The organism is Streptomyces sp. NPDC059092, from assembly GCF_042756365.1.
GTDB lineage: Bacteria > Actinomycetota > Actinomycetes > Streptomycetales > Streptomycetaceae > Streptomyces.
Genome location: NZ_JBHZEJ010000002.1, coordinates 1 through 57,671, shown reverse-complemented (window position 1 = coordinate 57,671; position 57,671 = coordinate 1). Strand labels below are relative to the sequence as shown.

The 57,671-nt window shown below is 70.2% G+C and carries 48 protein-coding genes, 3 pseudogenes and 1 riboswitch (1 of these 52 running past the window's edge); of the genes and pseudogenes, 30 read left to right on the top strand and 21 right to left on the bottom strand.

Features of this window, described 5'->3' with window-relative positions:
* The 4 genes from ACFXPL_RS01750 to ACFXPL_RS01735 all read right to left on the bottom strand — a co-directional run.
* Window positions 1-347: the 5' end (the start) of an MFS transporter gene (locus tag ACFXPL_RS01750; RefSeq protein ID WP_384910781.1), read on the bottom strand. 1,192 nt of this gene lie to the left of the window's left edge; only the first 347 of its 1,539 coding nucleotides appear in the window; its start codon is at window positions 345-347; its stop codon lies off the left edge, out of view.
* A 115-nt stretch (window positions 348-462) separates the two neighbouring features.
* Entirely contained in the window at window positions 463-1,014 is a 552-nt protein-coding gene (locus tag ACFXPL_RS01745; protein ID WP_384910779.1) for a TetR/AcrR family transcriptional regulator, read from the bottom strand.
* A gap of 91 nt (window positions 1,015-1,105) precedes the next feature.
* On the bottom strand, window positions 1,106-2,689 hold the full coding sequence (locus tag ACFXPL_RS01740; RefSeq protein WP_384910776.1) for a multicopper oxidase family protein: 1,584 nt from the start codon (window positions 2,687-2,689) through the stop codon (window positions 1,106-1,108).
* Window positions 2,686-3,129, bottom strand: a complete 444-nt coding sequence (locus ACFXPL_RS01735; protein WP_384910774.1) for a hypothetical protein — start codon at window positions 3,127-3,129, stop codon at window positions 2,686-2,688. Before ACFXPL_RS01735 ends, ACFXPL_RS01740 begins: the two co-directional genes overlap by 4 nt.
* A gap of 525 nt (window positions 3,130-3,654) precedes the next feature.
* Here ACFXPL_RS01735 and ACFXPL_RS01730 point away from each other — a divergent pair.
* From ACFXPL_RS01730 to uvrA, 5 genes are all read left to right on the top strand, one after another.
* A complete protein-coding gene (locus tag ACFXPL_RS01730; RefSeq protein ID WP_384910771.1) occupies window positions 3,655-4,416 on the top strand; it encodes a PDR/VanB family oxidoreductase in 762 nt (253 codons plus the stop codon).
* A 130-nt stretch (window positions 4,417-4,546) separates the two neighbouring features.
* Window positions 4,547-5,299, top strand: a complete 753-nt coding sequence (locus ACFXPL_RS01725; protein WP_384910769.1) for a dienelactone hydrolase family protein — start codon at window positions 4,547-4,549, stop codon at window positions 5,297-5,299.
* Window positions 5,300-5,493: 194 nt separating this feature from the next.
* Window positions 5,494-7,209 carry an MFS transporter gene (locus tag ACFXPL_RS01720; RefSeq protein WP_384910766.1) on the top strand — a complete coding sequence of 572 codons (1,716 nt, stop codon included), beginning with the start codon at window positions 5,494-5,496 and terminating at the stop codon, window positions 7,207-7,209.
* Window positions 7,206-7,979 (top strand): SDR family oxidoreductase, encoded by a 774-nt coding sequence (locus ACFXPL_RS01715; protein WP_384910765.1) that lies wholly within the window; start codon window positions 7,206-7,208, stop codon window positions 7,977-7,979. Before ACFXPL_RS01720 ends, ACFXPL_RS01715 begins: the two co-directional genes overlap by 4 nt.
* Before the next feature lie 204 nt (window positions 7,980-8,183).
* Complete coding sequence (gene uvrA, locus ACFXPL_RS01710; protein WP_384910762.1) at window positions 8,184-11,030, top strand: excinuclease ABC subunit UvrA; 2,847 nt, start codon at window positions 8,184-8,186, stop codon at window positions 11,028-11,030.
* A gap of 161 nt (window positions 11,031-11,191) precedes the next feature.
* Here uvrA and ACFXPL_RS01705 read toward each other — a convergent pair.
* The 3 genes and pseudogenes from ACFXPL_RS01705 to ACFXPL_RS01695 form a co-directional block, all read right to left on the bottom strand.
* A pseudogene (locus ACFXPL_RS01705) lies at window positions 11,192-11,564 on the bottom strand (transposase family protein); the annotation flags it as partial.
* Between the two features lie 242 nt (window positions 11,565-11,806).
* The gene (locus ACFXPL_RS01700) at window positions 11,807-12,106 is read right to left on the bottom strand and encodes a ricin-type beta-trefoil lectin domain protein (protein WP_384910760.1); all 300 of its coding nucleotides are present in this window, start codon (window positions 12,104-12,106) and stop codon (window positions 11,807-11,809) included.
* Between the two features lie 24 nt (window positions 12,107-12,130).
* A complete protein-coding gene (locus ACFXPL_RS01695; protein WP_384910758.1) occupies window positions 12,131-12,376 on the bottom strand; it encodes a hypothetical protein in 246 nt (81 codons plus the stop codon).
* Between the two features lie 149 nt (window positions 12,377-12,525).
* On the opposite strand from ACFXPL_RS01695, the pseudogene ACFXPL_RS01690 reads away from it, so the two are divergent.
* Window positions 12,526-12,633: pseudogene (locus ACFXPL_RS01690) on the top strand (IS5/IS1182 family transposase); the annotation flags it as partial.
* 1,248 nt (window positions 12,634-13,881) lie between these two features.
* On the opposite strand, the gene ACFXPL_RS01685 reads toward ACFXPL_RS01690, so the two are convergent.
* The 8 genes from ACFXPL_RS01685 to gcvT form a co-directional block, all read right to left on the bottom strand.
* Window positions 13,882-14,298, bottom strand: coding sequence for a hypothetical protein (locus ACFXPL_RS01685; protein ID WP_384910756.1), 417 nt, complete (start codon window positions 14,296-14,298; stop codon window positions 13,882-13,884).
* A gap of 210 nt (window positions 14,299-14,508) precedes the next feature.
* On the bottom strand, window positions 14,509-17,721 hold the full coding sequence (locus ACFXPL_RS01680) for a tetratricopeptide repeat protein (RefSeq protein WP_384910753.1): 3,213 nt from the start codon (window positions 17,719-17,721) through the stop codon (window positions 14,509-14,511).
* A gap of 461 nt (window positions 17,722-18,182) precedes the next feature.
* Window positions 18,183-19,082 (bottom strand): nucleotidyl transferase AbiEii/AbiGii toxin family protein, encoded by a 900-nt coding sequence (locus tag ACFXPL_RS01675; protein ID WP_384910750.1) that lies wholly within the window; start codon window positions 19,080-19,082, stop codon window positions 18,183-18,185.
* A complete protein-coding gene (locus ACFXPL_RS01670) occupies window positions 19,082-19,696 on the bottom strand; it encodes a type IV toxin-antitoxin system AbiEi family antitoxin domain-containing protein (protein WP_030351863.1) in 615 nt (204 codons plus the stop codon). Before ACFXPL_RS01670 ends, ACFXPL_RS01675 begins: the two co-directional genes overlap by 1 nt.
* Window positions 19,697-19,950: 254 nt before the next feature.
* Window positions 19,951-21,333: an L-serine ammonia-lyase gene (locus ACFXPL_RS01665; RefSeq protein WP_384910747.1), complete on the bottom strand. Its 1,383-nt coding sequence runs from the start codon at window positions 21,331-21,333 to the stop codon at window positions 19,951-19,953.
* Between the two features lie 122 nt (window positions 21,334-21,455).
* Window positions 21,456-22,724, bottom strand: a complete 1,269-nt coding sequence (gene glyA / locus ACFXPL_RS01660) for a serine hydroxymethyltransferase (RefSeq protein ID WP_384910743.1) — start codon at window positions 22,722-22,724, stop codon at window positions 21,456-21,458.
* A 52-nt stretch (window positions 22,725-22,776) separates the two neighbouring features.
* Window positions 22,777-23,154, bottom strand: a complete 378-nt coding sequence (gene gcvH / locus ACFXPL_RS01655; RefSeq protein ID WP_384910740.1) for a glycine cleavage system protein GcvH — start codon at window positions 23,152-23,154, stop codon at window positions 22,777-22,779.
* 121 nt (window positions 23,155-23,275) lie between these two features.
* On the bottom strand, window positions 23,276-24,415 hold the full coding sequence (gene gcvT / locus ACFXPL_RS01650) for a glycine cleavage system aminomethyltransferase GcvT (protein ID WP_384910737.1): 1,140 nt from the start codon (window positions 24,413-24,415) through the stop codon (window positions 23,276-23,278).
* A gap of 146 nt (window positions 24,416-24,561) precedes the next feature.
* A riboswitch (glycine riboswitch) is annotated at window positions 24,562-24,659 on the bottom strand.
* A 234-nt stretch (window positions 24,660-24,893) separates the two neighbouring features.
* Here gcvT and ACFXPL_RS01645 point away from each other — a divergent pair.
* The 10 genes from ACFXPL_RS01645 (at window position 24,894) to ACFXPL_RS01600 (ending at window position 36,044) form a co-directional block, all read left to right on the top strand.
* Window positions 24,894-25,622: an AAA family ATPase gene (locus ACFXPL_RS01645; protein WP_384910734.1), complete on the top strand. Its 729-nt coding sequence runs from the start codon at window positions 24,894-24,896 to the stop codon at window positions 25,620-25,622.
* 134 nt (window positions 25,623-25,756) lie between these two features.
* A complete protein-coding gene (locus ACFXPL_RS01640; protein WP_384910731.1) occupies window positions 25,757-26,491 on the top strand; it encodes an enhanced serine sensitivity protein SseB in 735 nt (244 codons plus the stop codon).
* 417 nt (window positions 26,492-26,908) lie between these two features.
* Window positions 26,909-27,703 carry an enhanced serine sensitivity protein SseB C-terminal domain-containing protein gene (locus tag ACFXPL_RS01635; protein ID WP_384910729.1) on the top strand — a complete coding sequence of 265 codons (795 nt, stop codon included), beginning with the start codon at window positions 26,909-26,911 and terminating at the stop codon, window positions 27,701-27,703.
* 358 nt (window positions 27,704-28,061) lie between these two features.
* Window positions 28,062-29,060, top strand: coding sequence for an ABC transporter permease (locus tag ACFXPL_RS01630; RefSeq protein ID WP_384910726.1), 999 nt, complete (start codon window positions 28,062-28,064; stop codon window positions 29,058-29,060).
* A 42-nt stretch (window positions 29,061-29,102) separates the two neighbouring features.
* Window positions 29,103-30,863 (top strand): ABC transporter substrate-binding protein, encoded by a 1,761-nt coding sequence (locus ACFXPL_RS01625; protein WP_384910724.1) that lies wholly within the window; start codon window positions 29,103-29,105, stop codon window positions 30,861-30,863.
* A gap of 161 nt (window positions 30,864-31,024) precedes the next feature.
* On the top strand, window positions 31,025-32,035 hold the full coding sequence (locus tag ACFXPL_RS01620; protein WP_384910722.1) for an ABC transporter permease: 1,011 nt from the start codon (window positions 31,025-31,027) through the stop codon (window positions 32,033-32,035).
* Complete coding sequence (locus ACFXPL_RS01615; RefSeq protein ID WP_384910719.1) at window positions 32,032-33,162, top strand: ABC transporter ATP-binding protein; 1,131 nt, start codon at window positions 32,032-32,034, stop codon at window positions 33,160-33,162. The genes ACFXPL_RS01620 and ACFXPL_RS01615 overlap by 4 nt, the downstream gene beginning before the upstream one ends.
* Window positions 33,159-34,319 (top strand): ABC transporter ATP-binding protein, encoded by a 1,161-nt coding sequence (locus ACFXPL_RS01610; RefSeq protein ID WP_384910716.1) that lies wholly within the window; start codon window positions 33,159-33,161, stop codon window positions 34,317-34,319. Before ACFXPL_RS01615 ends, ACFXPL_RS01610 begins: the two co-directional genes overlap by 4 nt.
* A gap of 117 nt (window positions 34,320-34,436) precedes the next feature.
* Window positions 34,437-35,096, top strand: coding sequence for a trimeric intracellular cation channel family protein (locus ACFXPL_RS01605; RefSeq protein ID WP_384910713.1), 660 nt, complete (start codon window positions 34,437-34,439; stop codon window positions 35,094-35,096).
* 102 nt (window positions 35,097-35,198) lie between these two features.
* Window positions 35,199-36,044, top strand: coding sequence for a thioesterase family protein (locus tag ACFXPL_RS01600; protein WP_384910710.1), 846 nt, complete (start codon window positions 35,199-35,201; stop codon window positions 36,042-36,044).
* 4 nt (window positions 36,045-36,048) lie between these two features.
* Here ACFXPL_RS01600 and ACFXPL_RS01595 read toward each other — a convergent pair whose 3' ends face one another.
* A complete protein-coding gene (locus tag ACFXPL_RS01595) occupies window positions 36,049-36,918 on the bottom strand; it encodes an alpha/beta fold hydrolase (RefSeq protein ID WP_384910707.1) in 870 nt (289 codons plus the stop codon).
* A 132-nt stretch (window positions 36,919-37,050) separates the two neighbouring features.
* On the opposite strand from ACFXPL_RS01595, the gene ACFXPL_RS01590 reads away from it, so the two are divergent.
* Window positions 37,051-38,214, top strand: coding sequence for a cysteine desulfurase family protein (locus ACFXPL_RS01590; protein WP_384910704.1), 1,164 nt, complete (start codon window positions 37,051-37,053; stop codon window positions 38,212-38,214).
* Window positions 38,215-38,289: 75 nt separating this feature from the next.
* Here ACFXPL_RS01590 and ACFXPL_RS01585 read toward each other — a convergent pair whose 3' ends face one another.
* The 3 genes and pseudogenes from ACFXPL_RS01585 to ACFXPL_RS01575 all read right to left on the bottom strand — a co-directional run bounded on the left by ACFXPL_RS01585 (window position 38,290) and on the right by ACFXPL_RS01575 (window position 41,578).
* Entirely contained in the window at window positions 38,290-39,630 is a 1,341-nt protein-coding gene (locus ACFXPL_RS01585) for an FtsX-like permease family protein (RefSeq protein ID WP_384910701.1), read from the bottom strand.
* A gap of 216 nt (window positions 39,631-39,846) precedes the next feature.
* Window positions 39,847-40,668, bottom strand: a pseudogene (locus tag ACFXPL_RS01580) (ABC transporter ATP-binding protein); the annotation flags it as partial.
* A 160-nt stretch (window positions 40,669-40,828) separates the two neighbouring features.
* Window positions 40,829-41,578: an N-acetylmuramoyl-L-alanine amidase gene (locus ACFXPL_RS01575; RefSeq protein ID WP_384910698.1), complete on the bottom strand. Its 750-nt coding sequence runs from the start codon at window positions 41,576-41,578 to the stop codon at window positions 40,829-40,831.
* A gap of 60 nt (window positions 41,579-41,638) precedes the next feature.
* Between ACFXPL_RS01575 and mnmA the strand changes: the two genes are divergently transcribed.
* Window positions 41,639-42,766, top strand: coding sequence for a tRNA 2-thiouridine(34) synthase MnmA (gene mnmA, locus ACFXPL_RS01570; protein WP_384910695.1), 1,128 nt, complete (start codon window positions 41,639-41,641; stop codon window positions 42,764-42,766).
* Between the two features lie 144 nt (window positions 42,767-42,910).
* Entirely contained in the window at window positions 42,911-43,270 is a 360-nt protein-coding gene (locus ACFXPL_RS01565) for an ATP/GTP-binding protein (protein WP_384910691.1), read from the top strand.
* Window positions 43,271-43,451: 181 nt separating this feature from the next.
* On the opposite strand, the gene ACFXPL_RS01560 is transcribed toward ACFXPL_RS01565, so the two are convergent.
* A complete protein-coding gene (locus tag ACFXPL_RS01560; protein WP_384910688.1) occupies window positions 43,452-44,228 on the bottom strand; it encodes an alpha/beta fold hydrolase in 777 nt (258 codons plus the stop codon).
* Window positions 44,229-44,315: 87 nt separating this feature from the next.
* Window positions 44,316-44,651, bottom strand: a complete 336-nt coding sequence (locus tag ACFXPL_RS01555) for a DUF427 domain-containing protein (protein ID WP_384911239.1) — start codon at window positions 44,649-44,651, stop codon at window positions 44,316-44,318.
* Window positions 44,652-44,756: 105 nt separating this feature from the next.
* Here ACFXPL_RS01555 and ACFXPL_RS01550 point away from each other — a divergent pair, with 105 nt between their 5' ends.
* The 11 genes from ACFXPL_RS01550 to gatB all read left to right on the top strand — a co-directional run bounded on the left by ACFXPL_RS01550 (window position 44,757) and on the right by gatB (window position 57,574).
* Window positions 44,757-45,296: a TIGR00730 family Rossman fold protein gene (locus tag ACFXPL_RS01550; protein ID WP_384910685.1), complete on the top strand. Its 540-nt coding sequence runs from the start codon at window positions 44,757-44,759 to the stop codon at window positions 45,294-45,296.
* A 49-nt stretch (window positions 45,297-45,345) separates the two neighbouring features.
* Entirely contained in the window at window positions 45,346-46,035 is a 690-nt protein-coding gene (locus ACFXPL_RS01545; protein ID WP_384910682.1) for an SDR family oxidoreductase, read from the top strand.
* A complete protein-coding gene (locus ACFXPL_RS01540; protein WP_384910679.1) occupies window positions 46,032-47,066 on the top strand; it encodes a methionine synthase in 1,035 nt (344 codons plus the stop codon). Before ACFXPL_RS01545 ends, ACFXPL_RS01540 begins: the two co-directional genes overlap by 4 nt.
* Before the next feature lie 19 nt (window positions 47,067-47,085).
* A complete protein-coding gene (ligA, locus tag ACFXPL_RS01535; protein ID WP_384910676.1) occupies window positions 47,086-49,398 on the top strand; it encodes an NAD-dependent DNA ligase LigA in 2,313 nt (770 codons plus the stop codon).
* A gap of 261 nt (window positions 49,399-49,659) precedes the next feature.
* Complete coding sequence (locus tag ACFXPL_RS01530; protein ID WP_384910673.1) at window positions 49,660-51,774, top strand: putative bifunctional diguanylate cyclase/phosphodiesterase; 2,115 nt, start codon at window positions 49,660-49,662, stop codon at window positions 51,772-51,774.
* Between the two features lie 215 nt (window positions 51,775-51,989).
* Window positions 51,990-52,286 (top strand): Asp-tRNA(Asn)/Glu-tRNA(Gln) amidotransferase subunit GatC, encoded by a 297-nt coding sequence (gatC, locus tag ACFXPL_RS01525; RefSeq protein ID WP_010984178.1) that lies wholly within the window; start codon window positions 51,990-51,992, stop codon window positions 52,284-52,286.
* Window positions 52,287-52,292: 6 nt separating this feature from the next.
* Entirely contained in the window at window positions 52,293-53,801 is a 1,509-nt protein-coding gene (gene gatA, locus ACFXPL_RS01520) for an Asp-tRNA(Asn)/Glu-tRNA(Gln) amidotransferase subunit GatA (RefSeq protein ID WP_384910670.1), read from the top strand.
* Window positions 53,798-54,040 carry a hypothetical protein gene (locus ACFXPL_RS01515; RefSeq protein WP_384910667.1) on the top strand — a complete coding sequence of 81 codons (243 nt, stop codon included), beginning with the start codon at window positions 53,798-53,800 and terminating at the stop codon, window positions 54,038-54,040. The genes gatA and ACFXPL_RS01515 overlap by 4 nt, the downstream gene beginning before the upstream one ends.
* Before the next feature lie 110 nt (window positions 54,041-54,150).
* A complete protein-coding gene (locus ACFXPL_RS01510; protein WP_384910664.1) occupies window positions 54,151-55,431 on the top strand; it encodes an AAA family ATPase in 1,281 nt (426 codons plus the stop codon).
* Window positions 55,428-56,069, top strand: coding sequence for a hypothetical protein (locus ACFXPL_RS01505; RefSeq protein ID WP_384910660.1), 642 nt, complete (start codon window positions 55,428-55,430; stop codon window positions 56,067-56,069). The genes ACFXPL_RS01510 and ACFXPL_RS01505 overlap by 4 nt, the downstream gene beginning before the upstream one ends.
* Window positions 56,066-57,574: an Asp-tRNA(Asn)/Glu-tRNA(Gln) amidotransferase subunit GatB gene (gatB, locus tag ACFXPL_RS01500; protein ID WP_384910657.1), complete on the top strand. Its 1,509-nt coding sequence runs from the start codon at window positions 56,066-56,068 to the stop codon at window positions 57,572-57,574. The genes ACFXPL_RS01505 and gatB overlap by 4 nt, the downstream gene beginning before the upstream one ends.
* The last annotated feature ends 97 nt before the right edge of the window (window positions 57,575-57,671 follow it).

The following is a 57,671-nucleotide window of genomic DNA, read 5'->3' as shown; positions in this document are numbered from 1 at the left end:
GCCGGCATCATCGCGGACGCGCCCACCGCCAGGAAAGCCCGGGCCGCGATCAGCACGCCGGCCGAGGGCGCGAACGCCGCCACCGACGAGGCGATACCGAACAGAACCAGACCGGCCAGGAACATGCGCTTGTGCCCGACGCGGTCGCCGAGTGTGCCCGCGCCCAGCAGCAGCCCGGCCATGACCAGCGGGTACGCGTTGATGATCCACAACTTCTGTGAAGCGTCCGCGTGCAGTTCCTCCGTCAGCGTCGGCAGCGCGGTGTAGAGCACGGTCATGTCGACCGAGATCAGCAGCAGACCCACCGCCACGGTCACCAGCAGCCACCAGCGTTTCGTGCCGCTCATGTTTTCGCCCGTCTTTCGTATCGCGTTGATCAACTTGGCCATGACGGTCGAGCGCCCCCCCGGCGAACACGGCCGGAGGGCACGGTGGAGTGCCGGACGGGCACGGCCGCCGAGGTCAGGTGGCGTCGGTGTGCTCCGCCTCGGTCAGGGCCACCAGCCTCTGCCGTAGGGCTTCCCGGACCGGCTCGGACACGGGGACGCCGCTGGTGGCCTCGTACAGCCACAGCCCGTCGGCCGCCAGCCGGGCCAGGAGCAGGTCGATGTCGTGCGGGTCGGCCGATCGTGTCGGCGGGGCCCAGCGATTCATCAGGTCGTTCCACACCTGGGCCAGCTCCGGGTGGGTCACCGACTCGACCATGAAGGCGAGATCGGCCTTGCTCGCCCCCGCCTCGGTACCCACCCGTGCGTAGGCGGCGGTGGTCTCGCGCGCCGACGCCTCTTCGAGCGGCTTGCCGAGTTCGGCCGCGAGCCGCTCCTCCCACGCGCCGGTCAAGTGGCGCTGGATCGCGAGCAGAAGCTCCTCCCGCGTGCGGAAGTGATACATCAGCCCGCCCTTGGTGACGCCGGCCTCCTCGGCCGCCGACTCCAGCGTCAGGCCGGTGATGCCTTCGCGCTCCGTTACACGGATCGCGGCATCCAGGATCAGATTCCTCGAACTCGGTCGCATATCTGAACTGTACCATCCGGAAGGTATAGTTACTGGGCTGTGGCTTTACGCTCTCGTTCGGTTACCGGTGTTCCTTGCCCGGCCGGCGGGCTCATACGACGCGGAAGTTCGCCATCATCGCCATGTCCTCGTGCTCCAGGTTGTGACAGTGGAACATGTACCGGCCGCGATAGCCGGTGAACCGGGCCAGTACGTCCACGGTCTCGTACGGACGTACGTCGACGGTGTCCTTCCAGCCGTGTTCGTGAGCTGCGGGAGGGCGGCCGTTCCGTGCCTCCACCTGGAAGTGCGCGAGATGCAGGTGGACCGGGTGGTGGAAGTCGCTGGTGAAGCGCCAGCGCTCGACGGTGTCCAGGCGTGGCGTGGCCAGGTACCGGTTGGTGGAGAAGGGGTGCCCGTTGATCGTCCAGGCGTGGCCGCTGCCGCTCGGCGCGGTCATCCGGAAGTCGAACCGGCGGGTGGCCGCCACGCGTGCCTCGCTCAGGGATTCGATGTCCGCGAGCCGATCGGGTATGCGGGACGCGTCGCGTACTTTGCGGGTCACACGGAAACGCATGACGTCGCCGATGCCGCCGCCGGCCAGGGTGTTGACCAGGGTCACGGCGGTGCCGGGCCGCCAGCGCGAGAAGTCGACGACGACCTCGGCGCGTTCGGCCGGAGCCAGGGTGACGGTGTCGAGTTCCTCGGGGCGGGCCAGCAGCCCGACATCGCTCGCGACCTGTACCAGCGGCCCGCCAGGCTCCAGCTTCAGACGGTAGCGGCGGGCGTTGGAGGCGTTCAGTATCCGGAAGCGGTAGCGAGCGGCGTCAACCTCCAGCTCCGGCCAGGGGGCGCCGTTGACGAGCGTGACATCGCCCATCACTCCCTCCATGTAGGGCTCCTCGACGCCGGGCTTGCCCTTGAGGGAAGGATCCAGTGAGGGATACCGGAAGGAGCCGTCCTCCTCGAACGCGCGGTCGCAGATCATCAGGGGGATGTCCCGCTCTCCCCCAGGCAGCGGCAGGGCCTGTTCCACGTCGTCGCGCACGAGGAAGAACCCGGCCAGACCGCGCCATACCTGCGGGGCGCTGAAGTCCATGCGGTGGTCGTGGTACCAGAGGGTCGCCGCATGCTGGTCCAGCGGATAGACGTACTCCTTGGCCCGGACCGAGGTGCGCCAGGCATCCGTCGGCATGTGCATCCCTCCGTGGTCCTTTCCGGCGCCGGCGTGCTGATGCCGCCAGCCCTCGGGGGTGACGATGTCGGTCGGGTAGCCGTCGGAGCCGGGCGGGGTGACCCCGCCGTGCAGGTGTGTGGAAGTAGGTACGGGAAGCTCGTTGACCACGGTCACCCGGGCCTCGCGGCCCGAGCGGCCGACGATCGTCGGCCCAGGGAACTGCCCGTCGTAGCCCCACACCTGGGTACGCGTCCCAGGCAGGATTTCCCGATCGGCGACGCGCTGCACGATCTCGTACCGGTCCACTCCGCCCGCACCGCTCACCGGCCGGGCCACCTCCGGTACGGGCAGTGACGTCCGGAACGGTTGGGGGAGCCTCGCCCGGCTGGTGAGCAGTTCGGCCGTGGTCTCCCGGCCCGTGGAGCGCACGGCGACGCCACCGCCGACCGCCGCGGCCACCACGGTGCCGCCCGTCACACTCAGAAATGCCCGGCGGCTCAGCCCGCGCAAGCCGCTCATCGGGCCTCCCCCGCGAGCGCGGGCGCGTCGGCCGGGGCCGGCCGGGCGTCGGTGAGGACGACGAGCAGGACCAGCATGGCGAGCGCCGCCGTCGTGACGCCGATGAACACGTGCGGCGCCACCACGCGGGCCATTCCCAGGCCGATCTGGCCGGCCGTCATCACCAGGACGAGCGTGGACAGCGTCGACAACTGCCAGGTGGCCGGCCGCCCCGCCCGCCGATGCGCCCTGAACTCCATTACGGCGAAGACGAGTTGGACGAGCGCGACCACGGAGAGGATCCCGCCGACGGCGCTGTGGACGGGGAGCAGATCGACATCACCGGTCACGAAGAGACCGGCCAACAGGCCCTGGGCCAAAGTCATCAGCAGGAAAAGAGTCGCGGTCACCCGCAGCGCCCATGTTGTCCACGGGACTGCGGGAGTTTCCTCGGCCAGCATGAACATCCTTCCGGTCGTTCGGTTCGCGCAGGGGTTTCCCGACGGGAGGCGGCACGTCCTCCACTCGCGAACAGGGCCCCGGCGGCAGATTCCGGCCGGGTACGGCTTGTCCCCCGGCCTTCACCGGCAGGGCCTCTCGCGGTCCGCACGGATCGCGCGGAGATCTGCGGCGATGGCCTCAGGATGGCCAAACTGTACCATCCAGAAGGTGTAGTTACGCTTCCGTCGCGGCGCCGGCACGGGGGAGGGAGTGCGGGGGAGGCGTGGGGCGCTGCTGTTCCGTCAGCCCTGGAACGTGCCGGTGCCCGGTGGCCGGAACTGTGTGACTCACCGTAAGGCATATAACGATTTGGCAACGCGCGGGGTGTAGGGCCGGTAGGGTTCGTCTCGGGAAACGCCGTCCGTCGCCATGCCTTCCGTCGCGCGCTCCATGACCTGACTGTCCCAGCGTCAGCTCATGCGCCGGCCCTTGTGGTGACAGGTGACATGGGTGTCGCTTTGTGTCCTGTGAAAGCGGAAATCACTGTGCGCAATCCCTCCACTCACGTCGGCGAGTATTCGCTCGTTGTCGCGGAACGGGTCGAATCCGCCGACGACGTGGTCTCTCTCGTCCTTCGCCACCCTGGTGGCGAGTCGCTCCCGTCCTGGCAGCCCGGCGCCCATATCGACCTGTTGCTCGACGGCGGCTTGGTCCGCCACTACTCGCTGTGCGGTGACCCCGGTGACCGGTTGTCGTGGCGGATCGGTGTGCTGCGCGTCCCGGAGGGCCGCGGTGGCTCGGCGTATGTGCACGGCGCGCTGCACGCCGGGGCGCCGGTGCGGGTGCGTGGGCCGCGCAACAACTGCGCGCTCCGGCCCGCCGGCCGCTACCTGTTCGTGGCGGGCGGCATCGGCATCACGCCGGTGCTGCCGATGATCGCCGCCGCCGAGGAGCGGTGCCGCGCGTGGCCGGCCGGGGCGCTACGGGTGGAACGCTTCCGGGCCAAGGAGCAGCCGGAGCAGGAGGCGTCGGCGGACGCCGACACGTTCGAGGTGGTCCTGTCCCAGACCGGGCACACCCTTCAGGTGCCTCCGGGGAAGAGTGTGTTGAAGGCCGCGCGGGAGGCCGGGGCAGATGTCCCGTACTCCTGTGGAGAGGGCATCTGCGGCACCTGCGAGACCGAGGTGCTGGAAGGCGAACCGGACCACCGGGACTCCGTGCTCAGCGCGGAAGAGCGGGAGTCCGGCGAGACGATGATGATCTGCGTCTCCCCCTCCCTCGGCCCCCGGCTGGTCCTCGATCTGTGACGGCCGCGTCCCCCCTTCGCTTCGGCGGTCCGGGACCGGCCCCCCCGGCGACCGGATGAAACGCACCCCATGTACCCAAGCGGCCCCACATACCCAAGCCCCCCCGTGCCCAGGAACCGATGGAGTCACCATGGCTATGACTGAACGTGTCGATCTGAGTCGTCTCAGCGCCCCGGTAGGCGGGTCCGGGCGGCTGACCGGCCACCTGGCCCGGCCCGAAGGATCCGGCCCCTGGCCCGGTGTCGTCGTGGTGCACGAGGCGCTCGGCGTCGACGACGTCATGGTGCGGCAGGCGGAACGGCTGGCCCGCGCCGGCTATCTGGCCCTGATGCCGGACCTGTTCACGCAGGGCGGGGTCCGGCGCTGCCTGATCCCCACCATGCGGGCGTCGCTGGCCGGCCACGGGCGGGCGTACCAGGACATCGCGGCGGCCAGGGCCTTTCTCACCGGGAGCGCCGAGTGCACCGGAGCCGTGGGCATCATCGGCTTCTGCATGGGCGGTGCCTTCGCCCTCATGTCCGCGGCGGGCGGCGGCTTCGACGCGGCCTCCGCCAACTACGGGATGCTCCCCAAGGACCTGGACCACGCGCTGTCCGGGGCCTGCCCGGTCGTCGCCAGCTACGGCGGACGGGACCGGATGCTCAAGGGCGCCGCGGACCGGCTGGACGCGGCGCTCGACCGGGCCGGCGTCGTGCACGACGTGAAGGAGTACCCGGGCGCCGGGCACGCCTTCCTGAACGACGCGGAGGTCGGCCCGCGCCTGCTGCGCCCGCTGTTCCGGGTGACCGGCATGGGCCCCGACCCGGAAGCCGCCGCCGACGCGTGGCGGCGCATCGAGACCTTCCTCGACACCCACCTCAAACAGTCGGCGACCGCCGGGTGACGTACGGCATCCGTCCGTACCCCCACGGTCCTCGGCACCCCGAAGGCACCACAGAACCTTGCGCCGACGGGCTGACCGGGGGATCCAGGGGGCGGGCGCGAGGGCCCGCCTCCCGGGCCCCACCCGCCTCCCGGGCCCCACGTCGTGACACCTCGCGCCCGGAAACAACCCGAAGGACTGGCTGAACAGCAACCATGAGCGACACAAGCCGCACACGCGAAGCAAGGGACACGACAGCCGGCGGGCCCGGATCACGCGCCGCCAACCCATGGGCGGCGCTGGCGGCCCTGTCGCTGGGGCTGTTCATGATCGTGGTGGACACGTCGATCGTGTCGGTGGCGGTGCCGACCATGGTGCGCGACCTCAACACCGGTCTCAACGCGGTGGTGTGGGTCACCAGCGTCTACCTGCTCACCTACGCGGTACCCATGCTGTTCACCAGCCGGCTCGGTGACCGCTACGGCCCGAAGCGGGTGTTCGTCGCGGGGCTGGCCGTGTTCACCGCCGCCTCCCTGTGCGCCGGACTGTCCACGGGCGTGGAGACGCTGATCGCCGCGCGCGCGGCGCAGGGCCTGGGCGCGGCGCTGCTGACCCCGCAGACCTTGGCCCTCATCACCCACCTGTTCCCGGGCGGCGACCGGGGCCGGGCGATGGGCGTCCTGGGCGGAGCCTCAGGCCTGGCCACCGTCACCGGCCCGCTGCTGGGCGGGGTGTTGGTGGACGGACTCGGCTGGCAGTGGATCTTCTACGTCAATGTCCTGGTCGGCACCGCGACACTGGCCCTGAGCCTGCTGGTCATCCCCGACCGGCGCCCACGGCGCGCACACCGCTTCGACCTGCCCGGCATCCTGCTCTCCGGCTCCGGACTGCTCCTGATCGTGTTCGGCATCCAGAACGGCCGGGCGTACGACTGGGGCCAACTCGTGGGCCCGGTAGGGGTGTTCCACGTCATCGCGGTCGGCGTGGCGCTCCTCGTCGCCTTCGTGGTCTGGCAACGCGTCAACCGGCGCGAACCACTCGTACCCCTGCGTGTCTTCGCCGACCGCAACTTCTCCATGGGCGCCCTGACCACCGCCGTCCTCGGCTTCACCCTGACCGGGATGTTCCTGCCCCTGGTCATCTACCTGCAGTCCGCACTCGGCCTCTCCCCGACCGACGCGGGGATCGTCACCGTGCCGATGGCCCTGGTGTCCGGCCTGATGGGTCCGTTCATCGGCCGGCTGTCCGACCGCGTCAGTGGAAAGTACCTGGTGATGACCGGACTGCTGGGCATGGCACTGGGCCTGGCCGTCATCGCCGCCCAAGCCAGGGCGGACCTCCCGCCCTGGCAGCTCACCCCCGGGCTGCTGGTGTGCGGGTTCGGCATGGGGTGCGTCCTCGTCCCGGTGAACAACGTCGCGATGGGCACCGTCCCCGCCGACCTCCAGGGCGCCGCCTCGGGCGTCTTCTTCACCGCCCGCCAACTGGGCGCCGTACTCGGCAGCGCGGCCATCGGCGTACTGCTCCAGGCGCGTATCGCGACGGCGACGGCCCACGAAGCGGACATGGCGGCGGCGCGGCTGCCGGCCCGCTACCGCCGTGACTTCCTGGAGTACTTGCGGGCCACGAGCAGTGGGGCGCTAGGCCCTCCCGACACGGAGACGCCCTCGGCGCTGCCCGCACACCTGGCCCGTCAGGGGCGGCAACTCGCCGAGCAGGCCGTCCACAACGGCCTGACCCAGGCCACGAGGGAGACCCTCGTCCCCCTGATCGCCGTCCTTCTCCTGGGCACACTGGCCGGCGCCGCCATGCGCCGAGCCGGACAGCGTCCCTCACCCTTCACCCCCGACCAACCACCCGACCCCCTCACCACAACGCCCCTCACCACAACGCCTCACACCACAACACCTCTCAGGAAAGGCTCCTCATGACCTCCCCCACCGGCTCGGACCCGCGCGTCGCCCTCGTCACCGGCGCCAACAAGGGCGTCGGACGCGCCGTCGTCGAGCAGCTCGCCGACCTCGGTACGACCGTCTACCTCGGCGCCCGCGACGAGGAGCGCGGCCGTACGGCCGAGCGCGAGCTGCGCGCCGACGGCCGCGATGTCCGCTTCCTCCGGCTCGACGTCACCGACGACGCCGGCGTCGCCCTCGCCGCCAAGCGGATCGAGGAGGAGAGCGGCCGGCTCGACATCCTCGTCAACAACGCCGGGATCAGCACGCCCTGGCGGGTTCCCAGCCTGACCACGGCCGACGAGGTACGGCAGGGCTTCGAGACCAACGTGATCGGATACCTCACGGTCACCAATACGATGCTGCCGCTGCTGCGCCGCTCCGAAGCCGCCCGCATCGTCAACATCAGCAGCGTGCTCGGCTCGCTCACCGCCGCCGCCGAGAACCACGATCCGACCGGCGCCTTCCCGGACGGCGGCTTCCCCGTCATCCTCGGCTACAGCCTCTCCAAGACCGCGGTGAACGCCCTCACCGTCATGTACGCCAACGAGCTGCGCGAGGAGGGCATCCTCGTCAACGCGGTCTCCCCGAACTGGGTGCCGACCGATGCCAACGACCACTCCGGCATCCTCACGCGGGAACAGGGCGCCGTCATGCCCGTACGGATGGCCACGCTCCCCGACGGCGGCCCGACGGGCACCTTCACCTGTTCCGACGCCACCGGAACGGGCCAGGACCTCCCCTGGTGAGGGGAGCCACGGCCGTATGACGTGGTACCGGCACAGGCGCCGTGCCGGTACCGGAGATGCCGGGACGCGTCCTCGCCGCGACGCGTGGCAGGCGGGGGCGACATTTTCCTGGAGAGTGCCGCCCCGTCCCGGAATCTCCTGATCGCCGGCGTATCCGATCCTCTGTGAAGAGCGCAAGTATTTCAGGAAGGGCAGCTCGGCCGAGTGAAAAAATCTATCGTCATCAAAGGCGCCCGTCAGCATAATCTTCGTGACGTCTCCGTGGATATTCCCCGTGACGCGCTCGTCGTTTTCACCGGGGTGTCCGGTTCGGGCAAGTCGAGTCTGGCTTTCGACACCATTTTCGCCGAGGGACAGCGGCGGTATGTCGAGTCACTCTCGGTCTATGCGCGTCAGTTCCTGGGGCAGCTGGACAAACCGGATGTCGACGCCATCGAGGGACTGTCGCCCGCCATCGCGATCGACCAGAGGACCACCGGCCGCAACCCGCGTTCCACGGTGGGCACTGTCACCGAGGTCTATGACTACCTGCGCCTGCTGTACGCCCGTATCGGCCTTCCCCACTGCCCGGTGTGCGGAGAGCCGGTCAGCCGCCAGACCCCTCAGAAGATCGTGGACCGGCTTCTGATGTCGGATGAGGGCACACGCATCCAGGTGCTGGCCCCGGTCGTCCGTGGCCGCAAGGGCGAGCATGCCGAAGTCTTCAGACAATTGGTGACCGACGGCTTCAGCCGGGTGCGTGTGGACGGCACGGTCCTTCCACTGACTGCGCCACCCGCGTTGGACAAGCGGGAAAAGCATTCCATCGACGTCGTCGTGGACCGGTTGGCGGTCAAGCCGGGCGCCCGGCGGCGCCTGACCGACTCCGTCGAGACCGCGCTCGGCCTCGCGGGCGGTGTCGTCTGCGTCGACTTCGTGGATTCCGATGCCGCCGATACCCAAAAGGAGTTGACGTTCTCGGAGAAGATGGCGTGCCCGCTGGCCCACGACCTCGATCTTGAGGTGATCGAGCCTCGCCTTTTCTCCTTCAACGCCCCCTGGGGCGCGTGCCCGGAGTGCGAGGGTCTCGGCTCGCGCACGGAGACCGATCCCGAACTCGTCGTACCGGACCGGGAGAAGTCTCTCGCGGAGGGAGCCATCGCTCCCTGGATCAACACCAGCGGTGCCGAATACTTCGCCCGGCTGCTCGAAGCGCTGGCGACAGAAGCCGGCTTCAGCACCAGCACTCCGTGGCGCAGCCTCCCCTCCGCGGTGAGGAAGATGGTGCTGCACGGGACCTCGCGGGAGCTTCACCTCACGTACCGGAACCGGTTCGGGCGCGAGCGTTCCCACCTCGCCCGGTTCGAGGGTGTCCTCCCGCACATCGAGCGGCGCCATGCCGAGGCCGCCGCCGATGCCGCCCAGAGCCGTTTCGCCGGGTACATGCGCGAGCTACCCTGCTCGGCCTGCGGCGGGGCGAGGCTCCGGCCCAGCGTCCTCGCCGTCACCGTGGGCGGCCGTAACATTGCCGAGCTGACCGCCCTTCCGATCGATGAACTGGCGGCTTTCGCGGCCGGGCTGGAACTCGTCGGATGGCGGCATCGGGTCGCCGAAGCCGTCCTCGCGGAGATCGGTGAGCGGCTGCGGTTCCTCCTCGACGTGGGCCTGCACTACCTGTCGCTGGGACGACCCGCGGCGAGCCTGTCCGGTGGAGAGGCACAGCGGATCCGTCTGGCCACCCAGATCGGAGCTGGGCTGGCCGGGGTCCTCTACGTTCTGGACGAACCGAGCATCGGGCTGCACCAGCGGGACAACCAGCGGCTGATCGAGACCCTGCTGCGGCTGCGCGACCGGGGCAACACGGTGATCGTCGTGGAACACGACGAGGACATGATGAAAGCAGCCGACTGGGTGGTGGACATCGGGCCGGGGGCCGGTGAGCACGGTGGTCAGGTGGTGTACTCGGGGACGCCGCGGGAACTCCTGGAACACCCCACGTCCCTCACCGGGGCGTATCTGTCCGGCCGCCGGGAGATTCCGCTGCCGGAGCGGCGCCGGCCGAGGGCGGGCGGTCGTGAACTGACGGTGCACGACGCCATCGAGCACAACCTCAGGAACGTGACGGTGTCTTTCCCGCTGGGACAGTTCGTCGCTGTCACCGGCGTCTCCGGCTCGGGTAAGTCCACGCTTGTCAACGACGTCCTCCACACGGCGTTGGCCAGGCACTTCTACCGGGCACACAAGGTGCCCGGCCGACACCGCACCCTCACGGGCGTCGAGGAAATCGACAAGGTGGTGCAGGTCGACCAGTCGCCGATCGGCCGCAGCCCCCGATCCAATCCGGCCACGTACACGGGAGTCTTCGACCACCTGCGCAAGTTGCTCGCGCAGACACCGGAAGCCAGAGTGCGCGGCTACCAGCCGGGCCGCTTCTCCTTCAACCTCCAGGGCGGCCGCTGCGAGCCGTGCCTGGGCGACGGCACCGTCAAGGTCGAAATGAACTTCCTCCCAGACGTCCATGTCCCGTGCGAGGTCTGCCACGGAGCGCAGTACAACCGCGAGACCCTCGACGTGCGCTACAAAGGCAAGTCCATCGCCGATGTGCTGGCCATGACCATCGAGGAGAGCCTGGACTTCTTCGACGGGCACTCGATCATCTCGCGTCACCTCAGAGCCCTGCACGGTGTGGGGCTGGGGTACGTGAAACTCGGCCAGCCCGCCACCACACTGTCCGGGGGCGAGGCCCAGCGCGTCAAACTCGCCACCGAACTGCAACGGCGTACCAAAGGCCGCACCCTCTACGTCCTCGACGAGCCGACCACCGGCCTGCACGCCGACGACATCCGCCAACTGCTCTCCGTGCTCCACCAGCTCGTCGACGCGGGGAACACCGTCGTAGTCATCGAGCACAACCTCGACGTGATCAAGACGGCGGACTGGCTCATCGACATGGGCCCTGAAGGCGGCCGTGGCGGCGGCGCCGTCATTGCCCAGGGCACCCCGGAAGAAGTCGCGGCCCACCCGCGGTCCCACACCGGGCGCTTCCTGCGCCCGCTCCTGGAGAAGAGGTGACTCGTCGTGTACGTGAGGACGACGGCCCGGAGGAGGGAGGGACGGGCTCACGAGTCCCTTGACCGGCTCACGAGTCTCTTGACGCTTCCGGCTGCACGGTGGATCAAGTACGGGACCACCTGAAACTCATCGCCCGCCTCCGGTCGCACGCTGGCATGAGTGTCGGCGGCGGTGCGGTCGATGGGGCCGCAGCGTGCCGTCCAGCATCAGATGCGCCTTCGTGGAGGCGGTCTTCATCGCGTCGGCGAGGGTCGTTGGGAGGGCGGCCAGGAGCTCGACGGCCTCGGCGATGTACCGGTACGCGGTGGTGGTGCCGATCCCGGAACCGGCGGCGAGCCGGGGGTAAGTGTGTCCCGAGCGCAAGTGGGCGAGGACCAGGAGCGCCTGCCGGCCGACGGGCAGCCGGTGCCACCGGGTCCCGCGTTCACGGCGGCTGGTCCGCAGCCGAGTGGTCAGGCGGCGCAGGGCTGAGGTGGACACATCGACGCCGGACCGGTGGCCAAGGACGCGGAAGCTCCTGGTGAGACAGGCGATCTTGGTTGTGAACCCGTCCACCAAGAGCTTCTTCACGTCCGGCCACCGCCGCCAACTACCTGCCCACGCGGCCAGGTTGGAAAGGGCTCACCGTGTTCGTTCGTGTTTGTCTGCATCGGATTCAACCCGCCCGAACCGCTCGGCCGCCTCCAGCCACAACAGCGCCCGGAATTCCCGACGTTCGGCGGTCAGGCCGCCCCTCACGGATACCGCGCACGGCGTGTTCTGCATATCAGCCCAGGTCAGCGACCAAAACGTTGCAGCCAAACCTGGTTGGAGGAGCCGGTGCAGTTCCAGATCTGTACCTGGACCCCTGAGGAAGCGGCGTTCGGGACGTCGAGGCACTTGCCGGACTGGGGGTTGTACAAGGAATCGTTGGACTGGCGTATCCAGACCTGGGCGCCAGTGCCGTTGCAGGTGTACATGTCGACCTTGGTACCGGTGGCTTTCCCGCCGCCCACGACGTCCAGGCACTTGCCGGAGACAGCGGACCGGATGGTGCTGCCGGCCGTGACTTCGGTCCACGTCTGGGAGGCGGTCACCGGCGAATCGAAGTGACACTTGCCTTAGACCTGGACCGGGGTGCCGTCCGCGGCGGAGCCGCCCAGGATGTCCAGACATGCTATGGGACCGTTATCGCCCGTGGGAAACACGTAGATGGAATGGGGCTGCCCCGCCTGGTCCGCGCTCGCGGTTCCGGCGCCGCCCATGGTGAGCGCGAGCGCGCCGACCGACACCGCCGCCAGCGCCAGCCTGGACCGCCTGCCTCGCCGCGAGGACGCGTTGCCTGATCGTGCACGTGAGATGGTCATCTGAGCCAAGCCTTCCGGAACGGATGTGCGTCGCCTTCGATGAGGCGAAGACGCCAGTCTGGCGTCGCCTTCCAAGAGGGGTCCAGCGGTCTGGTTCACTGCGTCCGCCTGCTTCGGGCAAGCACCTGCGCGGCCGGCGCCGATGCCACAACCGGGACCACGCGAAGATCCGCAGCCTCGGTGAACGCGCCATGGCGATCCTCAAGTCCTGGCGGCTCCTGCGGAAGCTCCGCTGCACCACCGGGAGACCTCATTGATCAGACCCGCGCGAACCACCGGCTGCCGGGGGGGCCTTGCGCGCGCCACAGCGTGCAAGGCCCTCTTGCCATGACCACGGGCTACTCGCTGATGACGACGGCACGATCGAACGCGACGAACTTGGCAAAGTCCCTGCCGATCCGCTTGACCGCATCCGCGGTGGTGCAACGTACGCCCAAGCGCTGACGCGTCGGGTGGGCGCCGTTCCAGTGGACAGACGCCTTTGGACGGTGCGGCACGCCGCAGTATGACCTGACCCGGCGCACCTGCTCTGATCAGCGGAAACGTCATGGGTCGGTACCGCGCGGCACGGGGCGACATGATCGCTCACGGTCTTGTGACGCGTAGGTCCGAGCAACATCACCCGGCCCGGCACCAACGGTGCCTTGTCCGTCGGTGCCGGGCCGGGTGATGGCCGTCCGCGCGACTCCGGGACGGGTGTTGTGCCTGGGGCTTTTCAGGGACTTTCAGCTCTGTCAGAGGAACTCTTCAGGGACGGTCCGCCAGGTGGACGAGACAGACCGTGACAGAGCTGAAAGATGAGAAACCCCTGATCAAAGCGGATTTTCCTCAGCACTCGATGATGTTCACCGCGAGCCCGCCGCGCGCGGTCTCCTTGTACTTGACCGACATGTGGACGGCTGTTGATCATGGGACTGACCTGCAGTTTTGGCGTGCCCAGGCTTGTCTTGAATCACGTCAGGGACTTTGTGGGGACTTTTTGTCGAGAGCTGAATACAACGTATCGCGTGTTGCGTGAAAAGCTTGCGGGATTGGGTAGTTGACGATCGGGCGGCACGCGATGGCTTCGGCGAGCCCGCTCTCGTTATGCGGTGCTCATGCACGAGCGCCCTCCCGGGTAGTGGAAGGGCGCTCAACGATGATCGACGTCGACACCGCCGACAGTTCAGCAGCAGGTCAAGACTTTGATCGAAGAGACGGCCGCAGGTCACGGCCGTCGTTGACGAGTTGTGGCTGTGCAGCAGCCGGATCAAAGAGCCAAGGTTCGGTACTCGGACAACAGGGAGGTCAGCCGATCCACGAGCTGTTACGCGAGGCGGAAATGAAAGAGCGCGCTGCGAGGGTGTGAGGAGTCTGAGGGAAGTTGGGAGGCGCATCAGGTTCCGGCTGGCGTCGGTCGGTTCAGCGACCGACATTTCCTGGTGTGCGGGGTGGATCAGACCAGGGTCGACGTTATCGCGCACAGTTCGAAGACTGGTGGCAAGAACTTTATAGTCGAGGCGGTGTCACGGGCGGATCGTGGTGTTGTCTCCGGTGACGGCAGTGCCGATCGTCTGTGCGGCGATAGACCGTTCACCGGACGCGGTGATCGTCACTGCGCCGACTGCGGGAAGTTGGGCGGCCAGTTCGGCAAGCAATTGTGGATTCTCCCTTAGAGTCCGCTTGATCTGCTGACGCAGCGCGGCTGCAGCATCGGTGCCCTCCGGCTCCTCGGCCGCCTCACGCACCGCCGCCTCCAGCTCCTGGCGTCCGGCCGGGCTCCGGCGCCGCCAGACCGCGTGCAAAATACTGCGCCCTGCGTTTGCCGTGGCTTCCACCGCAGCGTCCTCAGCCCGGGCCAGTACCCCCGCACCATAGGCACCCAGGGCTGCGCTTAGATACGGCCCTGCCTGCTCCAAAAACTGCACGATCTCCGCTTCCACAACCCACCCCTGAATTCCTGTCATTGACTGAGACCAGGGCATCAGACTAAGCCGCCCAGCCAGCGCGCACACGGCAATTCTGCATTCACAGATCGTCGACCGGCCTCACTCCACACGAGCTTAGCGAACACCTTCCTGCCCTGGCGCGGCCTGGCTACGCTCCTGACTGCCAGGCCGCTGACCAGGGAAGCGGAGAACTTCAACGGAGTACTAACGGTCAGACCGCGAAGTGGTGTGCTCGGCTGCGTCGATCCTTGCGCGGATCTGAGTGACGAGCGGGTTCTCCGGGCCCAGGGTGGGCTCGATCCGGTCGAGGGCAACGCGATAGACGGCGATCGCTTTTTGGTGTGCGCCGGCTTCCTGGTGGGTGTCCGCCAGGGTGAGTTGGGCGTTCAGGACATTGGGATGGTCGCCGAGGGTCTGCTGCCAATGGGCGAGGTTGGCTTCGTACAGCGGCACAGCCAAGTCGGGTTGGTCGTTGGCCCGGTAGATCTCAGCCAGGTACTGCCGTTGCTTGACTGTGTCCGGGTGGGTGATGCCGAGTTCCTTCTCGGCGAGCGCAACGCTGTGTTCCAGCAGTTCGGTCGCCGGGGGGAGGCCGCCGGACCCGCCAAGCGCACGGGCCAGCATGGCGGTGGAGTGAAGTGTTTGCGGGTGTGCGCGGCCGAGTTCGGCCTCCAACTGGGCGCGGACGTCCTCCAGGACGGTGACTGCCTGTGCCGCGTTGTCGGACTCCATGTGAGCGGCGGCCAGGTTTATCCGGCTGGTGACCGTGTGCGGGTGTGTGTCGCCGAAGATGAGGCTGGCGTTGCACACGGCGGCTTCGAGGAGCTGGACGGCGCGCGGAGCGTCGCCAACTGCGAGATGCGCGAGGGCCAGGTTGCTCCGACATACCACGGTGTGCGGGTGGTCCTCGCCGAGCGAACGGACGCACCGCTCCAGCGTTGACTCAGAGAGAGGGACGGCCTGTCCCCGATTGTCCGTCTGGCGTAGTGCGTCGGCCAGGCCGATGTAGTTGGACAGGGTGTCCGGGTGGGACTCGCCGAAGACCTGCTCGCACTGGGTGACGACGGTTTCGAATAGCGGGACGGCGCGATCAGGGTCGCCCGCCGCGAGGTGTGCATTCGCGAGGCCGCTTCGGGTGGCGAGGGTATGGGGGTGGGTCTCGCCGAGCAGCGCGGCACGGTGCTTGAGGATGGTGTCGTACTGGGCGATCGCCTGTCCATCGTGGCCGGCGGCCCGGTATGCCTGCGCTAGCCCGTTCCTAGTGGTCAAGGTCTGAGGATGGCCCTCGCCGAGGAGGTGGGCGCTCTGCGCGGCCGCGGTCTCCAGCAATGGAAGCGAACGGGTGAAGTCTCCGGCGTCTCGGTAGGCGCAGCCGAGATTCGCACGGATGGCAATGGTCTCTGGGTACGCCTCGCCGTACACCTCCTCGCATCGGGCCAGGGCCGTCTTGAGGTGCTGCGCTGCCTGGTCAGGGCGTCCGGCGATCAGATAGGCGTAGGCAAGGTTGTTCCGGCTGGTGATGGTTTCGGATTCGCTGTCGCCGAACGCCTGCTGCCACTGTGTGAAGATGGCGGAGTACATCGGAATGGCGCGGGACAGGTCGCCTGAAGCGAGGTAGACCGCCGCTAGACCGTGCTGGCTGCTCAGCGTGGCAGGGTGAGTTGGTCCTAGGGATCGCTGGTGATGCGTGAGTGTGGCCTCATACAGAGAGATAGCACGACCCAAGTCGCCGGACGCATGGTAGGTGCGGGCCAGTTCCTCGCAGCTGACGAGAGTGTCGGGGTGATCGTTGCCAAGTGCGTGCCTACGCCGGGCCAACGTCTCCTCGTGGAGTGTGATGGCACGGGCCAGATCGCCAGATTCACGGTACGAGTTGGCAAGGTTGGCGGCGACGGTGAGTGTCCCTAGATGCGAGTCGCCGAGTACCTGCGCGCACTGGGCGACCAACGGTTCGAGGATGGCGATGGACCGTTCGAAGTCCCCGGCTCCGTAGTAGGCGTCGCCCAGGTTCGAACGGACCTTCATGGTGATTTCGTGCTCGGCGCCAGCGAGCGCTTCGCAGCGGGCGAGGGCCGCCGCCAGTAGCGGAACGGCGCGGCCGTCATGGCCGAGGCCCTGGAGGTATAGTGCAGCGCTCGCGTACCGGCCGGCGGGAAAGGTGTCAGCGTGTCCGTCAGGAGTGGTGGCCGCGAGCGCGACGAGGTGCGGAAGCAGCCGATCCCAGGTGGGGGACCGGCCAGAGTCGGGTGGTTCTCCCAGGGGGGCGACCGCAGCGCTCAGCAGCCGTTCGGCCTCCAACCTGCCGGTTAGCGCGCTGTCACCGATAGGCGACTGGTTCCGGAGTGTGGTCTGGACGAGACGGTGGATGCTCACCGAGTCCGGAGTGAGGGAGACCATGCAGTAGACAGCAAGCACCCCTAGGGCTTCGTGAAGGTCGTCGCTGTCGTCGGCAATAGGGGTCAGCAGTCCAACTGGGATGTCATCGGGGGCTAGCCACGCCAGTGTGGACAGGACGCGGACCGCCAGGGGGTTGCGCTCCGTGAGGGTGCTAATCGTCTGGCGCCAGATCCGGGCGACCGTGCGCTCTGGGTCTACACCTTCGGGAGCCTTGTCCAACGCGCCTATCAGCCGTCGGCGGTAACGTTCAATGCTGATCGTCGGGTTCTGCGCGAGGTAGGCGCAGGCCTGCATCAGGGCGAGGGGAAGCTGCCCCAGATCGGCTGAGAGGGCCCGGGTCTCCTGTATCTGACGATGGGTCGGCGAAGTCGCGCCGAGTACCTGCCTACAGAGGAGATCACTCGCTGCAGCCAGGTCGAGTACGTCGAGGGCCAGCGTTGCGATGGAGGTCGGCCAGCTAGCTGACCGTCGGCTCGTGGCGACGACGTGACCGTTAGGCGCGCTGACGTAGGGCTGCAGATCGGGCGGATCCTCAACGTTGTCGAAGACCAGCAGCCACCCCGGATGCCACTGCAGCCACAACATCGCCCAGGCGGCGCGCTCTTCGGTAGTCGCGCTGCCGGCCCACACAGGGATCAACCGCAGAGCGAGGTCGGCCAGCGATTGCTCGATGTGGTCGGGTGATGCAGCGGCAATCCACCACATCACGGTGTAGTCGCGACGGTGTCTGTGGGCGTACGCAAGGGCGAGGGTGCTTTTGCCGACTCCGCCGAGGCCTTGGACGACGGCAGTCCCGGCGGCCGGCTGCCCGAGCGTGCCGCGCAGCCAGTCCAGCTCGTTCGTGCGGCCGAAACACAGCGGGAGCGGCGGCAGGTTGGTGAGCCCGGCAGGTGCCTGAACATCGCGCGCTGAGCTCAGCAACTCGGCCGTCAGAACGTTGACCGGGCCGGTGACCGCTGTCCCGATGTGATGGGCGGCGACGGATCCGGCCCCTATTGCCTGGAAAGTGGATTCCGTCACCGCTGGACCCGCCGACTCCCGTGGCGAACGGTGACCGTCGACCTTTCTTTGCCCGACGGCCTACTGCGTGCCCTCATCTCAGTCCCCTCTGCAGGCCGACTGGGTGTCTCGCTCCCCAGCACAGCGCGCACGCGTTTCCCATGTTGGGTCAGTATCGGCTGATAGGCGGCGAGAGTTCCATGGAATCGGGGCTTCGTTGCTGACACGATCGTTGATGTTGAGGTCGGCCACGCGCCCCCAGGAGCCAGTGGTCTCAAGACTCCTCAGTTTCAGTTGTGGTCTCAGGTGGTGGGAAATCTGGGGTGGTCCAACTTGGTCCATGGTCGTCCGACACCAGCACTGACCAGGTGTGTCGTTCTTGTGGTGGATGCCTATGGAAGCCGGTGGATCAAGATCGGACAATTCGTCATGCGTAGGTTCCGGGGTTGCCCCGAAGGCCTGGTCGGTCGGCCAGGCCTGGTTCATGACCACGTGAGGGTCGCCGCACTCCAAGTGAGGGTGACAGCCTCGCCGTTGAGGAGTGTGTCTGCGAAGGCGGTGACCTGCCGGACGACGTCCGTGAAGCGTCCGGGGTAGCTCGTTGCGGCGGTGCCTTGCCGGCGGCGCCAGGCGGTGTAGGAGGTCTGGCGGCGCTCGCCGAGGTCGGTGATGGTGGTGCTGAGGGGTTTCAGAGTGATGCCGCGGTGTGTGGCGGTGGCGGTCAGCGCTGTGGTGAGTTCTTGGCCGTCCAGGTCGTTGAGGGTGAGCAGGCGGTAGAGGTCGCCGTAGTCGCGGTCGCGGGTGTTGAGGTCGCCGAGTGAGATAGCGGTGGAGAGTTTTTCGGCGATGACGGTGGCGAGTGGGTAGCCGAGGAGCTGGAAGCTGTCCGTCGTGAGTTGCTGCGGATAGTCGATGATCCGGGGGCCGGGGGTGACGGGGTCGCCGAAGCTGATATCCAGTTGGAGCTTGAGTCGTGCTCGGGCGATGGAGGCGGCCATGGACAGGCGTAGACCGTGGTACTCGTCCTCCTCACGAATGGGGACGGTCTTGAGTGTCGTGGGATCGAATACGACGCCGTCGTCGCTCTCGGTGGCGGCGATGGCCGCGATTCTGTGGATGATCTCTGTTTCCGTGCCTGGGAAAGATCGACCGAGGATGTCGACGTCCCGGGTCATTCGACGTGCGCCGAACTGAGCGAGCAGCAGGCCACCTTTGAGGACGAAGTGCTCCCGGCCCAGGGGCGATGAGGCCAGGCGGTAGAGGAACCGTTCGAGGATGTACTCGACCATGACCTCGTCCGTGGACCGGCTGTTGCGGCGCGCCAGGTTGCGCAGGTCGTTGTAGACGCGGCCGGCGGTGGTGTCGCGAGTGGGGTTGGCCATCAGGCGAGCACCGCCTCTACGGCGGGGCGGACGACGGAGAGGGCGTCCAACTCGCGTGCGATGTGCTGGAGTTCGCCAACCCCGCCGCGCCCGCTTCGACGCAGGTAGCGGCCGAGCGCGGACAGGGCGAGGGTTTCGCCGAGGCGGCTGCGGTGGCGCATTGCGTCGACGACGCTGCGAGCTGCGTTGTACATGGGGATGGTTTCTCCCGGGGCTGCTTCGAACCGTTCGATACCGAGGTCGAAGGTCTTTGCGGCGTACTGCGCCACCACGGTCGGCGGGTAGGAAATCGTCGGGCGGCGTGAGCCGCGCGGCACTGCGATGTGTACTGCTGCGGGGATGTCGTCGATCAGTTCATGCAGGGCAAGGGCGGATTCACCGCACACGACGGCGCGATGGGCCCGTGCGCACACGGCCAGCAAATCCGCGTGCGCCGTTTCCGGGGCGTCTGCCCGCCGGTACACCCCACGGGACAGTTCGTCTATCTCCCCCTCCGTGACCAAGTGCGCCAGATCGCGAGGGGAGAGCAGGGCCTGTCGCGCCTGCGCCGTCGTGAATGTGGGGGAGAGGCCGGCCAGCCGCTGCTCCAAGCGCGGGTTTTCCGCAGCGTTCATGTATCGAATGATACCCCTTGGGTGGGAGTGGGGGAACGATTTGATACATCAGCTGGTGGGTGAGCGGCACATCCGGCGTTGATCACATGCCGCGAACCCGCAGGTCAAAAAGCCCCTTCCAGGGGGATATTCCAGGGACTTTTCAGGGACTTTCACGCCTGTCCCAGGGCGTTTTCAGGGACTTTCCGCCGCGTAAGCAGGGAAGGCCCTGACAGCGCTGAAAGATACAAACGCACTGGTCAGGGCCAATCTGCCTAACACTCGATGATGTTCACCGCGAGCCCGCCCCGGGCCGTCTCCTTGTACTTGACCGACATGTCCGCGCCGGTCTCCTTCATCGTCTTGATGACCTTGTCCAGCGAGACCTTGTGGCTGCCGTCCCCGCGCAGCGCCATCTTCGCCGCCGTGACCGCCTTCACCGCCGCCATGCCGTTGCGTTCGATGCAGGGGATCTGGACCAGGCCGCCGACCGGGTCGCAGGTCAGGCCCAGGTTGTGTTCCATGCCGATCTCGGCCGCGTTCTCGACCTGTTCCGCGCTGCCGCCCAGGACCTCGGCCAGGGCGCCCGCCGCCATGGAGCAGGCCGAGCCGACCTCGCCCTGGCAGCCGACCTCGGCGCCGGAGATGGAGGCGTTCTCCTTGAAGAGCATGCCGATCGCGCCGGCCGCGAGGAGGAAGCGGACCACGTTGTCGTCCTTCTCCGCCGGCGTCGCGCCGCCTGCCGCGAAGTTCATGTAGTAGTGGAGGACGGCCGGGATGATGCCCGCGGCGCCGTTCGTCGGGGCGGTGACGACCCGGCCGCCCGCCGCGTTCTCCTCGTTCACGGCCATCGCGTACAGCGTGATCCACTCCATCGCGTGGGCCTGCTGGTCGCCCTCGGCGCGCAGTTGGCGGGCCGAGTGGGCGGCGCGGCGGCGGACCTTGAGGCCGCCGGGGAGGATGCCCTCCCGGGACATGCCCCGGGAGACACAGGCCTGCATGACCTGCCAGATCTCCAGCAGCCCGGCCCGGATCTCGTCCTCGGTGCGCCACGCCTTCTCGTTCTCCAGCATCAGCGCGGAGATGGACAGGCCCGTGTCGGCGGAGAGCCGCAGCAGTTCGTCGCCGGTGCGGAAGGGGTGTTTCAGTACGGTGTCGTCCAGTTTGATGCGGTCCTCGCCCACGGCATCGTCGTCCACGACGAAGCCGCCGCCCACCGAGTAGTACGTCTTCTCCAGCAGCGGCGCGCCCTCGGCGTCGTACGCGAACACCGTCATGCCGTTGGCGTGGTACGGAAGGGCCTTGCGGCGGTGCAGGACGAGGTCCGTGTCGGCGTCGAAGGCGATCTCGTGCACGCCGAGCAGGCTGAGCCGGCCAGCGTCGCGGATGCGGGCCACCTGGGCGTCGGCGTTCTCCACGTCGACGGTGCGCGGGGAGCTGCCCTCCAGGCCGAGGAGGACGGCCTTCGGGGTGCCGTGGCCGTGCCCGGTCGCGCCGAGCGAGCCGTACAGCTCGCACCGTACGGACGCGGTGTGGGCGAGCAGGCCCTCGTTCTTGAGGCGGCGCGCGAACAGGCCCGCCGCGCGCATCGGGCCGACCGTGTGGGAACTGGAGGGGCCGATGCCGACCGAGAAAAGGTCGAAGACCGAGATGGCCACGGGGGTGACTCCTTACAAGGTGTCGTACGGCGAAGAGGCCGTACGTGGAACGGGGCACCGCGCCGTACGGACCGGGGGTGGTGGTCCGGTGTGCGCGGTGCCCCGGCGTACTCGGGTCGGGATTACAGGCCCGGGTACAGCGGGTGCTTCTCGGCGAGCGCGGTGACCCGGCCCGCCAGTGCCTCACGGTCGAACTCCGGCTTCAGCGCCGCCGCGATGATCTCCGCGACCTCGGTGAAGTCCTCCGCGGTGAAGCCGCGGGTGGCGAGCGCGGGGGTGCCGATCCGCAGGCCCGAGGTGACCATCGGGGGGCGCGGGTCGTTCGGGACGGCGTTGCGGTTGACGGTGATGCCGACCTCGTGGAGCCGGTCCTCGGCCTGCTGGCCGTCCAGCTCCGAGTCGCGCAGGTCGACCAGGACCAGGTGGACGTCCGTACCACCGGACAGGACGGAGACGCCCACCTCGGTCACGTCCGGCTGGACCAGGCGCTCGGCGAGGATCCGGGCGCCGTCCAGGGTGCGCTGCTGGCGCTCCTTGAACTCGTCCGTGGCCGCCACCTTGAAGGAGACCGCCTTGCCCGCGATGACGTGCTCCAGCGGGCCGCCCTGCTGGCCGGGGAAGACCGCGGAGTTGATCTTCTTCGCCAGTTCCTTGGTGGAGAGGATCACGCCGCCGCGCGGGCCGCCGAGGGTCTTGTGCGTGGTGGTGGTGACGACGTGGGCGTGCGGCACGGGGTTGGGGTGCAGCCCCGCCGCGACCAGACCGGCGAAGTGCGCCATGTCGACCATCAGGTACGCGCCGACCTCGTCCGCGATCCGGCGGAAGGCGGCGAAGTCGAGCTGGCGGGGGTACGCGGACCAGCCGGCCACGATCAGCTTCGGGCGGGACTCCTTGGCGAGCCGCTCGACCTCGGCCATGTCGATCTGGCCGGTCTCGCCGTCGACGTGGTACGCGACCACGTCGTAGAGCTTGCCGGAGAAGTTGATCTTCATGCCGTGGGTGAGGTGCCCGCCGTGCGCGAGGTTCAGACCCATGATCGTGTCGCCGGGGGAGAGCAGCGCGAACATCGCGGCGGCGTTCGCCTGGGCGCCCGAGTGCGGCTGTACGTTCGCGTGCTCGGCGCCGAACAGCGCCTTCACCCGGTCGATGGCGATCTGCTCGACCACGTCGACGTGCTCACAGCCGCCGTAGTAGCGGCGGCCGGGGTAGCCCTCGGCGTACTTGTTGGTGAGTACCGAGCCCTGGGCCTCCATGACCGCGACCGGGGCGAAGTTCTCCGAGGCGATCATTTCGAGGGTGGACTGCTGGCGGTGGAGTTCGGCGTCGACGGCGGCGGCGACGTCGGGGTCCACCTCGTGGAGTGAGGCGTTCAGAAGCGACTTCGAAGACATCACGGTCCCTGTGGTCTCTTGGTGCGGGGTCGGCCGGGTGAGCTGCGTCACGTCAGTTGCCGGAGAACTCTGCGTATTCGTCCGCGGTGAGCAGCTCCTTCGGCTCCTCGGCGACGCGTACCTTGAACAGCCAGCCGCCCTCGAAGGGCGCGGAGTTCACCAGTGAGGGGTCGTCGACGACGTCCTGGTTGGCCTCGATGACCTCGCCGGTCACCGGGGCGTACAGATCGCTGACGGACTTGGTGGACTCCAGCTCTCCGCAGGTCTCGCCCGCGGTCACCGTCTCACCGACCTCGGGAAGCTGGGCGTACACGACATCGCCGAGGGCGTTGGCCGCGTACTCCGTGATACCGACCGTCGACACACCGTTCTCGGTGGCCGTCAGCCACTCGTGCTCCTTGCTGTAGCGAAGCTGCTGGGGGTTGCTCATGACCTGAATTCTCCTGTACGCGGGGGAGTGGTGCGGAACCGCTGTCTTGCGGACCGAGACGGCACGGAACGAACGGAGGGGACGGGCGGCCGGGCCGCCGGGGTGCCGGACGACGTCCGTATCACTTCTGGCGCTTGTAGAACGGCAGCGCCACGACCTCGTACGGCTCCTGGGAGCCGCGGATGTCCACCCCGACCCCCGCCGTACCGGGCGCGGCGTGCGCGGCGTCCACGTACGCCATGGCGATCGGCCGGCCCAGCGTCGGCGACGGTGCGCCGGACGTGACGCCGCCCACGACGGCGCCCCCGGCGACCACCGGGTATCCGGAGCGCGGGACGCGGCGGCCCTCGGCGATCAGGCCGACCAGCTTGCGCGGCGGGGCGGACGCGGCGCGCTCGGCAGCCGCCTCCAGCGCCGCGCGCCCGACGAAGTCGCCGTCGTTCGACGTCTTGTCGAACTTCACGACCCGGCCGAGGCCCGCGTCGAACGGGGTGAGCGCGGTGGACAGCTCGTTCCCGTACAGCGGCATGCCCGCCTCCAGGCGGAGGGTGTCACGGCAGGAGAGCCCGCAGGGCACCAGTCCGACGCCCGCGCCGGCCTCGGTGAGCGCCTTCCACAGCTCCTCCGCGTGCCGGGGCTCGACGAAGAGTTCGAAGCCGTCCTCCCCGGTGTATCCGGTCCGCGCGATGAGGGCGGGGACCCCGGCGACGGTGCCGGGCAGGCCCGCGTAGTACTTGAGCCCGTCCAGGTCGGCGTCGGTCAGCGACTTGAGGATGCCGGGGGACTCGGGGCCCTGGACGGCGAGCAGCGCGTACGCGTCGCGGTCGTCCCGTACTGCGGCGTCGAACCCCGTGGCGCGGGCGGTGAGCGCGTCCAGGACGGTCAGGGCGTTGGAGGCGTTGGCGACGACCATGTACGTGTCCTCGCCGAGGCGGTAGACGATCAGGTCGTCCAGGATCCCGCCGTCCTCCCGGCAGATCATCGTGTAGCGGGCCCGGCCCACGGCCACGGCGCCGATGTTGCCGACCAGCGCGTGGTCGAGCAGGCGTCCGGCGTCCGGCCCCGTGACGGTGATCTCGCCCATGTGGGAGAGGTCGAAGAGCCCGGCGCGGGTACGGACCGCGGTGTGCTCGTCGCGCTCACTGCCGTAGCGCAGCGGCATGTCCCAGCCCGCGAAGTCGGTCATGGTCGCGCCCAGCGCGCGGTGCGTGGCGTCGAGGGCGGTGCGACGGGGGGTGCTGCTCGGGGGGACAGGGCTCATCGGTGTGGCTCCCAGGGCATGACGGCGAGGACGATCCTCCCCATCTGTCATCGGAACCTGAGAGGTTCATCACGACCTCGCGTATGGAGGGCATGACTTGCACCTTGGGTGGAGCCGCGACGACGCGGCCCGCTTTTCAGATCTGCCTCATCCACGCGGTACGGGGCCTGAGAGATTCAAGGGAGGTTCTTGCTCCTTCGGCGCCCGGCGCACACGGTGACCGGGACTCTCCCGCGCGGATTCAAACGGCCGGTATGCAGTTGGCGGGCACATCATCGCACGGGCCGCGACGGAGCGGCGCGGCCGGTCGGTACGCAGCCGCGCGGTCGGTCCCGCGCGTCGCCGCGCGGCGGACCGTGCACGTCGCGGGTACGGGTGAGAGGCTTGCGGGACATTACCAAGTCTTTACACTCCATGGGCAAGAGTCATGGGCCAGACGGACTGAGCTGACACGGACTGAGCTGACAGGGGGACGGCGATGATCTCGCAGGGGTCCGGCGCGTGTGCCACGACCGCGGGTGTGCCCGCACAGCAGGGCGTGAGAACGGTCGGGGAAGGCCCGGTGGTGGACCCCGCCGGGGTGGGCCCTGCTGGGCCGGTGGGCCCGTCCGCCGCGCCGGCCGTGCGCGATCTGCGGGGGCTGGGGCCGGGAGGAGGGCCCGACGGGCTGGACTTCGACGCGGGGGACCTCGTCGTCGTCTCCGGGCTGCCAGGCAGCGGGAAGTCCACGCTGATCCGGCGGGCAGCCGAGGGCGGCGGCATCGACTCCCAGGACGCGCGGGACCGCTGGGCGCGGCTGATGCCGCCCGCGCTGCCGTACGCCGTCTACCGCCCCCTCGTACGGACGGCGCACTACGCGGGGCTCCGGCGCGCGCTGCGCTCCGGCGCGAGCCTGGTCGTGCACGACTGCGGTACGCAGAGGTGGGTAAGGCGCTGGCTCGCCCGGGAGGCCGGCGCGCGCGGGCGCCGGCTGCATCTGCTCCTGCTGGACGTGGCGCCGGAGACCGCCAGGGCGGGCCAGCGCGAGCGCGGCCGGGGCGTCTCGGGGTACGCCTTCGCACGCCACCGCGGCGCGGTCGGCCGGCTGCTCACGGACGCCGAGGCGGGCCGGCTCCCCGCCGGGTGCGCCGGCGCCGTGCTGCTGGACAGGGACGCGGCGGGCGCGCTGGAGCGGATCGCCTTCTTACCGGCGCGGAACACGGAGTGACGCACCCGCCCTGACGGCGCCGGACACGAAGTCCGCCACCCGCGGGGCGCCTCGGCCGCGGGACGCCCCGCGGCCTGCGGCGTTAGGGTGCTGCGGCAGGGTCCTGGGTGGACGGGGTGGAGAGGTGCACAGTGGTGAACACAGCATGGCCGGGCAACGAGCTGGAAGAGGTGCTCACCGCCTCGCTCGGCAATGACGCCGCGGGCGGACGGCTGGTCGAGGTGCTCGGACGCAGTGAGGTCTGGGTGCCGTTGCCCAACGGGGGCGGCCCCGACAGCTCCACCCTCGATCTGCCGACGGTGGAGATCGACGGCGCCGCGTACGTCCCGGTCTTCAGCTCGCACCAGCAGTTCCTCAGTTGCGTCGGCGAGCACATGGCGTTCACCGTCGCGCCCGCCCGCGACTTCGCCCGGGGACTGCCGCCGCAGCTCGGCATCGCGATCAACCCCGGCGGCGCGGTCGGCGCGCCGCTGCCGCCGCTCGCCGTAGCGGAGCTGTGCCGGGTCGGGCGTACGCCGCTCGACGGACCGGCCAGCGGGGGCCGGGTCAGGCTCTTCCAGCCGGACTGGAAGGAGGACCCGGTCGACTTCCTCTCCGCCGCCGCGGCCGAGTTCGGGGCGACGGGCACCGTGACCACCGCCCGCCGTGCCCTCGCCAGTGTCGAGGGCGAGCCGCCGGTCCTCTTCATCGGCGTCCAGCTCTCCTCCTGGGAGGCCGCCGACCGCAACGCGCCGATGGACGCGCTCGGTCGCGCGCTGGGCCGGGCGCCGGTGGCCTGGCCGGTCAACCTCCTGCTGCTGGACCTGACCCAGGATCCCGTCGGCGAGTGGATGCTGGCGAAGGTCGGGCCGTTCTACGAACGGGGGTAGGCGGGGCCGGCCGGCCGTCCCTCCGCGCGCCTTCGTACGCCTCCGTACCCGTACGCGCGTCTCCGCACGTCCTTCGTACCGCCCTCCGTATCCCATCCGGGACATGACGGAGGGATGACGGAGGGGTACGACGGGCCGGGGCGGGTATGACCCGTAGTCGCGGGCACGTCGCCGCCCCGGCCACGGGGCGGTTCACGGGGCGCGCGTCCCGGGTACGGCGCGGTGCGGCACGGGTACGGCACGGCGCGTACGCGGCGGGAATCAGCCGTACCGCGCCGCCCCGTCTATGCGGCACGCACACCCGCCGTCAAGTCGGTGTCAGGCCAGCCGCCTAAGCTGGTTTGATGGCCTGGCCGGCGCACCGCGCGGCGCCGGGGAGCGGTACGAATGGTGAATCGAAGAGGGGCGGGACCCAGAGTGAGCGCGTCAGGCACCGCGGCGGCCGGGCAGGTCGAGCACATGCTGCGCCAGGTGACGCCGGGACGGTACGACGCGTACGAGGCACTGCTCCAGGCCCTCGCCGACGACAGCGTCTGGATGCTGCTCTGGCACGGTCAGGGCGGTTCGCCCGACGCCCAGTACGGCAACATGGAGGTCGACGGGCTGGGGTACGCGCCCTGCGTCACCTCCGCCCAGGAGCTGTCCGTCAGCGGCTGGACCCGGGCCCACGAGGTGGTTTCCGGCCGCGACATCGCCCGCGCCCTCTACCCGGACCGCTGGGGGATCTGGCTCAATCCGCACGCCCCCGGCGGCGGCCTCGGCATCCCCTGGCTGGACCTGCGCCGGATCGCCACCGGCCTCGACCGGATGCCCGCGGGCCCGCTGCGGCTCTCCGAGCCGGCCATCCAACTCCCGCAGTTCTACGCCCTGCTCACGCAGAACGCGCACCGCACCCCCGCCGTGCGCTCGCTGCGCCGGGCCTGGGTGCAGCCGGCGCTGGGCGCCCCGTACCTGGCGATCGGCCTCGACCTGTACGACACGAGCCCGGCCTCGGTCGACTCCGTACGCGCGATGATGCGCCAGTCGATCGGCGCCGTCCCCGACGGGCTGCCGGTTTCCACGGTCGCCATGTCCGACGAGTACGACCCGGTCACGATGTGGCTGCGCGTCAACTCCCGCCCGTTCTACGACCGGGAGGCGCACGCGGCGCACGCGGCGCCCGTTCAGTCCTCCGGTTACGGCTATCCGCCCCCCGCCTCCCGCGCATACTGAACGCTGCGCGGGGGAGGAACGGGGGTGGCAGGCATGCCCGTTCTGGTGGATTCTGACGGATTGGTGATCGGTCTCGTCCGCTGAGGCCCAAGTCGTGTCCGTATAACGGTAACCCTCTGATCGCATCACGGTTGAGCAACCATTCCCCAATGGGGCTGGCATGTGATCGCGATAGGGCTGAAGACTCCCTCCAGCAGGTGGCATCGGCACGAATGTGCGACAGATGTGCGGGCGATGCGCTGACAGAAGCAGATCTCCCGAACCGGGGGGACCACCATGCGACATCAATGAAGCGAACGAGCCGCTACAGCGGCGGTCACAGGCCGGCCACCGTCGGCCGAGAGGGGTCTCCAGCGCAATGACGGCACCTATCGAGACCACCGGGTCGGCGGCGCAAGCACCGCCGGAAGCGGTGCTGGAAGGCGCCGGGGGCAAGCAGATCGAGGGCCGTTCACTCGGCCGGATCGCGTGGACGCGTTTCAAACGGGACAAGGTCGCCATGGCAGGCGGCGTCATCGTGATCCTGCTGGTCCTTGTCGCCGTACTCTCCAAGCCGATCCAGTCGGTCTTCGGCCTTGACCCCAACGCCTTCAACCAGGACCTCGTCGACCCCACGCTGCTCGCGCCCAAGGGCAGCTTCGGCGGCATGAGCTGGGACCACCTTCTGGGTGTCGAACCGCAGACCGGCCGGGACATCCTGGCCCGCATCATCGAAGGCTCCTGGGTCTCCCTGGTCGTCGCGGCCGGGTCCACGATGCTCTCCGTCGTCATCGGCGTCGTGATGGGCGTCGTGGCCGGCTTCTACGGCGGCTGGGTCGACAGCGCCATCAGCCGCATGATGGACACCTTCCTCGCCTTCCCGCTGCTCCTCTTCGCGATCTCGATCTCCGCGTCGCTCCAGGGCAGCGTCTTCGGGCTCGAAGGGCTCTCGCTGCGCATCGCCGTACTGATCTTCGTCATCGGCTTCTTCAGCTGGCCGTACATCGGCCGCATCGTGCGCGCGCAGACACTCAGCCTGCGGGAGCGGGAGTTCGTGGAGGCGGCCAGGTCGCTGGGAGCGCGCGGCCCGTTCATCCTCTTCCGGGAACTGCTGCCCAACCTGATCGCGCCGATCCTCGTCTACTCGACGCTGCTGATCCCCACCAACATCCTCTTCGAGGCTTCCCTGAGCTTCCTCGGCGTCGGTATCGCCCCGCCGCAGTCCTCATGGGGCGGCATGCTGTCCACCGCGGTCGACCTGTACCAGGTCGACCCGATGTTCATGATCATTCCTGGCATGGCGATCTTCATCACCGTGCTGGCCTTCAATCTGCTGGGGGACGGTCTGCGTGACGCACTCGACCCCCGTGGCAAGTAATCGCGGCCAGTCCGCACCATCGATCGAGGGGGCTTTCCTCAGGTGAACAGCAGAAAGACAGCATCGGCCATAGCCGTCACGCTGGCGTTGGCACTCGGTGCGACCGCCTGCGGCAGCGGTGACAGCAAGGACAAGGACGGCAATGGGGGCGGCAGCGCGAAGGCCGATGCCGGACTGAGCAGCATCGTCAACGCCAGCACCAAGAAGGGGGGGACGGTCACGTACGAGCACTCCAGTGGCCCGGACTCCCTGGACCCGGGCAACACGTACTACGGCTGGGTGCAGAACTTCTCCCGCCTGTACGGCCGTTCCCTGGTGACGTTCAAGCCTGCGGCCGGCAAGGAAGGCCTCACGGTCGTTCCCGACCTGGCGACCTCCCTCGGCAAGGGCAGCCCGGACGCCAAGACCTGGACGTACACGCTCCGCAAGGGCGTGAAGTTCCAGGACGGCACCGAGATCACCTCCGCGGACGTCAAGTACGCCATCGAGCGCTCCAACTTCGCGCCCGAGGCCATCTCCAACGGCCCGACGTACTTCAAGGCGTACCTGGAGGGCGGTGACAAGTACAAGGGTCCCTACAAGGACAAGTCGCCCGAGGGTCTCAAGTCCATCGAGACGCCGGACAAGTACACGATCACCTTCAAGCTGAACAAGCCGTTCGCGGACATGGACTACCTGGCCGCGTTCTCGCAGACGGCCCCGGTCCCGCAGAAGGCCGACACGGGTGCCGAGTACGTCCAGAAGATCGTCTCCTCGGGCCCGTACAAGTTCGACTCGTACAGCGAGAGCCGCGGCGCGACGTTCTCCCGGAACCCCGAGTGGGACCCGGCGACGGACCCGATCCGCAAGGCGCTGCCGGACAAGATCGAGCTGAAGTTCAACGTCAACGCCTCCACGGTCGACGAGCACCTGCTCAGCGACACGATCACCGCGGACATCGCGGGTACCGGGCTGCAGTCCAAGACGCAGCCGAAGGTGCTCGTGAAGCCGGCCGAGAAGGCCCGGACGGACAACCCCTACGCGGGCGCGCTCGCCTACCTGGCGATGAACGTCAACGTGAAGCCGTTCGACAACATCGAGTGCCGCAAGGCCGTGCAGTACGCGATCAACAAGGCCGGCGTGGTCGACGCCGTCGGCGGCTCGGTCAAGGGTGACCCCGCCACCACGATGATCCCGCCGTCGGTCGCCGGCTACAAGAAGTTCGACCTGTACCCGACCGAGGGCAACAAGGGCGACGAGGCCAAGGCCAAGGAACAGCTCACCAAGTGCGGTCAGCCGAAGGGCTTCAAGACCTCGCTGACGGCGCGTTCCGACCGTCCCGACGAGGTCCAGGCCGCCACGCAGATCCAGCAGAGCCTGAAGACGATCGGCATTGAGGCCGACATCAAGCAGTTCCCGGCCGACAAGTACTTCACGGACTTCGCGGGCTCCCCCAAGTGGGTCCACGACAACAAGGCCGGCCTGATGATGATGGCCTGGGGTGCCGACTGGCCCACCGGCTACGGCTTCCTCGACTCGATCGTGAACGGCTCGGCCATCAAGCCGTCCGGTGGCACGAACCTGATGGAGCTGAACGACCCGAAGATCAACAAGGCGCTGACCGACGGCATCGGCACCCTCGACGCCACCGCTCGCGGTGACAAGTGGGCCGAGGTCGACAAGCTGGTCATGGAGAACGCTTCCGCCGTGCCGCTCTTCTACAAGAAGAACCTGCTCTACCGCCCGGACTCGGCGACCAACGTCACCGTGGCCGAGTCGTACCTCGGTATGTACGACTACGTGCTGATGAGCTCGTCCAAGTAAGCCCGCAGGACCCTCCGAGCGGGCTCGGAACAGACTCCGGGCCCGCTCGGCAACACATTCAGTAACACCTGTTACATCAAACAGCACCCCCCCCGAAAGGCAGGTGAAGGTGCCGGATCGTACGGGCGCACCCCGCCCGGACGCCCTGGTACCGCACGGCTGTGGCTGCGTACATCATCCGACGCGTATTCGCCGCGGTGTTGCTGCTGCTGGTGGTCAGCGCAGTCACGTTCGCGATCTTCTTCCTGGTGCCCCGGCTGGGCGGCCAGACGACCGATTCCCTGGCCGCCCAGTACGTCGGTAAGGGCGCCGACCCCGACGCCATCGCCGCCATCAAGGCGAACCTGGGCCTGGACGACCCCCTCTACCTCCAGTACTGGCACTTCATCAAGGCCATCGTGGTCGGCGCCGAGTACAACCTCGGCCCCAACCCCTCGGTGTGCAACGCGCCGTGCTTCGGCTACTCCTTCAAGACCCACGTCGAGGTCTGGCCCGAGATCGTCCAGCGCATCCCGGTCACCTTCTCGCTGGCCATCGGCGCGGCGGTCATCTGGGTCATCTCCGGTGTCGCCATCGGCGTCCTCTCCGCGCTCAAGCGGGGCTCGATCTTCGACCGTCTGACCATGGGCATCGCCCTGGCCGGCGTCTCGCTGCCGATGTTCTTCACCGGCCTGGTCTCCCTCGCCCTGTTCAGCTTCCACTGGACGATCTGGGAAGAGCTCCAGTTCGTACCGTTCTCCGAGAACCCCGGCGAATGGGCGTGGAACCTGATCCTCCCCTGGTGCACCCTCGCCTTCCTGTACTCCGCCCTCTACGCGCGGCTCACCCGCGCCGGGATGCTGGAGACCATGGGCGAGGACTACATCAGAACCGCGCGGGCGAAGGGCCTGCGCGAGCGCCAGGTGGTCGTCAAGCACGGCCTGCGCGCCGCGCTGACCCCGCTCGTCACGATCTTCGGCATGGACTTCGCACTGCTCCTGGGCGGCGCGGTCATCACCGAGCGCGTCTTCTCCTTCCAGGGGATGGGCGCGTACGCCATCCAGGGCGTGACCCGCAGCGACCTGCCCATCGTGATGGGTGTGACGCTGGTCGCCGCCTTCTTCATCGTTCTCTGCAATCTGCTGGTGGACCTCGTGTACGCCGCGATCGACCCCCGGGTGAGGCTCTCATGAGCGACGTGAGCAAGACGCAGGACGCGAGCGGGGACGACGCGGGTACGGGCGCGACGGGCACGGGCACGGTGGACACGGGCGCCGCCGCCGGCGCTCCGGCCGCGAAGGACTCGTTCCTCTCCGTGCGGGACCTCCGTATCCACTTCGACACCGACGACGGCCTCGTGAAGTCCGTCGACGGCGTCAGCTTCGACCTCCAGGCGGGCAAGACCCTCGGCATCGTCGGCGAGTCCGGCTCCGGGAAGTCCGTGACCTCGCTGGGCATCATGGGGCTGCACAACTCCGAGCGCGCCCGCATCTCCGGCGAGATCTGGCTGGACGGCGAGGAGCTGATCGGCGCGGACCCCGAGCGGGTGCGCGCGCTGCGCGGCCACAAGATGTCGATGATCTTCCAGGACCCGCTCTCCGCGCTGCACCCGTACTACAGCGTCGGCGCGCAGATCGTGGAGGCGTACCGCGTCCACAACAAGGTCGACAAGAAGACCGCGAAGAAGCGGGCCGTCGACATGCTCGACCGGGTCGGGATCCCCGAGCCGGCCCGGCGCTACGACGACTACCCGCACCAGTTCTCCGGCGGTATGCGCCAGCGCGCGATGATCGCGATGTCGCTGGTGAACAACCCCGAGCTGCTGATCGCCGACGAGCCGACGACCGCCCTGGACGTGACCGTCCAGGCGCAGATCCTCGACCTCATCCGGGACCTCCAGAAGGAGTTCCACTCGGCGGTCGTCATCATCACCCACGACCTCGGCGTCGTCGCCGAGATCGCGGACGACCTGCTCGTGATGTACGCCGGGCGCTGCATCGAGCGCGGTTCGTCGGAGAGCGTGTTCTACCAGCCGCAGCACCCCTACACCTGGGGTCTGCTGGGCTCGATGCCCCGTATCGACCGTGAGCAGACCGAGCGGCTGGTGCCGGTCAAGGGCACCCCGCCCAGCCTGATCAACGTCCCGTCCGGCTGTGCCTTCAACCCGCGCTGCCCGTACGCCGACATCCCCAAGGACAACCTCACCCGTACGGTCCGTCCCGACCTGCGGGAGATCACCGACGGGCACTTCTCCGCCTGCCACATGTCGCGCGCGGAGCGGGAAAAGATCTGGACCGAAGAGATTGCGCCGAAGCTGTGACTGAGCTGACGAAGAAGATTCCGGAGCAGGTCGCGGCGGGCGGTCCCTCGGACGGTGTCGAGCCGATCCTGAGGGTCACCGGCCTGGTCAAGCACTTCCCGATCACCAAGGGCCTGCTGAAACGCAAGGTCGGCGCGGTCCAGGCGGTCGACGGGCTCTCCTTCGACGTACGTCCCGGGGAGACCCTGGGCGTCGTCGGTGAGTCCGGGTGCGGCAAGTCGACCATGGGCCGGCTGATCACCCGGCTGCTCGAACCGACCGGTGGCACGGTCGAGTTCGAGGGCAAGGACATCACCCACATGTCCGCGGGCGCGCTGCGGCCGATGCGCCGCGACATCCAGATGATCTTCCAGGACCCGTTCGGGTCGCTGAACCCGCGCCACACCGTCGGCGGGATCGTCTCCACCCCCTTCAAGCTCCAGGGCATCGAGCCCGAGGGCGGCGTGAAGAAGGAGGTGCAGCGGCTGCTGGAGCTGGTGGGCCTGAGCCCCGAGCACTACAACCGCTACCCGCACGAGTTCTCCGGCGGACAGCGCCAGCGCATCGGCATCGCGCGGGCGCTGGCCCTCAACCCGAAGCTGGTCGTCGCCGACGAGCCGGTCTCGGCGCTGGACGTGTCGATCCAGGCCCAGGTGGTGAACCTGCTGGACGACCTCCAGAAGGAGCTGGGGCTGACGTACGTGATCATCGCGCACGACCTCTCGGTCATCCGCCATGTGTCGGACCGGATCGCGGTGATGTACCTCGGCAAGATCGTCGAACTGGCGGACCGCAAGTCGCTGTACGAGTCGCCCAAGCACCCGTACACGAAGGCGCTGCTGTCGGCCGTACCGGTGCCCGACCCGAGCCGGCGCGGCGGCAAGAGCGACCGGATCCTGCTCAAGGGCGATGTGCCGTCGCCGATCTCGCCGCCGACCGGCTGCCGGTTCCACACCCGGTGCTGGAAGGCGACGGAGGTCTGCAAGACGACCGAGCCGCCGCTGATCCAGCTCGGCGTGGGCCACCAGGCGGCCTGCCACCACCCGGAGAACGCGCCGGACCAGCGTCCGCAGGACACGGTCTCGGTGGCGGCGCGGGAGACGATCGAACTGGCGGAGGGGACGAGCGAGGCCGGCGCGAAGGCTGCCGGGGAGACCGGCGGGGCCTCCAAGGAGTAGTCCGCACCGGGCCGGGGCCGGCGCCCGGCGTGCCGCCCACGCGGGCGCCACGCGGCCCGGTCCCGGTCCGGCGGGCCGGTTCCCGTGTGTACGTACGGGTACCGGCACACTGTCCGGGTGTTCCATGAACTTTTCACGCCCTCCGTCCAGCACGCGCTCGACCTCGTCGGGATCTTCGTCTTCGCGATCTCCGGCGCCCTGCTCGCCGTACGGAAGAACTTCGATGTCTTCGGTATGGCGGTGCTGGCCGAGATCACCGCGCTGGGCGGAGGGCTGCTCCGTGATCTGATCATCGGAGCGGTGCCACCCGCCGCCTTCACCGATCTCGGCTACTTCTCCATGCCGCTGGTGGCGACCGCGCTGGTCTTCTTCCTCCACCCCCACGTCGAGCGGATCCAAGGCGCGGTCAACGTCTTCGACGCGGCGGGGCTCGGCCTCTTCTGCGTCACGGGGACCACCAAGGCGTACGAGTACGGGCTCGGCCTGACCTCCTCCGTCGTACTCGGACTGGCCACGGCCGTCGGCGGCGGCGTACTGCGCGACGTCCTCGCCAACGAGGTGCCGTCACTGCTGCGCTGGGACCGCGACCTCTACGCCGTACCCGCGATCGTCGGCGCCACGATGGTGGCGCTCTGCATCCGCTTCGACGCGCTCAACGGCCTCACCAGTGGGATCGCCGTCCTGACCGCGTTCGCCCTGCGGCTGCTCGCGATGCGCTTCCACTGGCGGGCGCCGCGCGCCTGGAACCGTCGCTCGGCGGCGGAGGAGCCGGTGTGACGTCGGCGGGCCCGCGTGGGTGCGACGGGCGCGGGGCCTCGGCCGGTACGTTCGTCCACGTAAGCTACCGCTTAGTACAGTCGTGTTGTACGGTTGCGTCCCATGGCACAGGTATCCATCGGCGACCGCGAGTTCGTCAGCGAGTTCGACCGCGAGACGGCCGTCTCGCTCCGCGCCCCAGGCGTCTACGACACCCGGCTCTTCCCGGGCTGGACCGTCATGAACGTCGTCAACGGCGGTTATCTGCTGGCGGTCATGGGCCGTGCGCTGGGTGAAGCCCTGCCGCACTCCGACCCGTTCGCCGTGTCCGCCCACTACCTCACGCCCTCGGTGCCGGGACCGGCCGTCGTGAGGACCGAGACCCTGCGCACCGGCCGTACGCTCTCCACCGGCCAGGCGTCCCTCTTCCAGACGGGCGAGGACGGCGGTGAGGTGGAGCGGATCCGGTTCCTCGCCTCGTACGGCGATCTGGACGCGCTGCCCGACGACGTGAGGACCGCCGCCAAGCCGCCCGGGATACCGCCGCGGGAACGGTGCGTCAGCACCGCCGACGGGCCGGCGCCGGAGGGCGACTTCGCCATCCTCGACCGGCTCGCCATGCGGATCGACCCCGCCACCGTCGGCTGGGCGGTCGGCGAGCCCTCCGGGCGGGGCGAGATGCGCGCCTGGTTCGAACTCGCCGACGGTCGCGCCCCCGATCCGCTCTCGCTGCTGTTCACCGTCGACGCGCTGCCGCCGACCTCCTTCGACCTGGGCCTGCGGGGCTGGACGCCGACCGTCGAACTGACCGTCCACGTCCGCTGCCGCCCGGCCCCCGGACCGCTCCGGGTCGCCATCACCACCCGTAACCTGGCCGGCGGCTTCCTGGAGGAGGACGCGGAGGTCTGGGACAGCGCGGACCGGCTGGTCGCCCAGTCCCGCCAACTGGCCCGCGCGCCCCGCCCCTGAGGGGTCAGGAGCGGCGCGCGGGGAGTGTCCGGCCGCTGTGCAGGAAGCGGCCGACCGCCGCGGCGAGTTCCGCCGGCGCGTCCTCCTGCACGAGGTGGCCGGCGCCCGCCAGCAGGCGCAGCTCGGCGCCGGGGATCAGCGCCGCCAGCTCCGCGCCCCTGGCCGCGGGGATCCAGGTGTCCTCCGCGCCCCAGCAGATCAGTACGGGCAGCTCCAGCTCCCCGTACCGGCCCTGGATCTCGTCCGTGTACCGCTGGTCGTTCTGCCGGATCTGCCGGTAGAAGGCGGGCTGACCCGCGGCCCCGCACCAGTCGTCGGCCAGCCGCTCCAGGACGGCGGGCGCCAGGCCCTGATGGCTCGCGGAGGAGACGTACTCCCGCACCAGTGCCCGGTGCAGGGCGGGCGGCAGTTGGGCGAAGACATCGCCGTGCGCCCCCAGCAGCCGGTACGCCGGTGAACCCCAGGGCGCCAGTGCCACCGGGTCGACCAGAACCAGCCGTTCGTACGCGGCGCCGTGCAGAAGATGGGCGCGCAGGGCCACGCACCCGCCGAAGTCATGGGCGACGACGGCCGGCGGGCCGTCAGGGCCACCGCTCAGGCCCCAGTGGCCGAGGAGTTCGGTGAAGACCCGGGCCTGCGCGTCCAGCGACACGTCCTGCCCCGGGCTCTTCTCCGAGGCGCCGAACCCCGGCATGTCCCAGACGAGAACCCGTTGGTCCGGCGCGAAGGCGCGGGCGAGGGCGCGCCAGACGTACGAGGAGAACGGCGTCCCGTGCAGCAGCACGACGGGCGGTGAGCCGGGTGAGCCGAACGCGGCCCAGCGGACCTCGCCCGACGAGCTGGGGAACGTGCGGTCGAGCGTCCACTCTGTCATGACCGTAACGCTAGACACTCCTGACAGTGCTCGGCAAGTCCCGGTGCGGACCGCTACCCGGCCGGTCCGTGGCGGCTTCGGCCCGTACCGGTCGCGTGGGCGCCCGTGCGCGCTCGTAGAATCGTGCCCACCATGGCTTACCTCGACCACGCCGCGACCACTCCGATGCTGCCGGAGGCGATCGAGGCGATGACCGCCCAGTTCGGCCTCGCCGGCAACGCCTCCTCGCTCCACGCCGCCGGGCGCCGGGCCCGCCGTACCGCCGAGGAGGCCCGCGAGGCCTTCGCGGAGGCCCTCGGCGCGCGCCCCAGCGAGGTGGTCTTCACCTCGGGCGGCACGGAGGCCGACAACCTCGCCGTGAAGGGCCTGTACTGGTCCCGCCGCGACGCGGACCCGGCCAGGACCCGGGTGCTGGCCAGCCCCGTGGAGCACCACGCCGTCCTCGACGCCGTCGAATGGCTCGGCGAACACGAGGGCGCCACCGTCGAATACCTCCCCGTCGACCCCTACGGACGGGTCCTGCCCGACGCCCTGCGCGCGGCGATCGAACGGAACCCGCTCGATGTCGCCCTCGCCACCGTCATGTGGGCCAACAACGAGATCGGCACGATCCTGCCGGTCCCGGAACTCGCCGAGGTGGCGGCGGAGTTCGACATTCCGCTGCACTCCGACGCGGTTCAGGCCTTCGGTCAGACCGAGCTGGACTTCGGCGCCTCCGGGCTCGCCGCGATGACCGTCTCCAGCCACAAGATCGGCGGCCCGTACGGCATCGGCGCCCTGCTGCTCGGCCGCGCGTACACGCCCGTGCCCGTGCTGCACGGCGGCGGCCAGGAACGCCATGTCCGCTCGGGCACCCTCGACGTGCCCGCCGTCGCCGCCTTCGCGGTCGCGGGCCGGCTCGCCGCGGAACGGCGCGAGGCGTTCGCCCGCGAGATCGGCGCCCTGCGGGACGAACTGATCACGGCCGTACGGACCGCCGTCCCCGACGCGGTCCTCGGCGGCGACCCCGAACACCGCCTCGCCGCCAACGCGCACTTCAGCTTCCCCGGCTGCGAGGGCGACTCCCTGCTCCTGCTGCTCGACGCCCAGGGCATCGAGTGCTCGACCGGCTCCGCGTGCACGGCGGGAGTGGCCCAGCCGAGCCATGTCCTGCTGGCCACCGGCAGCGACCCGGACCTGGCCAGGGGCACCCTGCGCTTCTCGCTGGGCCACACGTCCACGGCGGCGGACGTCGAGGCGGTCGCGAAGGCCATCGGCCCGGCGGTCGACCGCGCGCGCAACGCCGGCCTGAGCTGACGGAACGGCGCGGGGCGGGCCCGGCACCCCGGGCGCGGGGCGGGCCCGGCACCCCCGGGCCCGCCCCTTCACCGCTCACGCCGTGCCGGCCACCGCCTCCGTCGCCGGGACGCGCAGCGCGCCGCGCGCCGTGCCCAAGGTGGTGATCAGGGTCGCCCCGGCGGCGACCGCCACGACGCCCAGCCAGATCCCGGGGCCCTGGCCCGGCAGCACCGCCTCCGTACGGACCAGGCTGAACGGCAGGATCCCGGCGAGCCCCGCGACCGTACCGAAGAACACGCCGGTCACCGTCAGCACCAGGGACTCGACCCCGACCGTCCCGAGGACCTGGCCCGGTGTCGCACCGGCGAGGCGCTGCGTGCCGAACTCGGCGCGCCGGTACGAGGTCGCCGCGTACAGGCTGTTGATCAGCGTCACGCAGGCGAAGACCACGACGATCCCGACGACCACCAGGTTCACCGTCTCCAGGTTCTTGTCCTCGACCGACCGGGTCAGACCGGACGCCTCGATCGCGCCGGTCTCCAGGGTCTGCATGTAGAGCGTCCCCGTCGCGATCCCGGTGAACAGGGTCAGCGGCATCAGCACCGTCGCGAGCCGCGGCGCCCGCTCCCGCAGCGTGTGCACGGTCAGCCAGCCGCTCGCGCCCGCGACCGCGCCGACCGGCCGCGCCAGCCGGTCCAGCACCCCGCGCAGCAGGGCCGGGGCGAGGAGCGCGAAGCCGACGGAGAGCAGGATCGCGCCGCAGGCCGGCGCCGCCATCAGCGCGGGTTCCGCCGCGTCCATCGCGAACGTGGCGCACACCCCCGCGACGCCGGCGGCCAGCGCGGCGAACGCGCCCACGTTCCGCAGCCTGCCACGGGACGCCCGTACCCCCGCCGTGGTGGCCCGCGTCGCCCGCCGTACCGCGAGGAACGCCGCGCCGACCGAGGCCAGCAGCGTCACGCCCACGCCCGCCGCCGGCGCCACGGGACCGAAGGCGTACGCCACGGAGCCGGCGACCTGACCGGTGTCCTGGAACATCCGGAGCAGCACCCGCCCGCCCAGCATCGCGGGCCCCACCGCGAGCAGCGAGCCCAGCAGCGCCACGGCCACCGCCTCGCCGACCACCATCCGCGTGATCTGCGCGGGCGTGGCCCCCGTGCTGCGCAGCAGGGCGATCTCGGCGCCCCGCTGCGTCACGTTCACGGTCAGGGTGGAGGCGACGGCGAAGAACACCAGCAGCGCCCCGTACCCGCCGACCACGCCGCCCACCAGGCCGAGGGTCTCCGCGTCGGAGGGAGCGACGGCGTTCGCGCCCGCCGTGTCGTGCAGCGAGTTGAACGCCATGAGGATCGCCGCCCCCAGGAAGGCGGAGAGCAGGGTGGCGAGGAAACGCCAGGGACGGTGCCGTACGGAGCGCAGGGCGAGGAGGAACATGGCTCAGACCCCCGCCCGCGTACCGCTGCTCGCGGTGTCGTCGCCGGCCGCGCCGCCGCCCGCCGTGCCGCTCTTCGTGCCACTACGGGCCGCCGTGCCGCTCGTCGTGCCACTACGGACCGCCGCGCCGCTGCCCGCCGTGCCGCTCGTCGTGCCACTACGGGCCGCCGCGCCGCCGCCCGCCGTGCCGCTCGTCGTGCCACTACGGGCCGCCGCGCCGCCGCCCGCCGTGCCGCCGAGGTGCGCGAGCCGCTCAGCGACCGCGTCCGCCGTCGGCGCGTCGAGCCGCCCGGCGAGCCGGCCGTCCGCCAGGAAGACCACCGAGTCGGCGTACGAGGCGGCCACCGGGTCGTGCGTCACCATCACCACCGTCCTGCCGTGCACCCGTACCGCATCCTGGAGCAGCCGCAGCACCTCCCGCGCGCTGCGGGTGTCCAGCGCGCCCGTCGGCTCGTCCGCGAAGATCACGGCCGGCCCGGTGACCAGCGCCCTGGCGATGGCGACGCGCTGCCGCTGGCCGCCGGACAGCTCCTCGGGGCGGTGGCCGAGCCGGTCGCCCAGGCCGACCTGGCCGAGGATCCGCCGGGCGCCGTCCCGGTCGACCGGGCGTCCGGCCAGGCGCAGCGGCAGGACGGTGTTCTGCTCCACGGTGAGCGCGGGCAGCAGGTTGTACTGCTGGAAGACGAAACCGATCCGGCGGCGCCGGAACCGCGTCAGCTCCGCCTCGTCGCCGCCCGTCAGCTCCGCGCCGTCCACCACGACACGACCGCCGTCGGTCCTGTCGAGCCCGGCCGCGCACTGGAGCAGGGTGGACTTGCCGGAGCCGGAGGGCCCCATCACCGCGGTGAAGGAACCGGCGGACAGGCTCAGCGTCACGTCGTCCAGCGCCGTCACCGCGTTCCCCGCCCCGGCCGACCCGTAGACCTTCCGCACCCCGACCAGCCGCAGCGCCTCCGAGCCGCCCCCGGCCCGGCCCGCGCCACCCGCCCGGTCCCTCGTACGACGTGTGTGGCCCGTACGACTCGCACGACGAAACATGTCCAGCCCTCCCCGTCGCCGGCGCCCGTCGCGCCGCCGCTGACGACGACGTTACGGACGCGAGGGGGCGCGCACACGGGGCGTAGCCACCAGGTGCGGGGGTGGCCCTGAGTGCACCTTCAGGGCCTCGGTCACCCTCTCTCCTCGGTCACCCCCTCCGTCACGTCTTCCGCGCGGATGCCGCCCCCGACGGTGACGGCGACGGCGAGGCGACCGGCTTAGCCTCCCGCACCAGCTTCAGATAGCGGTCCCAGTCCCAGAGCGGCCCCGGGTCCGTGTGGTCCGTCCCCGGAACCTCCACATGCCCGACGATGTGCTCGCGGTCGACCGGTATCCTGTGGCGTCTGCATATGTCGGCGGTCAGCCGCGCCGACGAGCGGTACATCGCGTCCGTGAACGACTCCGGTTTGTCCACGAAGCCCTCGTGCTCGATGCCGACCGAGCGCTCGTTCCAGCTCCTGTTCCCCGCGTGGTAGGCCACGTCCAGCTCGCGGATCATCTGCGCCACATGGCCGTCCCCGCGCACCACGTAGTGCGACGCCGCGCCGTGCGCGGGGTCACGGAAGACCTTCAGCGCCACGTCGTAACTGCCCTGTACGACGTGGACGACCACCCGGTCGACGCGGAAGTCGTCGGGCCGGTCGGCCCGCCGCCAGTTCGCGGACGAGGCCGCCACCCACTCCGAGGGCGCGTAGTCCAGCTCACCCTCCTCGCGCGGCTTCCCGACGCCCGGCACCTGCCACCAGAACCGCGCCAGCTCGTCCCGGGCCAGCACGCCCCCGCCGACCACGGCCGCCGCGCCGCCGATCAGCACCGCCCGGCGGCCGATCTTCTTCCCGTCCCGGGGCGCGGGCGCCCGGCGGCTGCCCCCCACGCCGCTGCCTGCCGTACCCTGCTCGTTCTCGCCCATATGATCGTCAACGCATATCCGCGCGACTGTGGTTCCCCCGGGCCGTACCCTGGTTGAGCTATGACTCAGAATTCCCAGCGCCCCCTGCGCGTACTCGCCGCCATGTCGGGCGGCGTGGACTCCGCCGTCGCCGCCGCCCGCGCCGCCGAGGCGGGGCACGACGTCACCGGCGTACACCTCGCGCTCTCCGCGAACCCGCAGTCCTTCCGCACCGGCGCCCGCGGCTGCTGCACCATCGAGGACTCCCGCGACGCACGCCGCGCCGCCGATGTGATCGGCATCCCGTTCTACGTGTGGGACCTCGCGGAACGCTTCCGCGAGGACGTCGTGGAGGACTTCGTCGCGGAGTACGAAGCCGGCCGCACCCCCAACCCGTGCCTGCGCTGCAACGAGAAGATCAAGTTCGCGGCGCTCCTCGACAAGGCGCTCGCCCTCGGCTTCGACGCGGTGTGCACGGGCCACTACGCGACGGTCGTCACCGTCCCGGACGGCTCCCGCGAACTGCACCGCGCCAGCGACATGGCCAAGGACCAGTCGTACGTCCTCGGCGTCCTCGACGAGCGCCAGCTCGCCCACGCGATGTTCCCCCTCGGCGACACGCTCACCACCAAGGACGAGATCCGCGCCGAGGCCGAGCGCCGGGGCCTGGCCGTGGCGAAGAAGCCCGACAGCCACGACATCTGCTTCATCGCGGACGGCGACACCCAGGGCTTCCTCGCGGACCGCCTGGGCCGGGCCGAGGGCGACATCGTCGACGAGTCCGGTACGCGGATCGGCAGCCACGACGGCGCGTTCGGCTTCACCATCGGCCAGCGCAAGGGCCTGCGCATCGGCCACCCGGCCGCCGACGGCAAGCCCCGCTACGTCCTGGACATCTCCCCGGTCGACAACCGCGTCACGGTCGGCCCCGCCGCCTCCCTCGACGTCACGTCCCTGACGGCCCTCAAGCCCCGCTGGTGCGGCACCGCCCCCACCGGCCCCGGCGACTACACGGCCCAGCTCCGCGCCCACGGCGGCGAGACCCCGGTGACGGCCGAACTGATCGACGCCACCCTCCACGTCCACTTCGACGCACCGGTCCGCGGCGTCGCCCCCGGCCAGGCGATCGTCCTGTACGACGGCCCCCGCGTCGTCGGCTCGGCCACGATCGCGACAACGGAACGCCGCACGGGGGCCCTGGCGGGCTGACCGCGGGTGCCGGGGGGTCCGTGGCCCGGCGTGCCCGGCCGTCTCAGGTGATCAACAGCGCTGGCACTGCCCGCCCGGCCGTCGTAGGCTGCCCGGTGCGGGACGTCCGCGCGATGACATACGCGGCGGGGAGTCCCCGGAGCGGTGCTCCTGGTGGACGAACTGGACTCAAGCCGGCACCCCACGCTCGCCGCCGAGGTCGTACGGACCTTCCAGGGCCCCAAGGCGAATCCCCGTGACGCCCAACTGATCTTCACCACGCATGACGCCACCCTCCTGGGCAGCGAGGTCCTGGACCGGCCGCTCGGCCGCGATCGGGTCTGGATCACGGCCAAGGACCGTACGGGGGCGACCGAGTTGTATCCGCTCACCGCCGCCCGCCCGGCGGACGGCGAGAACCTGGAGCGCGGCTATCCGCGCGGCCGGTACGGCGGCGTGCCGCGCGTCAGCGCGGGCGAGATCGCCCGCGAGGTGCCCTGGCAGGAGGCGAAGGCGTCAGCGTGAGTACGCGGGGTGGCGAACAGCAGGGGCGGTCAAGGGCGGAGTGGCCGAGGAGCGCGCGGTGGCTGTCAGGTCTCTCTGGGTGTGTACTGCGCGGCCCGCAGGGCGGAGATCAGAGTACGGAAAGGCGGCCAGGTCCGTCGTGGTGATCACCGCGGGCCGCCCCCGCCCCGTCCGGCAGGCGCTACGCCGCGAAGAACTCCTCCAGCACCGGCGCCAGTACGTGCGGCGCCACCTCGTGGGTCTGGCCCGTCAGGGTGCGGTGCCGGCCGCGGGGGAGGGCCTGGGCCGCCGCGCGGGCCGCGTCGCGTACCACCGGGGGGCTCGCGCCGCCGTCCACGATCATCGCGCGGGTGGTGACCGCCGAGAGGCGGCGGACCGGGATCAGCCCCTCGCCCAGCACCTGGTTGTCGTACGCGAGGGTGTGGGCCACCGCCGCCAGGTCCGGCCAGAGGGGGGACCGCCGCATCGCGGTGATCGTCGCCGGGTGCAGCTCCATGGCCGACAGGAACAGCTCCACCGCGTCGTCCCGCTCCCCGCGCGCCAGCAGCTCCGTCAGCCGCTCCGTGTACGCGGCCTTCGCCGGAAGGGCGGCCGGGTCCGTGGCGTACGGCGGTTCGTACACCGCGAACTGGGTGACCGGCAGGCCCGCCGCCACCGCCTCCAGGACCAGCGCGCCGCCCGAGGACACACCGAACAGCGCCGCGCTGCCGCCCGCCGCCGCGAGCAGCGCCGCCAGGTCCTCGACCTCCCGCTCCACGGCGTACGGGGCGCGGTCGCCGCTGGCGCCCCGGCCGCGCCGGTCGTAGGTGATCGTCGCGAAGCGTGGCGCGAGCAGCCGGGCCAGCGGCGCCTCCGACTCCGCCGTACTGAACGCGCCCCCCACCAGAATCACCGGCGGCCCCTCGCCCGACCGCCGGTAAGCGATCGGGGTGCCGTCCCCCGACTTCACCTTGCACACGTTGTCCATGGAGAGTCAGACCGGCGGGCCGCGCCCAACTCATCGCTCGACGGCGGAAGTTTTTCGTGGGTTTCCGCAACGCCCTTCTCAGGCGTCCACGATTTCGGTGTCGTAGAAGCAGAAGTGGTCCTTGACCTGCGCTACTTCGGCCTTCGGGGTCGGGTAGGCCCAGACCAGGTCCGGCGCGTCCGGCAGCGACCAGTAGGACGCGTCACCCTTGAACGGGCAGTGGGTCGTGGTGTCCGAGGGCGTCAGCAGCTCCGTCCGTACGTCCTGCGGCGGCAGGTAGTAGCGGGCTGGGCAGCCCGTCTCGCGCAGAACGAGAGGGGCGCGGCTCTCCGCGAGGACCTGCCCGCCCCGTACGACGCGTACGTGCTCCGTGCCCTGCTCGACCGTGATGCGGTGTCCTGCGGCCATGGTGATCGGTCCCTTCGGAAGTGGGGTGCCGGCGGTGTCGCGCGCCGGTCTCCTCCCCACTCTTCAGCAACGTCGCACGCGGCGCTCTTCCCGGACCGTACCGTTCACCCCATGAATATCTGCGTCTTCCTCTCCGCCGCCGACCTCGACGAGCGCTACACGCGCCCCGCCCGCGAATTCGCCGAACTGATCGGCAAGGGAGGCCACACCCTCGTCTGGGGCGGCTCCGACAGCGGGCTGATGAAGGTCGTCGCCGACGGGGTGCAGGAGGGCGGCGGCCGGCTGGTCGGGGTGTCGGTGGACTTCCTCCATGCCGTGGCCCGGCCGAACGCCGACGAGATGGTGATCGCGAAGGACCTCGCCGAGCGCAAGGCGCTGCTGCTCGCCAAGTCCGACGCCGTCGTGGTCATGGTCGGGGGTACGGGGACGCTCGACGAGGCCACCGAGATCCTTGAGCTGAAGAAGCACGGCATGCACCGCCACCCCGTGGTGCTGCTCAACACGGCCGGCTTCTACGACGGGCTGAAGGAGCAGTTCCGGCGGATGGAGGACGAGGGCTTCCTGCCGCTGCCCCTCACCGACCTGGTCTTCTTCGCCGAGGACGGCGTCGGCGCCCTCGCCTACCTGGAGGAGGCGCTCGGCGTTCAGTGATCGCCGAGGGTGTGCTGTCACGGGGTCGCGGTGATGCGACGATGACCGCATGGCTACCCATCTCCTCACCGGTGCGGGCTCGGGCATCGGCGCCGCCGTCGCGCGCCGCCTGCACGAACGCGGCGACGACCTGATCCTCTTCGCCCGCGACGCGGGCCGCGCGAAGGAATTCGCGCGGGCCTTTCCCGGCGCCCGTACCCTCGTCGGCGACCTCGCCACCCCCGACCGGCTCTCCTGGGCGCTCGGTCAGCAGCACCTCCCCGACCGGCTCGACTCGCTCCTGCACATCGCGGGCGTCGTCGAGCTGGGCGAAGTCGGGGAGCTGACGCCCAAGACATGGCACAACCAGCTCGCGGTGAACCTGATCTCCCCCGCGGAGCTGACCCGGCTGCTCCTGCCGCAGCTCCGTGTCTCCCACGGGCAGATCGTCTTCGTCAACTCGGGTGCCGGGCTGCGCGCCCACGCCCGATGGAGCGCGTACGCCGCCTCCAAGCACGGACTGAAGGCGCTGGCCGACGCGGTGCGCGACGAGGAGCGGCCGAACGGCGTACGGGTCACCTCCGTGTACCCCGGCCGTACGGCGAGCCCCATGCAGGCCAAGGTGCACCAGCAGGAGGGCAAGGAGTACGACGCGTCCCGCTGGATCGACCCCGAGTCGGTCGCGACGACCGTCGTGGCCGCGCTCGACCTGCCGCGTGACGCGCAGATCGACGACGTGACCGTACGGCCGGGCCGATGAGCGGGCCGTCCGGCACTCCCGGCGGCGACACCGGAACCGCCGCTCCCCTCTGGGGGCCCGCCACCGGCGTCGGCTCCATGCCCGGCGGCGACGCGCGAGAGGCCGCCCGCGCCGTCACCGGGACCTTCGAGGACTTCCCCTACCTCGCCGAACTCCCCGCGCGGGGACCGGGCGCCGACATGATCGGGCGTACGGCCGGACTCCTCGCCGAGATCTACGCACGCGTGGAGCCCAGCGGCTGGCGGATCGGCGATCATCCGGGGCGGGACACCAAGCGGGCGCGGTCCTGGCTGGGGGAGGACCTCGACGCGCTGGAGGAGTTCACCCAGGGGTACGAGGGGCCGCTCAAGGTCCAGGTCGCCGGGGTGTGGACGCTGGCCGCCGCCCTGGAACTGCGCGGCGGGGAGTCCGCCCTCGGCGACCCCGGCGCCTGCCGGGACCTGACCGCGTCCCTGGTGGAAGGGGTGGGCGCGCACCTCGCGGACGTACGGCGCCGGGTGCCGGGCGCCGTACCCGTACTCCAGATCGACGAACCGTCCCTCACCGCCGTCCTGCGCGGACAGGTCAGGACCGCCAGCGGCTACCGCACCCACCGCGCGGTGGACCGGCAGGTCGTGGAGGGCGCGCTGCGCGAACTGACGGCGCTCGCGCCGGGGGCCGCGGTCGTCCACTCCTGCGCGCCGGACGTGCCGTTCGCGCTGCTGCGGCGGGCGGGCGCGGCGGCCGTCTCGTTCGATTTCGATCTGCTCACCGAGCGTGACGAGGAGACGATCGGGGAGGCGGTCGAGGCCGGTACGAAGCTGTTTGCCGGAATCGTGCCGGGCACCGACGGCCCGTTGTCAGACCCGGCCGGTAGCGTCATGGGTGTCAGGACGCTGTGGCGCAGGCTGGGGCTCGATCCGGGGACTCTGACGGAGTCCGTGGTGCTCACGCCGGCGTGCGGGCTCGCGGGTGCCTCACCCGCTTACGCGCGCGCCGCCACGGCGCACTGCGTCAGGGCCGCGAGATCCCTCGCGGACAACCCTGAGTGACGGTCCCGGACGACGGGCCATGGCGAAACGGGAGGACCAGACGGTGGCTGGCGAACAGCAGAGCGCGGTGCCCGCTGAGGCACGGGAGCGGCATGCCCTCCTCGCCGAGCAGATCGAGGAGCACCGCTTCCGGTACTACGTGAAGGACCAGCCGATCGTCAGCGACGGCGAGTTCGACCGGCTGCTGCGCACCCTGGAGGCGCTGGAGGAGACGTACGCGGAGCTGCGCACGCCCGACTCGCCGACGCAGAAGGTCGCGGGGGCGTACGCGACGGACTTCACCGCGGTCCAGCACCACGAGCGGATGCTCTCCCTCGACAACGCGTTCGACGACGAGGAGCTGGGGGCGTGGGCCGACCGGGTCGCCAAGGACGTGGGCACGCCGGACTTCCACTACCTGTGCGAGCTGAAGGTCGACGGGCTCGCGGTCAACCTGACGTACGAGCACGGCAGGCTGACCCGCGCGGCCACCCGGGGCGACGGCCGCACGGGCGAGGACATCACGCCCAACGTCCGCACGATCGCGGAGATCCCGCACCGCCTCGAAGGGGAGGACATCCCCGCGCTGGTGGAGATCCGCGGCGAGGTCTACTTCCCGATGGACGCCTTCCAGGAGCTGAACGCGCGTCTGGTGGAGGCCGGCGACAAGCCGTTCGCCAACCCGCGCAACGCGGCGGCGGGTTCGCTGCGCCAGAAGGACCCGAAGATCACCGCGACGCGTCCGCTGCACATGGTGGTGCACGGCATCGGGGCCCGCCAGGGCTTCGACATCGACCGCCTCTCCCACGCCTATGAACTGCTGCGCGCGTGGGGGCTGCCGACCGCCCGCCACAACAAGGTGGTCGATTCGGTCGCCGGGGTCAGGGAGTTCATCGCGTACTTCGGGGAGAACCGCCACTCCGTGGAGCACGAGATCGACGGCGTGGTCGTCAAGCTCGACGAGATCCCGCTCCAGGGCCGGCTGGGCTCCACCTCGCGCGCGCCGCGCTGGGCCATCGCCTGGAAGTACGCGCCGGAGGAGGTCAACACGAAACTGGTGAACATCCGGGTCGGCGTGGGCCGTACGGGGCGGGTCACGCCCTACGCCCAGGTCGAGCCGGTCACGGTGGCGGGCTCCGAGGTCGAGTTCGCCACCCTGCACAACCAGGACGTGGTGCGGGCCAAGGGCGTCTGGATCGGCGACACGGTCGTGCTGCGCAAGGCCGGTGACGTCATCCCGGAGATCCTCGGCCCGGTCGTCGACCTGCGCCCGGACGACGCCCACGAGTTCGTGATGCCGACCGAGTGCCCCGAGTGCGGTACGCCGCTGCGCGCGATGAAGGAGGGGGACATCGACATCCGGTGTCCCAACGCGCGCACCTGCCCCGCCCAGTTGCGCGAGCGGCTCTTCTATCTCGCGGGCCGCAAGTGCCTGGACATCGAGAACTTCGGCTATGTCGCGGCGGCGGCCCTGACCAAACCGCTGGAACCGGCCATTCCTCCGCTGCTGGACGAGGGCGATCTCTTCGACCTGACCATCGAGCGGCTGCTGCCCATCACGGCGTACGTCCTCGACCAGGACAGCGGTCTGCCCAAGCGCGATCCGAAGACCGGCGAGGAGAAAATCGCCACCGTCTTCGCCAACCAGGCGGGCGAGCCGCGGAAGAACGCGCTCGCGATGCTGGAGAACATCGCGGCTGCCAAGGAGCGCCCGCTCGCGCGGATCATCGCCGGACTCTCCGTCCGTCATGTGGGGCCGGTCGCCTCCGAGGCGCTGGCCAGGGAGTTCCGTTCGATCGACCGGATCGACGAGGCGACGGAGAAGGAGTTGGCGGACGTCGCCGGCGTCGGACCGATCATCGCGGCCTCCCTCAAGGAGTGGTTCGCGGTCGACTGGCACCGCGAGATCCTGCGCAAGTGGCGTGCGGCGGGCGTCCGGATGGAGGAGGAGGGCTCGGGCGAGGACGACGGCCCCCGGCCGCTGGAAGGGCTCACGGTCGTGGTGACGGGCACGCTGGAGCAGTACACGCGGGATGGCGCGAAAGAGGCGCTGCAGAGCCGGGGAGCGAAGGTGACCGGCTCGGTTTCGAAGAAGACCGCCTTCGTGGTGGTCGGTGAGAACCCCGGGTCGAAGTACGACAAGGCGATGCAGTTGAAGGTGCCGGTCCTGGACGGAGACGGGCTCACCGTCCTGCTCGAACAGGGCCCCGACGCCGCCAGGGAGGTCGCGCTCACCCCCGAGGAGCCCGCCGCCACCGGCGAAGAGGCCCCGTCGTCAGCCGTGGAAGCCTCGTCCACACCCGTGGAAGCTCCGTCCACACCCGAGGAGGCTCCGGTCACGCCCGAGGAGTGAGGCGCGCCCGCCCCGCGGTGCGCGGCTTCACACCGTCGATTTCGGGCCGTCAAGCTCACCCGTTCGGCGCATACCAGATGGATAGGGATGGGCCGGTCGCATTCGGGCAACAGATGTAGAGCGCTGCCCGTCGAGGCCTTTCGCGGCCTACTGTTGAGATGTGCGCCTGTCGAACACGGCTCAGTGGTCCGATTCCAGCCGTGTTGCACGACAACGTGCCATCGCGTGGCATCGGCTCCGCCGGCTGTGAGAGGGACGGGAATGAAACCGACCGAGAGCGCCGCCCCGGTCTCACCCCCGCGCGGTTTCGCGGGATTTGGGGGCATGGTGGCCAGAACGCCCGTTCTGGTGGTGGGACTCGCCGTCGTCGCTCTGGTGACGGGCGTGGTGTGGACACTGAGGGACGGTCACGCCCTGTTCCCCGGCTCCGACGCCGGCTGGGCGCTGGCCGTCCTCACCGCCGTCATCGTCGGCCATCTCGTCGCGCTCGGCCGCGACCGCTGGTGGGGCGGGACAGGGTCCGGCGCGGCACTCACCCTCGCCGTACTGCTGCTGTACGGCTGGGTCGCGGCCGGACTGGTCAGCCTGGCCGTCGTCGTCCTGGTCGGCGTGGCCCGCAGACACCGCTGGCGCCTGGGTGTCCTGCACGGCGCGGCCGACCTGCTGGGGACCGGGGCCGCCGCGCTCACCCTGGCGCTGTTCGGTGTGGTCCCCACCGTCGAGCACCCCTGGCAGCCGCTCGGCTGGACCATCGGCGACGTCCCGGAGATCGTGCTCGCGGCGGGCGTCCAGCTCGCGGTCACCCGGCTGCTGCTCTGGTACGCGCTGGTGCCGCAGGGCGCGGGGGTGCCGGCCGCCGCCCGTACCGCTCTCTACCGGCAGGGGCTCGTCGCGGTCGCCCTGCTCGGCATCGCTCCGCTGATCTGTGTCGTCGCGATGTCGCAGCCGGTGCTCCTGCCGCTCTTCGCCATCCCGCTGATAGCTCTCGACTCCACCCTCTGGATCGCCAGGGCGCGCGCCGAGGAACAGCTCCGCGACCCGCTGACCAAACTCCCCAACCGCCAGTGGCTGCTGGAGCGCACCTGGTCGGCGCTGGAGGAGGCGGAGGGCCAGGGTGCCAGGGCGGCGCTGGTCCTGATCGACCTGGACCGGTTCCGTTCCGTCAACGACACGCTCGGCCACATGGCGGGCGACCGGCTGCTGCTGCAGATAGCGGACCGGCTGCGGCTGGCCCTGCCGCGCGGGGCCGAGGCGGCGCGGCTCGGCGGCGACGAGTTCGCCGTACTGCTCCCGACGTGCGACTCCACCACCAGCGCGCAGCGCGTCGCCCGTCACCTGGTGGCCGACCTGTCCTCCTCGCTGGACCTCGACGGCCTCACCCTCGTCCTGGAGGCGAGCGCCGGGGTCGCCGTCTACCCCGAGCACGCGCTCGACGCGGAGGGACTGCTCCAGCGGGCCGACGTCGCCATGTACCAGGCGAAGCGGGACCGTACGGGCGTGGAGGTCTACGAGTCCAAGCGGGACTCCAACACCCCCGACCGCCTCGGCCTCCTCGGCGACCTGCGCCGCGCGCTGGACGCGCGGGAGGTGGAGCTGCACTACCAGCCGAAGGTCCGCTTCGACGGCCAGGTCGCCGGCCTGGAGGCGCTGGTGCGCTGGGTGCATCCCGAACGGGGCCGCGTCCCTCCGGACGAGTTCATCGCGATCGCCGAGTCCTCCGGTCTGATGCCTCACCTCACGGAGTACGTACTGGACACCGCTCTCGCTCAGGTCGCCCGCTGGCGATCCCAGGGACTGATGGTGCCGGTCGCCGTCAATGTCTCGCCCAGGGACGTTCACACCCCCGGCTTCGCGGGCGCGGTGGCGGCGCGGCTGGCCCGGCACGGGGTCCCGGCCGGCTCCCTCCAGTTGGAGATAACGGAACACGTCCTGCTGGAGGATCCCCAGCGCGCCGCCGACACCCTCGCCGGTCTCACCGGGCACGGGGTGAAGATGTCGCTCGACGACTTCGGTACGGGGTACTCCTCGCTGGTCCACCTCCGGCGGCTGCCGGTGAGCGAGCTGAAGATCGACCGTTCCTTCGTGGCCCGCCTCGCGGTCGACACCGAGGACGCGGAGATCGTCCGCTGCACCGTCGACCTGGCGCACTCCCTGGGCCTGCTGGTCGTCGCGGAGGGCGTCGAGGACGACGAGACCTGGGAGCGGCTGCGGGACCTGGGCTGCGACGCCGTACAGGGCTGGCTGGTGGCAGCCGCGATGCCGCCCCACGAGGCGACGGCCTGGCTGCTGGCCAGGGGCGAGCACGGCTGGCAGCGTCCGGCCGAGCTGGCGGCGGCGGCGCGGGCCCGCGAACAGTCGGGCCAGGCGGTGACGTAACACGTGACGCGGCGGGTGACGCGGTAGGCGTAGCAGGTGAGTCGGTACGGACCGCGGTGCGGTGCGAGGAGCCGGGCGCGCCCCCGAGCGGGGCCGCCCGAGGGCCCGTCGCCCGGGGCCGGCCCGCGGGGGTGGACCGGCCGTTTCGTGAGCAGGGGTGCCCGCCCCATAGGATTGGGTGAAAACCAATCACACTCACCCCTGAGGATCGCTGCATGCCTGGCATCACGCGCGAGGAGGTCGCCCACCTCGCCCGGCTGGCGCGTCTGGAGCTGAAGGCCGAAGAGCTCGACCACTTCGCCGGACAGCTCGACGACATCATCGGCGCGGTCGCCCGCGTATCCGAGGTAGCCGACCAAGACGTACCGCCGACCTCCCACCCGCTGCCGCTGACGAACGTCATGCGCGCGGACGAGGTCCGCCCGTCGCTCACCCCCGAGCAGGCGCTTTCCGGCGCCCCTGCCCAGGAGCAGCAGCGTTTCAAGGTGCCGCAGATCCTGGGGGAGGACTAAACAGTCATGACCGACACCGTCAAGACGGACATCATCAAGCTCACCGCCGCCGAGATCGCCGCGAGGATCGCCTCCGGTGACCTCACGGCCGTCGAGGTCACCGAGGCACACCTCGCACGCATCGAGGCCGTCGACGAGAAGGTGCACGCCTTCCTGTACGTCGACCGCGAGGGCGCGCTCGCGCAGGCCCGCGCCGTGGACGCGAAGCGGGCGGCGGGCGAGAAGCTCGGCCCGCTGGCCGGCGTCCCCGTCGCGCTGAAGGACATCTTCACCACCGAGGGGATCCCGACCACCGTCGGTTCCAAGATCCTCGAAGGCTGGCTCCCGCCGTACGACGCGACGCTCACCAAGAAGCTCAGGGCCGCGGACGTCGTCATCATCGGCAAGACCAACATGGACGAGTTCGCCATGGGGTCCTCCACGGAGAACAGCGCGTACGGTCCCACCGGCAACCCCTGGGACCTCACCAAGATCCCCGGCGGCTCCGGCGGTGGCTCGTCCGCCTCGCTCGCCTCCTACCAGGCGCCGCTGGCCATCGGCACGGACACCGGCGGCTCCATCCGCCAGCCCGCCGCGCTCACCGGCACGGTCGGCGTCAAGCCGACGTACGGCGCCGTCTCCCGCTACGGCATGGTCGCCTTCTCGTCCTCCCTGGACCAGGGCGGCCCGTGCGCCCGTACGGTGCTGGACACCGCGCTGCTGCACGAGGTCATCGCGGGCCACGACCCGCTCGACTCCACCTCCATCGACGCGCCGGTCCCGCCGGTCGTCGAGGCCGCCCGCAACGGCTCGGTGGCCGGGATGCGCGTCGGCGTCGTCCGGCAGTTCCGCGGCGAGGGGTACCAGGCGGGCGTCCTCCAGCGCTTCGACGAGTCGGTCGAACTGCTGCGGGAGCTGGGCGCCGAGATCGTCGAGCTGGACTGCCCGTCCTTCGACCTCAGCCTCGCCGCGTACTACCTGATCGCGCCGTCCGAGTGCTCCTCGAACCTCGCGCGTTTCGACGCCATGCGGTACGGCCTGCGCGTCGGCGACGACGGCACGCGCTCCGCCGAGGACGTCACCGCCCTCACCCGCGAGGCGGGCTTCGGCGACGAGGTCAAGCGCCGCGTCATCCTGGGCACGTACGCGCTCAGCTCCGGCTACTACGACGCGTACTACGGCTCCGCCCAGAAGGTCCGCACCCTCATCACCCGGGACTTCGAGAAGGCCTTCGAGCAGGTCGACGTGATCGTCTCCCCGACGTCCCCGACCACGGCCTTCGGTATCGGTGAGCGCACCGACGACCCGATGGCGATGTACCTGGCGGACCTGTGCACCATCCCCGTCAACATGGCGGGCAACGCGGCCATGTCGCTGCCCTGCGGCCTCGCGCCGGAGGACGGCCTCCCGGTCGGTCTGCAGATCGTCGCCCCCGCCATGAAGGACGACCGGCTCTACAAGGTCGGTGCCGCCGTCGAAGCGGCCTTCGTGGAAAGGTGGGGACACCCGTTGCTGGAGGAGGCACCGTCACTGTGACCAGTGCAATGAGCAAGGCCAAGGGCTTCAAGAAGTCCAAGACCGGTACGTACCTGTCGATCGGCAGCACCGCGCTCGGCGCCCTCGGCGTCGTGAAGCAGGCCAAGCTGGCCCGCAAGGAGCACGACACGCTCCGGCTGGTCGACGCGGCGGTCTCCGCGGTGGCCATCGTCACGGGGCTGGCGATCCTGTACCGCGAGCTGAAGCGCCTGGGCGACGACGACGTCCTGCTGGGCTGACGCCGACGGTACGGGTGCCGGGGCCTTGGCGGGCCCCGGCACCCGTACCGCGGCGTACCGCCGCCGCTGTTGCCATCGCTGCCACCGCTGCCACGGAAGGAGGTGACCTGGTGATCACCCGCATCGAGATCGACGGCTTCAAGTCGTTCGTCGGCTTCGCCCTGGACGTACGCCCCTGCACCGTGCTGATGGGTGTCAACGGCGGCGGCAAGTCGAACCTCCTGGACGCCCTGGACTTCGTCCGGCGTGTGGTGACGACCGGGCTGCCGAGGGCGCTGGACGGCGACAACCTGCGGCTCGCCGCACGCGACCTGTTCCACCATGCCGACGGGGCCGGCGGCGCGTTCACGGCGCCCGACCTGACGATCAAGATCGGCATGATCGTGCCCAGCGCGTACGGGCCGCTCCCGCTGGTCGTGCGGCTGGCCATCGAACGCCAGGGCACACCGCCCGGGCCCGTGAAGGCCGCATGGCGGGGTGGGCGGGTCTGGGTGAGCAGCCTCACCCGTACCGAGTGGATGGACCGGCTGGCGGTTCCGGAACCGCTGCGTGCGGCCCTCGCCGCGGCGCGGACGTCGTTCGTGGAGCGCAACGGGGCGGACTGGGCTCCGCTCCGCGGCAGCGACCCCGCCGCGGGCGGACCCACGACGGAGGCCGCACAGGAACTCCTCGGCCGCCTCGCGAGCGAAACGGCGACCTGGGAGCGGATCGCGCTCGATCCCGCGGCCATGCGCCGGCCGTTCGGCGGCAGCGACGAGCTGACCCTCCTGGCGAACGGCGGCAATCTGGCGGCTGTCCTGCACCGCCTCGGCGTCGAGGAGCTGCGCGACATGGAGGCCGACCTGGCCGCGCTGATCCCGGAGGCGTCAGGGATCAGGCCGCTGTTCGACGACCGGCGCGGCGAGTACGACTTCGACGTACGGTTCCGGCACACCGGCTGGACGTCCCCGCCGATGCTGTCCGACGGCACGATGCGCGTCCTCGCCCTGCTCGCCGCCTCGTACGACGACCGGCGGGCCGGGCTGCTCGCCGTCGAGGAGATCGAGAACGGCCTGCATCCGACCCGGATCGCCGAGCTGGTGAGGCGGTTGCGCAGAGACGTGGACGACTTCCCCGGCCTCGCCGACCGGGCCACCCGGACGTACGGCTTCCGGCAGCTCATCGCGACCACGCACTCTCCCGTGCTGCTCTCCGCCCTGCGCGACGACGCCTCGGGGAGCCTGGTCCTCCTGGAGCAGGCGTCGCACGTCGACCCGGCGCGCACCGGCGTCTCGACCGTGACCCGGGCCCGCCCCGTCCGTACTCCCACGGCGGACGAGGAGCCGGGCGACACGGTCACGGCCGAGCAGGTGAAGCGCCTGCTGGAGTCCATGGGACAGGTGATCGCGTGAGCCGCGTACGCCTGCTCAGGTTCGGGCTGCTCGTGGAGGGCCCGAGCGATCTGCTCTTCCTGGAACGGCTGATCATCCGGCAACTGGAGGAGACGCTGCACGCCAGGGCGTTGAAGGCCACCGAAGTGCTCACCCCCTGCGAGACGGCTCCGGTGCACACCACGGCGGCGCCGAAGGTTCTCCTCCAGGCGGCCACGGCACTGGCCGAGCGGTGCGACGTACTCTTCATCCATCGGGACCACAAGGAGATTCCGGATGCCCACGGGCTGCTGGAGGCGCTGTCCGCGCTGCCGAAGCGGGCAGCGGCGCCGGTGCTGCTCGGTCCCCGGGTGATGACCGAATCGTGGGTACTGGCGGACCGGGCCGCGCTGACCCGGGTACAGCCGGCCGCCGACCTGTCGGCGCACCCGCATCCGCACCCCGCCGATGTGGAACAGGGAAACCCGGCGCCGGGCCATCCCGCCCACCCGAAGCGCGTACTGGCGAACGTACTGAAGAAGGCACGGCGATCCGACCCCGGCGATTACTTCGCCCGCCTCGCCGACGAAGTGGATCTCTCCGTACTCGGAAAGCTGTCGTCCTACCAGCGCTGGCTGGCCGACACCGATGAAGCATTGATGAGGAAGAAGTACCTGTGACCGTCACTGAACTCGTGTCGTACGAGGACGCCCTCGCCACGTACGACCCCGTCATGGGCCTGGAGGTCCACGTCGAGCTCGGCACCAGGACCAAGATGTTCTGCGGCTGCTCGACCGAGCTGGGCGCCGCGCCCAACTCGCAGACCTGCCCGACCTGTCTGGGCATGCCGGGATCTCTCCCGGTCGTCAACGCGATCGGCGTCGAGTCGGCCATCAAGATCGGGCTCGCGCTCAACTGCGAGATCGCCGAATGGTGCCGCTTCGCCCGGAAGAATTACTTCTACCCGGACATGCCGAAGAACTTCCAGACCTCCCAGTACGACGAGCCGATCGCCTTCAACGGCTATCTGGACGTCCAGCTGGAGGACGGCGAGACCTTCCGCGTGCAGATCGAGCGCGCCCACATGGAGGAGGACACCGGCAAGTCGACGCACGTCGGCGGTGCCACCGGCCGGATCCACGGCGCGTCCCACTCCCTGCTCGACTACAACCGCGCTGGCATCCCGCTCATCGAGATCGTCACCAGGCCCATCGAAGGCGCCGGCGCGCGCGCCCCCGAGGTCGCCAAGGCGTACGTCGCCGAGCTGCGCGAGCTGATCAAGGCGCTCGGCGTCTCCGAGGCCCGGATGGAGATGGGCCAGATGCGGTGCGACGTGAACCTCTCCCTGCGCCCCCACGGGCGTGAGGCGTTCGGCACCCGCTCCGAGACCAAGAACGTCAACTCGCTGCGCAGCGTCGAGCGCGCCGCCCGCTTCGAGATCCAGCGCCACGCCGCGGTGCTCGACGGCGGCGGCACGATCCTCCAGGAGACCCGGCACTTCCACGAGGAGGACGGCTCCACCACCTCCGGCCGGATCAAGGACAACGCCGAGGACTACCGGTACTTCCCGGAGCCCGACCTCGTCCCCGTGGCCCCGTCCCGCGCCTGGGTGGAGGAGCTGCGGGCCACGCTGCCCGAACTGCCGCGCGTACGCCGCAACCGGCTCCGCGAGGAGTGGGGCGTCTCCGAGCACGACATGCAGTCGATCCTCAACGCGGGCGCGATCGAAGCGATCGTCGCCACGATCGACGCGGGCGCCCCGGCCGACCAGGCCCGCAAGTGGTGGATGGGCGAGCTGGCCCGTAACGCCAACGAGTCCGGCCGCGCGCTGGACGAACTGCCCATCACCCCCGAGCAGGTCGCCCGCGTCGCCGCGCTCGTCGCGGCCGGTGACCTCAACGACAAGCTGGCCCGCCAGGTGATCGAGGGCGTGCTCGCGGGCGAGGGCGACCCGGACACCGTCGTCGAGAAGCGCGGTCTCAAGGTCGTCTCGGACGACGGCGCGCTCGGTGTCGCCGTGGACGAGGCCATCGCGGCCAACGCGGCCGTCGCCGACAAGATCCGCGCCGGCAAGGTCGCGGCCGCCGGCGCGCTGGTCGGCGCGGTCATGAAGGCGACGCGCGGCCAGGCCGACGCGGCGCGCGTACGCGAGCTGATCCTTGAGCGGCTCGCCCCGACGGAATAGACCCGACGGAACAGACAGGTACGGTCTGGAGAAAGCGGGCGTAGAGGGCCGATCCCGGCTCCTGCCCGGCACGCCACTGGGGGCGGCGCACCGGCGA

Bases quoted from the DNA above. Each gene is read 5' to 3' on its own strand.
- ACFXPL_RS01630 (WP_384910726.1), top strand. From the start codon at position 28,062: ATGACGGCACCTATCGAGACCACCGGGTCGGCGGCGCAAGCACCGCCG.
- ACFXPL_RS01645 (WP_384910734.1), top strand. From the start codon at position 24,894: ATGATCTCGCAGGGGTCCGGCGCGTGTGCCACGACCGCGGGTGTGCCC.
- gcvT (WP_384910737.1), bottom strand. From the start codon at position 24,415: ATGAGCCCTGTCCCCCCGAGCAGCACCCCCCGTCGCACCGCCCTCGAC.
- ACFXPL_RS01695 (WP_384910758.1), bottom strand. From the start codon at position 12,376: ATGACCATCTCACGTGCACGATCAGGCAACGCGTCCTCGCGGCGAGGC.
- ACFXPL_RS01735 (WP_384910774.1), bottom strand. From the start codon at position 3,129: ATGCTGGCCGAGGAAACTCCCGCAGTCCCGTGGACAACATGGGCGCTG.
- ACFXPL_RS01545 (WP_384910682.1), top strand. From the start codon at position 45,346: ATGGCTACCCATCTCCTCACCGGTGCGGGCTCGGGCATCGGCGCCGCC.
- mnmA (WP_384910695.1), top strand. From the start codon at position 41,639: ATGACTCAGAATTCCCAGCGCCCCCTGCGCGTACTCGCCGCCATGTCG.
- gatC (WP_010984178.1), top strand. From the start codon at position 51,990: ATGCCTGGCATCACGCGCGAGGAGGTCGCCCACCTCGCCCGGCTGGCG.
- gatA (WP_384910670.1), top strand. From the start codon at position 52,293: ATGACCGACACCGTCAAGACGGACATCATCAAGCTCACCGCCGCCGAG.
- ACFXPL_RS01615 (WP_384910719.1), top strand. From the start codon at position 32,032: ATGAGCGACGTGAGCAAGACGCAGGACGCGAGCGGGGACGACGCGGGT.
- ACFXPL_RS01600 (WP_384910710.1), top strand. From the start codon at position 35,199: ATGGCACAGGTATCCATCGGCGACCGCGAGTTCGTCAGCGAGTTCGAC.
- ACFXPL_RS01720 (WP_384910766.1), top strand. From the start codon at position 5,494: ATGAGCGACACAAGCCGCACACGCGAAGCAAGGGACACGACAGCCGGC.
- ACFXPL_RS01715 (WP_384910765.1), top strand. From the start codon at position 7,206: ATGACCTCCCCCACCGGCTCGGACCCGCGCGTCGCCCTCGTCACCGGC.
- ACFXPL_RS01675 (WP_384910750.1), bottom strand. From the start codon at position 19,082: ATGGCCAACCCCACTCGCGACACCACCGCCGGCCGCGTCTACAACGAC.
- ACFXPL_RS01745 (WP_384910779.1), bottom strand. From the start codon at position 1,014: ATGCGACCGAGTTCGAGGAATCTGATCCTGGATGCCGCGATCCGTGTA.
- gcvH (WP_384910740.1), bottom strand. From the start codon at position 23,154: ATGAGCAACCCCCAGCAGCTTCGCTACAGCAAGGAGCACGAGTGGCTG.
- ACFXPL_RS01540 (WP_384910679.1), top strand. From the start codon at position 46,032: ATGAGCGGGCCGTCCGGCACTCCCGGCGGCGACACCGGAACCGCCGCT.
- ACFXPL_RS01575 (WP_384910698.1), bottom strand. From the start codon at position 41,578: ATGGGCGAGAACGAGCAGGGTACGGCAGGCAGCGGCGTGGGGGGCAGC.
- ACFXPL_RS01740 (WP_384910776.1), bottom strand. From the start codon at position 2,689: ATGAGCGGCTTGCGCGGGCTGAGCCGCCGGGCATTTCTGAGTGTGACG.
- ACFXPL_RS01550 (WP_384910685.1), top strand. From the start codon at position 44,757: ATGAATATCTGCGTCTTCCTCTCCGCCGCCGACCTCGACGAGCGCTAC.
- ACFXPL_RS01590 (WP_384910704.1), top strand. From the start codon at position 37,051: ATGGCTTACCTCGACCACGCCGCGACCACTCCGATGCTGCCGGAGGCG.
- ACFXPL_RS01595 (WP_384910707.1), bottom strand. From the start codon at position 36,918: ATGACAGAGTGGACGCTCGACCGCACGTTCCCCAGCTCGTCGGGCGAG.
- ACFXPL_RS01670 (WP_030351863.1), bottom strand. From the start codon at position 19,696: ATGAACGCTGCGGAAAACCCGCGCTTGGAGCAGCGGCTGGCCGGCCTC.
- ACFXPL_RS01585 (WP_384910701.1), bottom strand. From the start codon at position 39,630: ATGTTCCTCCTCGCCCTGCGCTCCGTACGGCACCGTCCCTGGCGTTTC.
- ACFXPL_RS01725 (WP_384910769.1), top strand. From the start codon at position 4,547: ATGGCTATGACTGAACGTGTCGATCTGAGTCGTCTCAGCGCCCCGGTA.
- glyA (WP_384910743.1), bottom strand. From the start codon at position 22,724: ATGTCTTCGAAGTCGCTTCTGAACGCCTCACTCCACGAGGTGGACCCC.
- ligA (WP_384910676.1), top strand. From the start codon at position 47,086: ATGGCGAAACGGGAGGACCAGACGGTGGCTGGCGAACAGCAGAGCGCG.
- ACFXPL_RS01530 (WP_384910673.1), top strand. From the start codon at position 49,660: ATGAAACCGACCGAGAGCGCCGCCCCGGTCTCACCCCCGCGCGGTTTC.